Source organism: Streptomyces anulatus, from assembly GCF_000721175.1.
GTDB classification, from domain to species: domain Bacteria; phylum Actinomycetota; class Actinomycetes; order Streptomycetales; family Streptomycetaceae; genus Streptomyces; species Streptomyces anulatus_C.
Genome location: NZ_JOEZ01000037.1, coordinates 1 through 55,281, shown reverse-complemented (window position 1 = coordinate 55,281; position 55,281 = coordinate 1). Strand labels below are relative to the sequence as shown.

The 55,281-nt window shown below is 71.5% G+C and carries 52 protein-coding genes and 11 pseudogenes (1 of these 63 only partly in view); 30 read left to right on the top strand and 33 right to left on the bottom strand.

Annotated features, from left to right (window positions below; all coding sequences use genetic code 11):
- Positions 1–1,186 carry the 5' portion of an ATP-binding protein gene (locus IG90_RS0132550; RefSeq protein WP_030592772.1) on the bottom strand. The gene continues 848 nt to the left of window position 1, outside the view, so only the first 1,186 of its 2,034 coding nucleotides appear in the window; the start codon lies at positions 1,184–1,186; the stop codon falls past the left edge of the window.
- A 131-nt stretch (positions 1,187–1,317) separates the two neighbouring features.
- Positions 1,318–2,292 (bottom strand): LLM class flavin-dependent oxidoreductase, encoded by a 975-nt coding sequence (locus IG90_RS0132545; RefSeq protein WP_030592769.1) that lies wholly within the window; start codon positions 2,290–2,292, stop codon positions 1,318–1,320.
- 168 nt (positions 2,293–2,460) lie between these two features.
- On the opposite strand from IG90_RS0132545, the pseudogene IG90_RS39990 reads away from it, so the two are divergent.
- The 3 genes and pseudogenes from IG90_RS39990 to IG90_RS0132530 form a co-directional block, all read left to right on the top strand.
- A pseudogene (locus IG90_RS39990) lies at positions 2,461–2,888 on the top strand (alpha/beta fold hydrolase); the annotation flags it as partial.
- A 397-nt stretch (positions 2,889–3,285) separates the two neighbouring features.
- Positions 3,286–3,447: a hypothetical protein gene (locus tag IG90_RS45000; protein ID WP_164494013.1), complete on the top strand. Its 162-nt coding sequence runs from the start codon at positions 3,286–3,288 to the stop codon at positions 3,445–3,447.
- An 834-nt stretch (positions 3,448–4,281) separates the two neighbouring features.
- On the top strand, positions 4,282–4,947 hold the full coding sequence (locus IG90_RS0132530; protein WP_030592766.1) for a lysophospholipid acyltransferase family protein: 666 nt from the start codon (positions 4,282–4,284) through the stop codon (positions 4,945–4,947).
- A gap of 26 nt (positions 4,948–4,973) precedes the next feature.
- On the opposite strand, the gene IG90_RS0132525 is transcribed toward IG90_RS0132530, so the two are convergent.
- The gene (locus tag IG90_RS0132525) at positions 4,974–5,567 is read right to left on the bottom strand and encodes a DinB family protein (protein WP_030592763.1); all 594 of its coding nucleotides are present in this window, start codon (positions 5,565–5,567) and stop codon (positions 4,974–4,976) included.
- Between the two features lie 234 nt (positions 5,568–5,801).
- Between IG90_RS0132525 and IG90_RS0132520 the strand changes: the two genes are divergently transcribed.
- Positions 5,802–6,599 carry a VOC family protein gene (locus tag IG90_RS0132520; protein WP_030592760.1) on the top strand — a complete coding sequence of 266 codons (798 nt, stop codon included), beginning with the start codon at positions 5,802–5,804 and terminating at the stop codon, positions 6,597–6,599.
- 22 nt (positions 6,600–6,621) lie between these two features.
- Here the strand turns inward: IG90_RS0132520 and IG90_RS0132515 are convergent, their stop codons facing one another.
- The 4 genes from IG90_RS0132515 to IG90_RS0132500 form a co-directional block, all read right to left on the bottom strand.
- On the bottom strand, positions 6,622–7,482 hold the full coding sequence (locus IG90_RS0132515) for an endo alpha-1,4 polygalactosaminidase (protein WP_030592758.1): 861 nt from the start codon (positions 7,480–7,482) through the stop codon (positions 6,622–6,624).
- Positions 7,483–7,536: 54 nt separating this feature from the next.
- A complete protein-coding gene (locus tag IG90_RS0132510) occupies positions 7,537–8,874 on the bottom strand; it encodes a sensor histidine kinase (protein WP_030592756.1) in 1,338 nt (445 codons plus the stop codon).
- Entirely contained in the window at positions 8,874–9,548 is a 675-nt protein-coding gene (locus tag IG90_RS0132505) for a response regulator transcription factor (protein WP_030592754.1), read from the bottom strand. Before IG90_RS0132505 ends, IG90_RS0132510 begins: the two co-directional genes overlap by 1 nt.
- A 201-nt stretch (positions 9,549–9,749) precedes the next feature.
- Positions 9,750–10,718 (bottom strand): LysR family transcriptional regulator ArgP, encoded by a 969-nt coding sequence (locus IG90_RS0132500; RefSeq protein ID WP_030592751.1) that lies wholly within the window; start codon positions 10,716–10,718, stop codon positions 9,750–9,752.
- Positions 10,719–10,785: 67 nt separating this feature from the next.
- Between IG90_RS0132500 and IG90_RS0132495 the strand changes: the two genes are divergently transcribed.
- Both IG90_RS0132495 and IG90_RS46345 read left to right on the top strand, forming a co-directional pair.
- Positions 10,786–11,397 (top strand): LysE/ArgO family amino acid transporter, encoded by a 612-nt coding sequence (locus IG90_RS0132495; protein WP_030592749.1) that lies wholly within the window; start codon positions 10,786–10,788, stop codon positions 11,395–11,397.
- 181 nt (positions 11,398–11,578) lie between these two features.
- Positions 11,579–12,314 (top strand): annotated as a pseudogene (locus IG90_RS46345) (GlxA family transcriptional regulator); the annotation flags it as partial.
- Here the strand turns inward: IG90_RS46345 and IG90_RS0132485 are convergent.
- Positions 12,289–12,927 carry a ScbR family autoregulator-binding transcription factor gene (locus IG90_RS0132485; protein ID WP_030592746.1) on the bottom strand — a complete coding sequence of 213 codons (639 nt, stop codon included), beginning with the start codon at positions 12,925–12,927 and terminating at the stop codon, positions 12,289–12,291. The pseudogene IG90_RS46345 and the gene IG90_RS0132485 sit on opposite strands and share 26 nt — an antisense overlap.
- Positions 12,928–13,083: 156 nt before the next feature.
- Here IG90_RS0132485 and afsA point away from each other — a divergent pair, with 156 nt between their 5' ends.
- From afsA to IG90_RS39980, 4 genes and pseudogenes are all read left to right on the top strand, one after another.
- A complete protein-coding gene (gene afsA / locus IG90_RS0132480; protein ID WP_030592743.1) occupies positions 13,084–14,028 on the top strand; it encodes a 2-oxo-3-(phosphooxy)propyl 3-oxoalkanoate synthase in 945 nt (314 codons plus the stop codon).
- A 13-nt stretch (positions 14,029–14,041) separates the two neighbouring features.
- Positions 14,042–14,932 carry an NAD(P)H-binding protein gene (locus tag IG90_RS0132475; protein ID WP_033894848.1) on the top strand — a complete coding sequence of 297 codons (891 nt, stop codon included), beginning with the start codon at positions 14,042–14,044 and terminating at the stop codon, positions 14,930–14,932.
- 269 nt (positions 14,933–15,201) lie between these two features.
- Positions 15,202–15,909 carry a ScbR family autoregulator-binding transcription factor gene (locus IG90_RS0132470; protein ID WP_078585488.1) on the top strand — a complete coding sequence of 236 codons (708 nt, stop codon included), beginning with the start codon at positions 15,202–15,204 and terminating at the stop codon, positions 15,907–15,909.
- A 278-nt stretch (positions 15,910–16,187) separates the two neighbouring features.
- Positions 16,188–16,929 (top strand): annotated as a pseudogene (locus IG90_RS39980) (class I SAM-dependent methyltransferase).
- Here the strand turns inward: IG90_RS39980 and IG90_RS0132460 are convergent.
- The gene (locus IG90_RS0132460; RefSeq protein WP_030592734.1) at positions 16,892–17,821 is read right to left on the bottom strand and encodes a helix-turn-helix domain-containing protein; all 930 of its coding nucleotides are present in this window, start codon (positions 17,819–17,821) and stop codon (positions 16,892–16,894) included. The pseudogene IG90_RS39980 and the gene IG90_RS0132460 sit on opposite strands and share 38 nt — an antisense overlap.
- Positions 17,822–17,983: 162 nt before the next feature.
- Between IG90_RS0132460 and IG90_RS0132455 the strand changes: the two genes are divergently transcribed.
- Positions 17,984–19,024, top strand: a complete 1,041-nt coding sequence (locus tag IG90_RS0132455; RefSeq protein ID WP_030592730.1) for an NAD(P)-dependent alcohol dehydrogenase — start codon at positions 17,984–17,986, stop codon at positions 19,022–19,024.
- A gap of 538 nt (positions 19,025–19,562) precedes the next feature.
- Here IG90_RS0132455 and IG90_RS0132450 read toward each other — a convergent pair.
- Together IG90_RS0132450 and IG90_RS0132445 are read right to left on the bottom strand one after the other, a co-directional pair.
- Positions 19,563–20,678 (bottom strand): AI-2E family transporter, encoded by a 1,116-nt coding sequence (locus IG90_RS0132450; RefSeq protein ID WP_030592727.1) that lies wholly within the window; start codon positions 20,676–20,678, stop codon positions 19,563–19,565.
- Positions 20,679–20,778: 100 nt separating this feature from the next.
- Positions 20,779–22,992 (bottom strand): HelD family protein, encoded by a 2,214-nt coding sequence (locus IG90_RS0132445; protein ID WP_030592724.1) that lies wholly within the window; start codon positions 22,990–22,992, stop codon positions 20,779–20,781.
- A gap of 209 nt (positions 22,993–23,201) precedes the next feature.
- Between IG90_RS0132445 and IG90_RS0132440 the strand changes: the two genes are divergently transcribed.
- Complete coding sequence (locus IG90_RS0132440; protein ID WP_233436144.1) at positions 23,202–23,459, top strand: hypothetical protein; 258 nt, start codon at positions 23,202–23,204, stop codon at positions 23,457–23,459.
- A 106-nt stretch (positions 23,460–23,565) separates the two neighbouring features.
- Here the strand turns inward: IG90_RS0132440 and IG90_RS0132435 are convergent.
- Positions 23,566–24,171: pseudogene (locus IG90_RS0132435) on the bottom strand (RICIN domain-containing protein); the annotation flags it as partial.
- A gap of 56 nt (positions 24,172–24,227) precedes the next feature.
- On the opposite strand from IG90_RS0132435, the gene IG90_RS0132430 reads away from it, so the two are divergent.
- Positions 24,228–24,890, top strand: a complete 663-nt coding sequence (locus IG90_RS0132430) for a TetR/AcrR family transcriptional regulator (RefSeq protein ID WP_267958707.1) — start codon at positions 24,228–24,230, stop codon at positions 24,888–24,890.
- 378 nt (positions 24,891–25,268) lie between these two features.
- Here IG90_RS0132430 and IG90_RS0132425 read toward each other — a convergent pair whose 3' ends face one another.
- Positions 25,269–26,366, bottom strand: a complete 1,098-nt coding sequence (locus IG90_RS0132425) for a helix-turn-helix domain-containing protein (protein ID WP_030592717.1) — start codon at positions 26,364–26,366, stop codon at positions 25,269–25,271.
- A gap of 94 nt (positions 26,367–26,460) precedes the next feature.
- On the opposite strand from IG90_RS0132425, the gene IG90_RS0132420 reads away from it, so the two are divergent.
- Positions 26,461–27,999: an alpha/beta hydrolase gene (locus tag IG90_RS0132420; RefSeq protein WP_030592714.1), complete on the top strand. Its 1,539-nt coding sequence runs from the start codon at positions 26,461–26,463 to the stop codon at positions 27,997–27,999.
- A 110-nt stretch (positions 28,000–28,109) separates the two neighbouring features.
- Here IG90_RS0132420 and IG90_RS0132415 read toward each other — a convergent pair whose 3' ends face one another.
- Entirely contained in the window at positions 28,110–28,520 is a 411-nt protein-coding gene (locus tag IG90_RS0132415) for an Ohr family peroxiredoxin (RefSeq protein WP_030592712.1), read from the bottom strand.
- A 113-nt stretch (positions 28,521–28,633) separates the two neighbouring features.
- On the opposite strand from IG90_RS0132415, the gene IG90_RS0132410 reads away from it, so the two are divergent.
- Both IG90_RS0132410 and IG90_RS0132405 read left to right on the top strand, forming a co-directional pair.
- A complete protein-coding gene (locus IG90_RS0132410; RefSeq protein ID WP_030592711.1) occupies positions 28,634–29,122 on the top strand; it encodes a MarR family winged helix-turn-helix transcriptional regulator in 489 nt (162 codons plus the stop codon).
- Positions 29,123–29,578: 456 nt separating this feature from the next.
- Positions 29,579–30,205, top strand: a complete 627-nt coding sequence (locus tag IG90_RS0132405; RefSeq protein WP_030592709.1) for a hypothetical protein — start codon at positions 29,579–29,581, stop codon at positions 30,203–30,205.
- 220 nt (positions 30,206–30,425) lie between these two features.
- On the opposite strand, the gene thpR is transcribed toward IG90_RS0132405, so the two are convergent.
- Both thpR and IG90_RS0132395 read right to left on the bottom strand, forming a co-directional pair.
- On the bottom strand, positions 30,426–31,055 hold the full coding sequence (gene thpR, locus IG90_RS0132400; protein ID WP_030592708.1) for an RNA 2',3'-cyclic phosphodiesterase: 630 nt from the start codon (positions 31,053–31,055) through the stop codon (positions 30,426–30,428).
- Positions 31,056–31,288: 233 nt separating this feature from the next.
- A pseudogene (locus IG90_RS0132395) lies at positions 31,289–31,603 on the bottom strand (MFS transporter); the annotation flags it as partial.
- 90 nt (positions 31,604–31,693) lie between these two features.
- On the opposite strand from IG90_RS0132395, the gene IG90_RS0132390 reads away from it, so the two are divergent.
- Entirely contained in the window at positions 31,694–32,311 is a 618-nt protein-coding gene (locus IG90_RS0132390) for a helix-turn-helix domain-containing protein (protein ID WP_033894845.1), read from the top strand.
- 52 nt (positions 32,312–32,363) lie between these two features.
- Here the strand turns inward: IG90_RS0132390 and IG90_RS41175 are convergent, their stop codons facing one another.
- Together IG90_RS41175 and IG90_RS47190 are read right to left on the bottom strand one after the other, a co-directional pair.
- Positions 32,364–32,795, bottom strand: coding sequence for a PQQ-dependent sugar dehydrogenase (locus IG90_RS41175; RefSeq protein WP_241193160.1), 432 nt, complete (start codon positions 32,793–32,795; stop codon positions 32,364–32,366).
- A 6-nt stretch (positions 32,796–32,801) separates the two neighbouring features.
- Positions 32,802–32,978, bottom strand: coding sequence for a hypothetical protein (locus tag IG90_RS47190; protein WP_241193161.1), 177 nt, complete (start codon positions 32,976–32,978; stop codon positions 32,802–32,804).
- Positions 32,979–33,469: 491 nt separating this feature from the next.
- On the opposite strand from IG90_RS47190, the pseudogene IG90_RS0132380 reads away from it, so the two are divergent.
- A pseudogene (locus tag IG90_RS0132380) lies at positions 33,470–34,834 on the top strand (glycoside hydrolase family 6 protein); the annotation flags it as partial.
- A gap of 131 nt (positions 34,835–34,965) precedes the next feature.
- On the opposite strand, the gene IG90_RS0132375 reads toward IG90_RS0132380, so the two are convergent.
- The 3 genes from IG90_RS0132375 to IG90_RS0132365 all read right to left on the bottom strand — a co-directional run bounded on the left by IG90_RS0132375 (position 34,966) and on the right by IG90_RS0132365 (position 37,509).
- On the bottom strand, positions 34,966–36,126 hold the full coding sequence (locus IG90_RS0132375) for an oxygenase MpaB family protein (RefSeq protein WP_030592702.1): 1,161 nt from the start codon (positions 36,124–36,126) through the stop codon (positions 34,966–34,968).
- A gap of 62 nt (positions 36,127–36,188) precedes the next feature.
- Positions 36,189–37,244: a polyprenyl synthetase family protein gene (locus IG90_RS0132370; protein ID WP_030592699.1), complete on the bottom strand. Its 1,056-nt coding sequence runs from the start codon at positions 37,242–37,244 to the stop codon at positions 36,189–36,191.
- Positions 37,234–37,509 carry a hypothetical protein gene (locus IG90_RS0132365; protein ID WP_030592697.1) on the bottom strand — a complete coding sequence of 92 codons (276 nt, stop codon included), beginning with the start codon at positions 37,507–37,509 and terminating at the stop codon, positions 37,234–37,236. The genes IG90_RS0132370 and IG90_RS0132365 overlap by 11 nt, the downstream gene beginning before the upstream one ends.
- 149 nt (positions 37,510–37,658) lie before the next feature.
- Between IG90_RS0132365 and IG90_RS46960 the strand changes: the two genes are divergently transcribed.
- Entirely contained in the window at positions 37,659–38,261 is a 603-nt protein-coding gene (locus IG90_RS46960; protein WP_324604321.1) for a class I SAM-dependent methyltransferase, read from the top strand.
- A complete protein-coding gene (locus IG90_RS46335; protein ID WP_051860346.1) occupies positions 38,153–38,509 on the top strand; it encodes a hypothetical protein in 357 nt (118 codons plus the stop codon). The genes IG90_RS46960 and IG90_RS46335 overlap by 109 nt, the downstream gene beginning before the upstream one ends.
- A gap of 107 nt (positions 38,510–38,616) precedes the next feature.
- Here IG90_RS46335 and IG90_RS0132355 read toward each other — a convergent pair whose 3' ends face one another.
- From IG90_RS0132355 to IG90_RS0132345, 3 genes are all read right to left on the bottom strand, one after another.
- On the bottom strand, positions 38,617–39,813 hold the full coding sequence (locus IG90_RS0132355) for an RNA polymerase sigma factor (protein WP_030592694.1): 1,197 nt from the start codon (positions 39,811–39,813) through the stop codon (positions 38,617–38,619).
- A 7-nt stretch (positions 39,814–39,820) separates the two neighbouring features.
- On the bottom strand, positions 39,821–40,228 hold the full coding sequence (locus IG90_RS0132350; RefSeq protein ID WP_030592691.1) for a YciI family protein: 408 nt from the start codon (positions 40,226–40,228) through the stop codon (positions 39,821–39,823).
- A gap of 132 nt (positions 40,229–40,360) precedes the next feature.
- Positions 40,361–41,569: a saccharopine dehydrogenase family protein gene (locus IG90_RS0132345; RefSeq protein ID WP_030592688.1), complete on the bottom strand. Its 1,209-nt coding sequence runs from the start codon at positions 41,567–41,569 to the stop codon at positions 40,361–40,363.
- 154 nt (positions 41,570–41,723) lie between these two features.
- Between IG90_RS0132345 and IG90_RS0132340 the strand changes: the two genes are divergently transcribed.
- From IG90_RS0132340 to IG90_RS46330, 3 genes and pseudogenes are all read left to right on the top strand, one after another.
- The gene (locus IG90_RS0132340) at positions 41,724–42,461 is read left to right on the top strand and encodes a TetR/AcrR family transcriptional regulator (protein ID WP_030592685.1); all 738 of its coding nucleotides are present in this window, start codon (positions 41,724–41,726) and stop codon (positions 42,459–42,461) included.
- 359 nt (positions 42,462–42,820) lie between these two features.
- Positions 42,821–43,621, top strand: a complete 801-nt coding sequence (locus tag IG90_RS0132335; protein WP_030592682.1) for an alpha/beta fold hydrolase — start codon at positions 42,821–42,823, stop codon at positions 43,619–43,621.
- 100 nt (positions 43,622–43,721) lie between these two features.
- Positions 43,722–44,470 (top strand): annotated as a pseudogene (locus tag IG90_RS46330) (transposase); the annotation flags it as partial.
- Between the two features lie 268 nt (positions 44,471–44,738).
- Here IG90_RS46330 and IG90_RS0132325 read toward each other — a convergent pair.
- Positions 44,739–45,065, bottom strand: a complete 327-nt coding sequence (locus tag IG90_RS0132325) for a GYD domain-containing protein (RefSeq protein ID WP_030592679.1) — start codon at positions 45,063–45,065, stop codon at positions 44,739–44,741.
- 233 nt (positions 45,066–45,298) lie between these two features.
- Positions 45,299–45,511: a hypothetical protein gene (locus IG90_RS45340; RefSeq protein ID WP_030592676.1), complete on the bottom strand. Its 213-nt coding sequence runs from the start codon at positions 45,509–45,511 to the stop codon at positions 45,299–45,301.
- A 687-nt stretch (positions 45,512–46,198) separates the two neighbouring features.
- Here IG90_RS45340 and IG90_RS44990 point away from each other — a divergent pair.
- A complete protein-coding gene (locus IG90_RS44990; protein ID WP_167345018.1) occupies positions 46,199–46,345 on the top strand; it encodes a hypothetical protein in 147 nt (48 codons plus the stop codon).
- Between the two features lie 397 nt (positions 46,346–46,742).
- Positions 46,743–46,910, top strand: a pseudogene (locus IG90_RS46325) (transposase); the annotation flags it as partial.
- Between the two features lie 52 nt (positions 46,911–46,962).
- Here IG90_RS46325 and IG90_RS46320 read toward each other — a convergent pair.
- The 3 genes and pseudogenes from IG90_RS46320 to IG90_RS47295 all read right to left on the bottom strand — a co-directional run.
- Positions 46,963–47,307, bottom strand: coding sequence for a hypothetical protein (locus IG90_RS46320; protein WP_106973038.1), 345 nt, complete (start codon positions 47,305–47,307; stop codon positions 46,963–46,965).
- A gap of 87 nt (positions 47,308–47,394) precedes the next feature.
- Entirely contained in the window at positions 47,395–48,573 is a 1,179-nt protein-coding gene (locus IG90_RS39960) for a transposase (RefSeq protein WP_233436206.1), read from the bottom strand.
- Between the two features lie 64 nt (positions 48,574–48,637).
- Positions 48,638–48,742: pseudogene (locus IG90_RS47295) on the bottom strand (hypothetical protein); the annotation flags it as partial.
- 251 nt (positions 48,743–48,993) lie between these two features.
- On the opposite strand from IG90_RS47295, the pseudogene IG90_RS47185 reads away from it, so the two are divergent.
- Positions 48,994–49,304, top strand: a pseudogene (locus IG90_RS47185) (IS630 family transposase); the annotation flags it as partial.
- Between the two features lie 62 nt (positions 49,305–49,366).
- Here the strand turns inward: IG90_RS47185 and IG90_RS46315 are convergent.
- The gene (locus IG90_RS46315) at positions 49,367–49,558 is read right to left on the bottom strand and encodes a hypothetical protein (protein ID WP_233436207.1); all 192 of its coding nucleotides are present in this window, start codon (positions 49,556–49,558) and stop codon (positions 49,367–49,369) included.
- 739 nt (positions 49,559–50,297) lie between these two features.
- Here IG90_RS46315 and IG90_RS0132295 point away from each other — a divergent pair.
- From IG90_RS0132295 to IG90_RS0132280, 4 genes are all read left to right on the top strand, one after another.
- On the top strand, positions 50,298–51,002 hold the full coding sequence (locus tag IG90_RS0132295) for a hypothetical protein (RefSeq protein ID WP_030592673.1): 705 nt from the start codon (positions 50,298–50,300) through the stop codon (positions 51,000–51,002).
- Between the two features lie 19 nt (positions 51,003–51,021).
- Positions 51,022–51,474, top strand: coding sequence for a phage holin family protein (locus tag IG90_RS0132290; protein ID WP_030592671.1), 453 nt, complete (start codon positions 51,022–51,024; stop codon positions 51,472–51,474).
- A complete protein-coding gene (locus tag IG90_RS0132285) occupies positions 51,450–52,091 on the top strand; it encodes a DUF3618 domain-containing protein (RefSeq protein ID WP_030592668.1) in 642 nt (213 codons plus the stop codon). The genes IG90_RS0132290 and IG90_RS0132285 overlap by 25 nt, the downstream gene beginning before the upstream one ends.
- Positions 52,092–52,330: 239 nt before the next feature.
- Positions 52,331–53,305, top strand: coding sequence for a YihY/virulence factor BrkB family protein (locus IG90_RS0132280; RefSeq protein ID WP_233436208.1), 975 nt, complete (start codon positions 52,331–52,333; stop codon positions 53,303–53,305).
- 113 nt (positions 53,306–53,418) lie between these two features.
- Here IG90_RS0132280 and IG90_RS46310 read toward each other — a convergent pair whose 3' ends face one another.
- From IG90_RS46310 to IG90_RS0132265, 3 genes and pseudogenes are all read right to left on the bottom strand, one after another.
- Positions 53,419–53,670, bottom strand: coding sequence for a transposase (locus IG90_RS46310; protein WP_411572665.1), 252 nt, complete (start codon positions 53,668–53,670; stop codon positions 53,419–53,421).
- Positions 53,671–54,154: 484 nt separating this feature from the next.
- Positions 54,155–54,658, bottom strand: coding sequence for a GNAT family N-acetyltransferase (locus IG90_RS0132270; RefSeq protein ID WP_030592663.1), 504 nt, complete (start codon positions 54,656–54,658; stop codon positions 54,155–54,157).
- Between the two features lie 164 nt (positions 54,659–54,822).
- A pseudogene (locus tag IG90_RS0132265) lies at positions 54,823–55,281 on the bottom strand (NF041680 family putative transposase); the annotation flags it as partial.

Genomic DNA, 55,281 nt, shown 5'->3' with positions numbered 1-55,281 from the left:
CCGCGCACCCGGCCATCTCCATCGCCATCTCCGGGTCCTCGGCCAGCAGATGGTCCAGGGCCGCGCACAGGTCCGCGTGGGTGTCGGCGATCCGGTGGTACCAGAGGACCTGCGTCGGCCCCAGCCAGCCCGCGTACGCTTGGACGGCGACATGGGCGAAGTGCCGGGCGTGCCGGTCCGCGAGGAGCGCGTCCTCCGCAAGCTCGGACAGCCACATCGCCCCGTACTCGCGCAGCGTGTCCAGCATCCGGTAGCCGTCCCCGGCCCGCCGGAGCACGGACTGGTCGGCCAGGCGTTCCAGGGCGGGGGCGATGGCCGCGGTCTCCAGCGGCCCGCCCGCGCACACCGCCTCCGCGTCCGCGGTCGTGATGACGCCGCGGAAGACGGAGAGCCGCGCCCAAAGCAGCCGCTCCAGAGGTGCGCAGAGTTCGTGGCTCCAGCCGATCGTGGTGCGCAGGGCCCGGTGGCGACGGGGCCAGAGGGTGTCGTCGGTGAGGTTCTCCATCCGGGAGGCCAGCCGCCTGGTGATCTCCTGCGCCGTGCTCTCGCGGAGCTGGACACAGGCCAGTTCGACGGCGAGCGGTATGCCGTCGAGCCGGCGGCAGATCTCGGCGACGGCGGCCGCGCTCCGGGGGTCGTCGAGCGAGAGTCCCGGGGCGACGGCGTCCGCGCGCTCGTGGAAGAGCCGGACCGCCTCGTCACCGTGGTCGCCCGCGGACAGCGGCGGCACCTCGACGCACATCTCGTCCGCCGCGCCCAGCGGCTCCCTGCTGGTGGCCAGGACCGTCAGTCCCGGTGCCGCGGCGAGCAGTTCGGCGACGAGCTGTCCGCAGGGGCCGACGATCCGCTCGCAGCAGTCGAGCACGAGGAGCAGGCGCCGTTCGGACAGCCATTCACCGAGCGCGGCCACCGGCCGACGGGGGCTGTGGTCCAGGAGTCCGACGCCGTCGCAGACCGTCGTGGCGAGCAGTTGATCGTCGTGGAGATGGGAAAGATCGGCCCACCAGACGCCGTCGGCGTAGCGGTCCTGGGCACGCTCGGAGGTGCGCAGGGCCAGCCGGCTCTTGCCGACCCCGCCGGGGCCGGTGAGCGTGACCAGCCGATGATCTCGAAGTGCCCGTTCGATGCTGACCAGTTCGCTGTCGCGGCCGACGAAGCTGGTCGTCACGACGGGGAGGTTGCCCATCACGGGGACATCCTGCCTCGCCGTGGCCCACCGCCTCCATTCATAGCGAAAAGCAGTCAGAAACGGCCGACAATGCATCCTGTCCGATCGGCAAGGGGCATCGATCGAAAGGCCATGGCGTGCTCACGCCCTCAGGCGTCGAGAACGGTGGCCAGTGACTCCAGGGCCCCCACCGGGTCGGGGCCCACCGGGGCGAGGACCGTGTCGGTGACGCCCGCCGCCCGCAGTCCGGCGAGGCGGGCACGGGCCTCCTCCGGAGTCCCGGCCACGGTGAGCCGCGCGACCCAGTCGTCGGGCATGCGCCGGACGAACTCCTCGCGGCTCGCGCATCCGGCCCGCAGCTCGACCAGCTCGCCGGCGAACGGGAGCGGGGCGATGTGCGCGTGCCAGTCCGGCTCGCCGATCCACTCCAGTCCCGGGCGGGCGGCGGCCAGCGCGGTGCGCGGATCGGCGTCGACTGACGCGATGTTGTACGCGACCAGACGGTGGGGGCGGCCGGCGGCGATGTGCCCGAGCGCCGCCCGCGCGTACTCGGGGGCGACCGGCTCCGCGAGGACCGTCCCGTCGGCCACCTCACCGGACACGGCAAGGGACTTGGGGCCCCGGACACCTGTCAGGACGTCGGGCACGACGTCGGGCAGCGCGCCGGGGTCGAGCCGCACACCGTCGAGGTGCACGTACTGCCCGCGCCGTTGCGTGAGTTCGCCGCGCAGCAGGGCCCGCAGGGCGTCGACGTACTCGCGGAGGAAGGTGAGCGGGCTCTTGGGCCACTGGCCGACGCTGCGCATCCAGTGGGGCATGCCGTGCCCCACTGTGACGTCGACCCGGCCCGGGAACAACTGCGCCAGGGACGCGATCTCCAGCGCCGCGAACGCCACGTTACGGGCCCCGGCGGGCAGCAGCCCGATGCCGACCCGGACGCGGTCGGTGGAGGCCAGCACGGCGGCCGCCTGCGCGATCCCGCCGCGGAAGCCGAGGTCCTCGACCACCCACACGGCACCGAACCCCAGTTCCTCGGCCCGGCGTGCGTACGGCAGGATCCGGTCCGCGGGCAGGTCGCGCGGCAGCAGGACGCCGACGCTCCGGTCGCTGGCGGGGGAACGCACAGGTGCTCTCCTTCGGTCGGCGGCGGGCGACGGCGGTCACCGAGTCCGCCGCCCGTTCCGTGTCCGGTGAAGATAGCGAAGCACCGGGGGCGGACCGGACGGTGGGGCGGGCGGGTGGCGGTACGGCGGCGGAGAGGCGCTGTCAGAGGGCTGCACTACGTTGCCGGCATGACGCATTTCGTACTCGTGGCAGGGGCCTGGCTCGGCTCGTGGGCATGGCGCGATGTGGAGCCCGGCCTGCGCGCGGCCGGTCACGGGGTCCGCCCGCTGACCCTGCCGGGCCTCGCCGACAAGCGGGGGCGGCGGGCCGGCAGACGCACGTGCGGGACATCGTCGACGAGGTCGAGCGCCTCGATCCGCGCGACGTGGTGCCGGTCGGGCACAGATACGCCGGCATACCGGTCGGGCAGGCGGCCGAGCGGATCGGCGACCGGCTCGCCCGCGTCGTGTTCGTCGACTCCAACGTCCCGGCCGACGGTGCGTCCTTCGTCTCCGGCTGGCCGGACGGCCGGGCCGGCGTGGAGGCCGCCATCGCCGCCAACGGCGGCTTCTGGCCGCCGCCGGCCGCAGCCGACTGCGCGGACCAGGGCCTCACCGTGGGTGCTCTTCGAGGCCGAGGAGATGCTCCTGCCGACCGAGAGGTTCCTGCACGGTGGCCGCCGCTACCGGAGGATCGGCGCGGCGCTGGCCGTCCTCGACATCGGGTCCGACTGCCAGCGCGGTGGTGGGCCTGCGGGCGGCCCGGGCCGACGAGCTGACCGCGCCCGTCGCCCGTGCGGGCTTTCCCGTGCGGCACCTCGGCGCGCCCGCCGCAGGCGGTGACCGAGCCGACGCCCGCAGCCGCCACGGGCGGGGCGGGGACCGTTCCAGCAGGTGCGGGGTGGTCCCGGCGGCTGATAACGAATCGCCCCCGCAGCCTCCCACCACGTACACTCGCCCCGCCTCCGCCGACCGGCCGGGGCTCTTCGCACCAGACCGACGGGGAAGAACCGTATGAGTTCCGCAGACAGCACCGAAGCACCGATCTACGCAGGCCTCGTGGAGGAGCAGGGCGACGTGCCCGCCGAAGTGCGCCGGGTGGCCGAGGAAGTCCTGCGCGAGGCCGACCGCGCCATCGACTTCGGCGCCGTCCGGACGGCCGCCGCGGCCCGCTAGCGACGAGCCGGAACCCCCGTTCCAGCCGCCTCAAGGCGGACAAGTCCATCACGGGACGATGAACGTCCCACAACTATTGCCATATTCTTGCGTTCGCGACGCGATGGTTTGCTGAAGAACCGTCTTCAGTGGAGCGGGTGAGGCCGCGGTAGGCGGGGCGTCCGATAGAGGCCGCCCGATGCCACTGCGGCCCCCGGCCGCCCGTCGCGACCGCCCCCGCGGCCGTGCTAGGTGAGCGGTCCACGCAGCCGCGTGGAGAGCGCTCCCAGCCGGCCGCCGATGGGCGGAAGGCCGCCGGGGCGGCGCCGAAGGCGTCACCGGCCGGGCCTCCGCGCCACCGGGCCTCCCGAGCGGGTTGCCGTGCGTTTCCCGTGGTGGCCCCTCTCGCCGCTGCCCGTGCTCGCGGGCGTCGCTTGCGCGCGTTGCGCGCCCCGTCGAGCGTCACCGGCAGCGACCGCCCTCCGTCTCCCCGCTGACACGGAGGTGTGGCCGGCCGTCTGCCCCGGAACGGCACACCGCCCGGTGAAGTCCCGGTTCCCAACGCCCCCCGGCGTCCGGAACCGGGAGAAGCCGGAGCCTCAGGCGACGGCCGCAACCAACGGCAGCCGATCTGCAACAAGGTGGTCCACGGGCTCACCGCCCGGGGGAGCCGGTCCCCCGGGAGAACCGCGATGCAGGGGTGATCGACCCAGGGGCCTGAGTACCCGCACTCAGGCCCCGCGCCCCGGCCGCCACGACGATGAGGGCGTGGCAGGCCGAGCCGAGCAAGGCGGGCCGGCTCCGACCGCACCGCCGTCACCAGGGCAGCCATGCCCGCCGGACCCCGGGAGAACCGTGCTCAGCCGTATCGCCGCCGCCGTCGTACCCTCCCTCGGACGCCTCACGGTCACCTCCGACCACGCCACGGCCCCGGCCGCCGGCAGCATCATCGTCGCCAACCACACCTCCCTGGCCGACCCGGGCATCGTCCTCGCCGCACTGCTGCGCCTCGGCGTCGAACCCGTCGTCATGGCCACCGCGGGCCTGTGGCGCATCCCGGTCCTCGGCCGCCTCCTGGAACGCGGCGGCCACGTGCCCGTCCACCGCAACACCCACCGGGCGGCGGACGCCCTCGACGTGGCGGCCGGTGTGCTCGGGGACGGCCGCCATCTGCTCATCTACGGCGAAGGAAGGCTGCCCTGCCGCACGGACGCCGCGGAGGCCCCGCCGGAGAGCTTCCGCAGCGGCCTCGCCCGCCTCGCGCACGCGTCCGGGGCGCCCGTCGTGCCGCTCGGTCAGGCGGGCGCCCGCAGGGTGACCTCGGGCCGGTGTGCCAAGCAGATCTCCGGGCTCCTCACCGCACCGGCCCGCCGCCCCCGGCTCCACGTCCACGTCGGCGCCCCGCTGCACCTCCCGCCGGAGGTCGGGGCGGCGACCGCCACGGCCCGCGAAGCCGTCACCGCCGCCTGGCGCACCGCCGCGCACCACCTCGGCGAACCCGCGGCGCTCACCGCGCGCTGAACGGGCGGCGCGACCCGGGGGAGCGGCTACCCCGCAGCCCCCGCCTCCCGAGCGGCCTGCTCCAGGCGCTGCCGGTACTCCTCCCACCAGGCGCGGTCGCCCGGCGGCATGCCGAAGGTGCCGGACCGCAGCCCGACCGTCCCGTCGACGAGCTCCCGGACGATGTCGGCGTGCCCGGCATGACGCTGGAGGTCGGCGATCACATGGACCAGGATCTGGTGCAGCGTCACCCGGCCCCGCTCGCCGGGCCACCACCGGACCTGCCCGACCGCGTCGAGGGGCAGCTCGGCGATCGTGGCGTCCGCGTGCTCCGCCACCCGGCGGTAGAGGGCGAGGATGTCCTCCCGCGACTCGTCGGGCGTCGCCCACATGTCCTGGTTCGCCTCGGCCTCGTCGCCGTAGGCGGGCGGCGCCTCGCCGAACGGCCGCCGGAACGTCTCGGCGAAATAGCCCAGCTCCACCCCGGCGGCGTGCTTGACCAGCCCGAGAAGGTTCGTGCCGGTCGGCGTCATGGGGCGACGGACGTCGTACTCCGAGAGCCCTTCGAGCTTCCACAACAGGGCGTCACGAGCCGACTGCAGATAGCGCTGGAGGTCGGCCTTCGGCTGCGAAGCGGTCATCCGGGCAGTCTGCCACCGGGCACTGACATCCACCGGGCCGCGTCCCGTCCCGGGACGCGGCCCGGGTGGCGGCGGCGACCCCGGCAGCGTAGGTATGGAGAGCGTGCCGCTCCCGAGGACGTATGACGCCACGGAGTGCACCGGCCTGCGAACGGCCGGTGACCACAAGACCTATCCGCCGGCCCGGCGCCCGTGTCCGGCGGCTCACCACCGGGGACGAGGAGACGGATCCCGATGACCGCGGCAGAGCAGAGCATCCCTGTGCACGGGATTCCGTGCTGGGTCAGCCTCATGACCCGGGACCTGCGGGCCACCCAGGACTTCTACGGTGCCGTTCTCGGGTGGACCTTCCGCTCCGGCACCCTCGGCGAGGGCTTCTCCGTCGCCCACGTCGACGCCCTGCCCGTCGCCGGCATCGGACAGATCGCCCCCGGTCTGCCGACAACCGTCTCCTGGACCCCGTACTTCGCCGTCGCGGACGTCGACACCGCCGCGGCCCGGGTCCGTGAACGGGGCGGCACCATCGCCGTCGGCCCGATCCGCCTGGGCCCCGGCCGGGGAGTCATGGCCGCCGACCGCGAAGGAGCCGGATTCGGCTTCTGGGAAGGCAGGACCCCGCCCTGGTCGTTCGGCCGCGACAACGTGCCGGCCTCCCTGGAACTGCGTACCAGCCACGCCTTCGACGCCGCGATCTTCTACGCCGGAGTGTTCGGGTGGGCCGACGAGGAACCCGGCGGCTGCGAGGTCGGCTACGCGTACCAGCAGGACGCGGTCGTCGTACGGCAGGGCGGCCGCACCGTGGCCACCCTGCGCGGAGGCGGGGACGCGTCGTCCCCCGACCCCCGGCTGCGCCCGCGCTGGCACGTCCGCTTCCAGGTCGCGGACCTGGAAGCGGTCACCGCGGCGGCACGCGCGGCGGGCGGAACGGCCGGACCGCCCGTGGACTCGCCCGCCGACGGAACCGAAGCGGTGATCAGGGACCCCGACGGCGGCATCTTCACGGTCTGCGCCCACCCACCGGACGCCCCCTGAGGCCTGCCCGCGCCGAAGCCCCTCAACAGGTGCGGAACACGTACCCCGGCCGTCCGGCCGGCCGGACGTCGAGATCCCGGCGCACCACCGAGACCTTCGCCCCTACGGACGAACACGCCTTCGCGAAGTCGCCGTCGGTGTACTCGACGACGAACACCCTGTCACCGTACGCGGAGGCGTAGTCGGCGCACTCGTCGTACCGGCCGCACTCTTCGGCGACGGCGAAATCGAACCCGATCTCCTCCCGCCGCTCCAGCAGATCGGTGGTGTTCTTCTGGCCGATCGCCAGCCCGGCGGTGTGCGCACGGTCGGCCAGGAGCTTCGCGAACGCCGCGTTGTGCGCCCGGGTCAGCAGGCCGTCGGAGCGCTCGAAGGAGTCCAGGTTGTCCGGCTCCACCGCCTGGAAGCCGGACTTCGCACACCCGTCGATCCAGCCTCCGACGATGTCCGCCAGCCGGGCGCGCTTGCCTGCGGTCGAGGTGTCGAGCAACACCTCGCCCCAGGCCTCGTCATCGACCAGGTCGCCGTCGCCGTCGCGCAGCAGCAGATCGGAATGGTCCTTCTGCCACCGGTCCAATGCGTCGGGCTGGGTCTGGAAGGCGTTGACGTAACAGACGTTGTACAGGCCCTCGGCCGGCCGGTCACCGCGGTCGCGGGAGACGGCCCGGACCCCGGCGGGCGGGGTGTACGCGCCGCCGATCTGGTAGTCGAAGCTCACGTTCGCCGTAGGCGGCACGACCTCGGGCGCGGCCCCGGCCGTGGACCCCGTGGCGAAGGCGTGGGACAGGAGCAGTCCCGCTCCCGTCGCGACCGCGACCCCGCCGGCCAGACCGGCGAGCGTGCTTCCGCGGCGGAGGAACGGAGGGACGGCGTGCTGGGGCATACGTGACTCCCGTGGGTGGGCTTCGGAACCTGCCCCCGCATCATGGACGGCCGATCATGAGCGAATCGTGAGGCTCCGCCCCGCGCCGCGCCGGAGGCCCCGCCGCGACCGGGCGGGAGCGAGCCGCAGGACGAACTCCGCACCGCCGCCGGGGCGGTCCCGGACGGTGAGCGTTCCCCGGTGGGCCCGCGCGACCCGCCGTACCAGCGAGAGACCGATGCCCGTTCCCCCACCCGGCGAGCTGAACCGCTCCGACAGCTCCGGCAGCCGGGCCGGATCCACTCCCGGACCCCGGTCGGCCACCCACACCTCCGGCCCGCGCACGGTCACCAGCAGATCGGCCCGGTCCGGCACGTCGGGCGTCCGGCCGTGCCGTACGGCGTTGTCCAGCAGGTTGCGCACGGCGACCCGCACCAGGGCCGCGTCCGCCACGGTCACCGACTCCTCCAGCCGCAACTCCAGGCGGTGTCCGCTCTCCGGCAACTCCACGCACACCTCCTCGACGAGCTGGTCCAGGCGCAGCGGCTCCGCCCGTACGACGTCCAAGGCGGCCTCCAACCGCCCCCGGGTCAGCAGGTTCTCCACGACGTCGGCCATCCGGTCCGCCGCCCGCCGGATCCGGGGCAGGTGCGCCTCCAGACCACCCGGCGTGCCGGCGGCCACCTCCACCGATCCGCGCATCACCGCGACCGGGGTCCGCAACTCGTGCGCCGCGTCGGCCAGCAGCCGTTCCTGCTGCTCCAGCGCCTGCCAGGCCGGCCGCATGCTGCGCCCGGAGAGCACATGCCCGGTCAGCGCGGCCAGCGCCGTCAGCGCACCGGCCCCCACGACGAGGGAGAGGACCAGACCGCGGTGCCCGGCCGCGCCGCGCTCCGGATCGCCGACCGCGACGGCCGCGCCCGCCACCTCGTCGGTGGCGTCGTGGTAGAAGGGCACGGCCAGCAGATGCACGGGCTCTCCCGTACGGTCGCGCGCCTCGGCCCGCACCGGTCCCTCCTCGTCCATCGCCGAACGGGCCACCGCCCGGACCGTCCCGGCCCCCACGGCGAACTGCGCGGAACGGCCCCGGAACACGGTGACCGGATCACCACCGGGCCGGCCCTCCACCACCAGGACCTGCGGGGTTCCCGACGTCGCCTCGTCGTCGTCGAGCCCGTCCAGACGGATCCGGTCGTCCACGTAGTAGACGAGTGAGGCCGCGACGGACGCCCGGCGGCGCATCTCGTCGTACTCGGCGTCCGTCCGCGCCCGGTCGTCCGTCCGGATCACCAGCCAGGACAGGCAGGCCAGCCCGACGACGGTGATCAGGGTGTACGCGGCGGTCAGCCGCAACCGGAGCCGGTGCAGCCGCCTCCTGGCCGGGGAACGGCGCCGCCGTACGGGCCTCGCCATCAGGACGGCCCCGGCGCCGCCGACAGCAGGAACCCCAGACCGCGCACGGTGTGCACCAGGCCGGGGGAGCCGAGCTTGCGGCGCAGGCCGGCGACGACGGCGTCCACCACGTTGGAGACCGGGTCGGCCATCTCGTCCCAGCAGTGCTCCAGCAGTTCGGTACGGGTGACGACGGCGTCCCGGTGGACGAGGAGCTGCTGGAGCACGCCGTACTCCTTCGGGCTCAGCGACAGCAGCACACCGCCGCGCCGCACCTCGTACCGCGCCACGTCCATGACCACGTCCGCACAGCTCAGGAAGGCGGGGAGCCGGGCCGACGCCCGACGGCTCAGGCCCCGGACCCGCAGCACCAGCTCGCGCATCGCGAACGGCTTGGCCAGGTAGTCGTCCGCCCCGCTCTCCAGCCCCCGCAACCGCTCGGGCAGGGAGCCCAGGGCGCTGAGGCACAGCACGGGCACGGACCAGCCGGCCCGGCGCCGGCCCTCCAGCGGGGCGAGGGTGTCGCCGGAGGGCACCATCCGGTCCAACACCACACAGTCGTACGCGGTGACGTGCAGCAGCACGTCCGCCTCCGGCCAGTCCGCCGTGCAGTCCACGGCGAAGCCCCCGTTCCGCAGCCCGGACGCGATCACCTCACGCAGGTCGTCGTCGTCCTCCACCAGCAGCACACGCATGGGGAGGGCGCCTCCGATGTCATGTCAGGGAAGTCAGTGGGAGACCCGCCATCCTAAGGCGTCCCGCGCACCCGCCCCGAGGCGGCCCGGCAGGCCGGCGCCCGGCCGCCGACGTCGACGAGCACGTCGCGATCGCTGAGGTGGAAGTCGCCGCCGACCGGGGCCGGGCAGGTGCATGACCTCGGGCGGACGTGGCGGCCATCACCCGTCGGTGCGGCGAGCCGGGGGGAGGGGCGCCGCGTCGCCGAGCGCCTCGGCGGCCCCCGCCGCCACCGCCTCGGCCACGGCCGCCAGGGCCGGTGAGTCCAGCTTCCACTGCTGCCAGTACAGCGGAACGTCGACGGTCCGGCCCGGGGCCTCGTCCGGTGCGCCGCCCGGGGTGAGCCGAACCAGCCGGCCCTCGCTCAGCAACGGCTCCGCCTGGACGTCGGGCACCATGCCCCAGCCCATGCCCGCCGCCACGGCGTTCACGAACCCCTCCGACGTGGGCACCAGATGACGCCGGGCACTCGCCCGGGACCCGGGTCCCAGCCGGCGCAGGAACGCGTCCTGAAGATCGTCGCGCCGGTCGAAACCGACCACCGGAGCGTTGCCGATCAGCTCCCGCAACGCGGTGCCCTCCCGCCGCCCCAGCCACCGGTCGGCGAAACCGGGACTGGCCACCGGCAGATACCGCATCCGGCCCAGCCTGCGCACCGAGCAGCCCGTCACGGCATCCGGCGACGAGGTCACCGCCGCCATCACCAGGCCCTCCCGCAACAGAGCGGCCGTATGGTCCTGGTCCTCCCGGCGCAGCTCGTAGCAGAGGCCCAGCTCCTCCGGCACGCGCCGCAAGGCCGGCAGGAACCAGGTCGCCAGCGAATCGGAGTTCACCGCGATCGACAGGGGTGTCGGTTCGTCCGGCCCGGACATCCCGAGCGCCGCCCGCGCGTCACGCTCCAGCCGGGCCAGCTGGCGGGCGAAGCGCACCACCACCTCACCGGACTCGGTGGGCCGCACCGGCTTCGTGCGCATCAGCAGCACCCGGCCCGTGCGCTGCTCCAGTGCCTTCACACGCTGGCTGACCGCCGACGGCGTCAGCCGCAGGGCGCTCGCCGCCGCGTCGAACGTGCCCTCGTCGACCACGGCCAGCAGCGTCCGTACCTGATCGAGAGGAAGCTCGGGCATCATGACAGCTAATGATACGTAAGAATCCTTAGCTGGACATCAGGTTGTCCCGCTCCGTAGCGTCGGCCGTATGACGAACGCCCTGACCACCGCGGCCGCCGGATTCGGCACCGGCCTCTCTCTCATCGTCGCCATCGGCGCCCAGAACGCCCTGGTGCTGCGCCAAGGCGTCCGCCGCGACGGAGTGCTCGCCGTGGTCGGGATCTGCGCCCTGTCCGACGCGGTGCTCATCGCGCTGGGGGTCGCCGGGGTCGGCGCGGTCGTCGTGGCCTGGCCGTCGGCGCTGACGGCGGTGGGGCTGCTCGGCGGCCTGTTCCTGATCGGCTACGGCCTGCTCGCCGCACGCCGCGTCCTGCGCCCGTCGGCCCTGCACGCGGCGGACGCCCCGGCGACGTCGCGTCGGGGCGTCGTGCTGACCTGCCTGGCGATGACCTGGCTCAACCCGCACGTGTACCTCGACACCGTGTTCCTGCTCGGGTCCGTCGCCGCCGACCGGGGCCCGTTGCGCTGGACCTTCGGCCTCGGCGCGATCCTCGCCAGCGTGTGCTGGTTCGTCGCGCTCGGGTACGGCGCCCGGATGCTGAGCGGGGTCCTGGCGCGGCCCTCCGCCTGGCGGGTGCTGGACGGTCTGGTCGCCGTGATGATGATCGGCCTCGGCACGAAACTGGCGCTGGACGCCTGAACGCCCTGCGCCCGTTCCGTGCGCGTCAGGGAGCCTGGGGCACGACACCACGAGGACGAGCTTGCCGGTGGCCCGGCCCGTCTCGCCCACCGCGTGTTCCGTCGGCCGCCTCGGCCAACGGGAAGGCCGCCTCGACATGGGCACGCAGCGCGCCGCCGAGCGGTCGATCCGGGTGGAGAAGGTCGTCGCCGCGCTCGCGGCCGTACGTCCCGGCGCCCGCACCGTGTCCATCTGCACCGGCGCCGTCGTCCCGGCGGCAGCGGGCCTGCTGGACGACCGGCGGGCCACCACGCACTGGGCGCTCGCGGAGCTCTTCCGGTCCTGGCTCCCCCGGGTGCGGCTGGACCCGAACGTCCTTTCGTCGACGACGGGGACATCCTGACCTCCGCCGGCACCGCGTCCGGCGTCGACGTCTGCCTGCACCTCGTCCGCGAGGGCCACGGCAGTGAGGTCGCCAACCGGGTCGCCCGGCTCTGCGTCGTACCGCCGTGGCGCGACGGGGGACAGGCGCAGTACATCGAGCAGCCGGTACCCGGCCCGGCGGCGAACGGCACGACCGCGACCCGCGACCGGGCGCTGCGGAACCTCCATGAACCGCTGAGCCTGGCAGGCCTCGCCGACCATGCCCGGATGAGCCCGCGCACCTTCGCCCGCCGCTTCGACGAGGAGGTCGGCGTCAGCCCCGGCCGATGGCTGATCCAGCAACGGGTCGACCGGGCCCGGCACCTCCTGGAGTCCACGGACCTGGCGGTGGACGAGATCGCCGCCAGGTCGGCTTCGCCACCGGGGCGTCGTTGCGCCAGCACCTGCACGCCGCCATCGGGGTCACCCCGCTGGCCTACCGGCGTACGTTCCGCGGCGCCGCCCTGGCCACCGGCGCCGCCAGTACGCTCAGCCGACCGGATGGAGGAGGCTGAGGCGCTCGGCGCGCTCCGGTGTCAGGTCGAGGGCGGTGAGGATGGAAGGTGTGGCGATGCTCGGGAGTATGTGCTGCTGCAGCGTGATGTGGCGACGCTGCAGGTCCCGGTAGTCGGTGAGAGTCTGGGATACCACCTGGGTGCCGGCGAAGGCGGCCACGTACAGGTCCGCCGTCTCGGTGGGGTTGACGTGGGGGAGCAGTTCGCCCTGGTGTTTGGCCTGGGTGAGGAGGTGATGGGTGGCTTCCTGCCAGCGTAGGAACGGACCGCTGCGGTCGAGGCCGTGGGCCTGCTGGTCCATGGAGAGGCGAACACCGGCCCGGGTGAGGAGACTGGTCTGCAGACGGTGACTGAACAGCATTCCCAGGTCGATGAGTTCCTGGAGTTTGAGAGTCTGGTCCGGAACGGTCTGGGGCGGCTCCTGGGCATCGAGAACACCCAGCGCGAGATCTTCCTTGGAAGGGAAATGGAAATAGAGAGCTCCTTTGGTGACGCCGGAGCTTTTGAGTATTTCGGTGATCGTCGCGGCTTGGTAGCCGTATTTCTCGAAGGCCTGCGCCGCTGCCATCAGGATTGTCCGGCGGGTGCGGATCGCCCGGTCCTGCTTGGCCATCCTGTCTCCTTTGCTGGGCGAGGGCCCGGGAAACGGCCGGGACGCTCTGGGGGGACGGCCCTGCCGGGGATAGAAAAAAAACCGCTTAGTCTGTATCTTATCAGTGCGCGTGCATCGCAGGAACGGCTCGCCATCACATGACCCCTGGGGGGAGTTATGCCCGAAGCAGCAGTCTTGATCGATCCGGTGCCGGCTATGGATTCGGAGGCCGAGGTGGTGCATTCCGTAGGGATCGACATGGTGCACCGGACCAGGCCGGAGGACGCTTTTCCGCGTAACTGGGTACGCCTGGCGCACGATCGGTTCTCGGTCGCGGCGGTCCTGCCGCACGATCATCCGTTCTTCGCCCCGGTGAGCGGCGACCTGCACGACCCGCTGCTGGTCGCGGAAGCGATGCGGCAGGCGGCCATGCTCTCCTTCCATGCCGGGTACGGCGTCCCGCTCGGCTACCACTTCCTGATGGCGGACCTGGACTACGTGTGCCACCAGGAGCACCTGGGAGTCGGCGGCGTCCCCACCGAGCTCGACGTGGAGGTGTTCTGCTCCGACCTGAAGTGGCGGGGCGGACTGCCCGTGCAGGGGCGTGTGGGCTGGGCCGTCTACCGCGGCGGGGAGTTGGCGGCGACGGGGACCGGCGCGACCCGCTTCACGAACCCCAAGGTGTACCGGCGGATGCGCGGCGACGCCCCCGCCGAGGGGATATCGATACCGGAGGTGGCGCCTGTCTCCGCCGCCCGGGCCGGCCGGAGCAGGGCCGAGGACGTGGTGCTGTCGGAGACCGGCCGGGACGATCTGTGGGAACTGCGCGTGGACACCCGGCATCCGACGCTGTTCCAGCGCCCCAACGACCATGTCCCGGGCATGCTGCTGCTGGAGGCGGCCCGCCAGGCGGCCTGCCTGGCCGCGGGGCCCGGCGGAGTCGTTCCGGTGGAGGCGAGCACCCGATTCCACCGGTACGCGGAGTTCGGCAGTCCGTGCTGGATCGGGGCGGTGGTCGTGCCGGGGACGGCCGAGGATACGGTGACGGTCCGGGTGACAGGCCATCAGGACGACGAACGGGTGTTCTCCACGGACCTGTCCGGCCCGCGGGCCGACGGCTGAGAGGTTTGCTCGAGTGATTCTCGTGACGGGTGCGACCGGAGCGGTGGGCCGCGAGGTCGCCGGACAGCTGGCGGCGGCCGGCCCCGTGCGGATTCTCGCGCGCCGGCCCGAGCGGCTGACGGTAGGGGGAGGCGAGGTCGAGGTCGTCGAGGGGGAGTACGGGGACCGCCCCGCCCTCGACCGGGCCCTGCGGGACGTCACCTCGGTGTTCCTGGTGACGAACAGCCCCACGGAGCCCGACGACGAGCGGGTCGCAGCGGCGGCGGCCGCGGCGGGCGTCCGCCACCTGGTCAAGCTGTCCATGATGGCTGTGGAGGAGCCGGGCGCCGACGACTTCATCACTCGGCGTCAGCGGGAGAACGAACAGGCCGTCAGGGAGTCCGGGGTTCCGTGGACGTTCGTCCGCCCCAGGACGTTCATGTCCAACACGCGTTCCTGGGCGCCCGGCATCCGGTCGGAGGGCGTGGTGCGTGCCCTGTACGGCGAGGCTCCGGTCGCGTGTGTCGACCCGCGCGACGTCGCCGCGGTGGCCGTCGCCGTTCTCACCGGTACGGGGCACGAGGGAAGGGCGTACGCCGTGTCCGGCCCGGAGGCGATCACTGCGCGGGAGCAGACGGCCGAGCTCTCCCGGGTGCTGGGGCGGCCGTTGCGCTTCGAGGAACTCGGCGTGGACGCCGCGCGCACGGCCCTGCTGGAGAAGTATCCGCGGCCCGTCGCGGAGGCCTTCCTGGAGAGCGCCGAGCGGCAGCGGGTGGGCGCGAAGGCGGCCGTGGTGCCCACGGTCCGGGAACTGACGGGCCGTCCGGCGAGGCCGTTCCGTATCTGGGCGGCCGATCACGCTGACGTGTTCGCGGCGGAATTCCGTCGCTCCGCGGGTGAGCAGAGCGTGTTCACGGGTGAGTAAGGTACGTCAGCTCCCTCACTGACCTCGGATAAGTGCGACAGTGTGCCTTTTCCTATTCCGGTCCGCTTCCACGGGCCCATAGGGAAGATGTGGCTGGAAAGGGGCGCGGGAGCCTCCGCCGTATTCCTCCGTTCCCTGGAAATGAAACCGGTAAGTTGGTTTGATAACCCCATGACGCCGTCCCACTGCTCCGGCGGGGAGCCCTCGACCGGAGCCGGCTCCCTTTCCGGTCCCGTATCCGGCCACTTCTCCCCCGCGGGGAGGTCCCGGTGACCAAACAGGAGCGGGCCACCCGGACCCGCCAGGCGCTGATCCGCTCCGCCGCCACCGTCTTCGAGCAGCACGGCTACGCGCAGGCCCGGCTGACGCTGATCAGTTCCGGCGCGGGCGTCAGCACGGGGGCGCTGCACTTCCACTTCGAGAACAAGGCGGCGGTCGCGGAAGCGGTCGTGGCGGACGCGTCCCGGAGACTGCGCGACATGTCCGGTGCGATCCGGCGCAGGACGGACACCGCCCTGCAGGCACTCGTCGACAGTTCGCACGCTCTCGCCCAACGGCTGCGCGAGGACCCGGTGAGCCGGGCCGGATTCCGGCTGAGCTGCGACGGCGAGAGAGCCACTGCCCCGGACCTGAGGCTGGAGTGGCACCACCGCGTGCGGGAACTGCTGGACGAGGCGGCCGCCGCCGGAACGCTGGCCGAGGACGTCTCCCGCGAGGACGCGGCGGCCGCCACGGTCGCCGCCACGGCCGGGTTCGAGGTGCTCGGCCGGCACGATCCCGCGTGGCTGTCCCCGCACATGCTCACCGGATTCTGGCAGTTGCTGCTGCCCCGGCTCGCCGCCGCCGAGACCCTGGCGCACCTTGACCCGGCCGGCACAGGTGCGGCGGCGGCCCGAACTCCCGCGCTCGCTGCGCTCGCCGTCGGTGGGACGGAGGCGGCTGCGGACGTCGTGGCGGAGGTGGCAGAGGCCAACTGACCCTTCGCCCCCCCGGGACCGTCTGCCGGCTGCCTCCCTGACGGCTGCGTCGAGGTGAACGAGTTCGAGCAGACCGGCGTCCCCGGCGGCCGCGCCGGCATGGCCCGACGCGCCACGGTCCCGCTCGCCGCAGTCGTGGCCGTCGCGGCGAGCGGCACGGCCCGACGGGACGAGCGAGAACCACGACCCGGCCGGAACGACGGCCGGACCCGGCATCGCCTGAACGCACGGTGCCCCGACGGGGACGGATGCTCCTCGCGCCCGGTACCTTCCGTCGCATGGCTGACGAAATTTTCGTGGAGCCCCGGCTGGCCGTTCTCTACGATCCACTCGATCCCGACCGAGGCGACCTGGACCCCTACGTCCGCATCACCGAGGAGTTCGCCGCACGGCGTGGTGCTGGACATCGGCTGCGGCACAGGTGTGTTCGCCCTGCTGCTGGCGGACCGCGGGATCGAGGTCGTCGGCGTCGACCCCGCTCGGGCCTCGGTGGACGTGGCGCGCGCCAAGCCGGGCGGCGACCGGGTCCGCTGGATCCACGGTGACGCTTCGGCCCTGCCGCCGTTGCGGGTCGACCTGGTCACCATGACGGCCAACGCCGCGCAGGAGATCGACCCGGGCGACTGGCAGGTGACGCTGCGCGGTGCCTACGAGGCGCTGCGGCCGGGCGGGCACCTGGTCTTCGAGACGCGGGACCCGGCCCGGCGTGCCTGGGAGGGGTGGAACCGGGAAAGGTCCCACCGGGTCACCGAGATCCCCGGTGTCGGCCCCGTCGAGAGCTGGGTCGAGGTGACCGAAGTCGCCGGGCCGCTCGTGTCGTTCCGCTGGACCTATGTGTTCGGGGCCGACGGACAGATCCTCACCTCCGACTCCACCCTGCGGTTCCGGGAACGTCAGGAGACCGAAGCGGACCTGACAGCCCAGGGGTTCGTCGTGCGCGAGGTGCGTGACGCACCCGACCGGCCGGGCCGGGAGTTCGTCCTCATCGCTCGTCGTCCGGAACCCGCCCCGCGCCGCTGATCACGCCCGCCCGGGTCGCGTCGGCTCCCCAGCTCGCCAGCAGGCGCAGGGCCTGGGCCGACTCCGACCCCGGCTCCGCGTGGTAGGTCACCAGCTGCTGGTCCTCGTCGTCCGGGAGGCTCAAGGTCTCGTACGACAGGGTCAGGTCGCCGGCGAGCGGATGCCGGATCAGCTTGATGCCGTGGCCCTTCTCCTTGACGTTGTGCGTGGCCCAGAGCCGCCGGAACTCCTCGCTCTTGAGCGAGAGTTCGCCCACCAGCGCCGACAACTGCGGATCGTCGGGGTGGCAGCCCGCGTACAGCCGGAGATAGCTGACCATGTCCGAGGCCTTGGAGTCCCAGTTCAGGAACAGATCCCGGTAGGCGGGGGAGAGGAACACCAGGCGTGCCCAGTTGCGCTCGGCCGGCGGCAGCGCGCCCCAGTCGCCGAACACCGCCACCGCCATCGGATTCCAGGCGAGGATGTCGGAGCGCGCCCCGACGACGTACGCGGGGATGCCCTCCATGCTGTCGAGGAGATAGAGCAACCCGCTCCGCACCCGCTGCACCTTGGCCGGGCGGCGCTTCTTCTTGTGCCGGGCGGGCCGGGCCAGATGGTTCAGATGCGCCTGCTCCGCGTCGGTGAGCCGCAGCGCGCGGGCGATCGCGTCGAGCACCTCGCCCGACACATTGCGCCCGTTGCCCTGCTCCAGACGCGTGTAGTACGCCACGGACACCCCGGCCAGCTGCGCCAGCTCCTCCCGGCGCAGACCGGGCACCCGGCGGTGCCGGCCGAACTCCGGCAGCCCCACGTCCTGTGGCTGGAGCTTGGCCCTGCGGGTCCGCAGGAACTCGCTGAGCTCGGCACGCCGGTCCAGCGGATCGGGTGCGGCGGCCTCCGGCTGATCGTCCATGGTTTCCATTATTCCTGTCACTCGTGGTCGTAGGCATCGGAGCCTGACCCCGTCAGTAGTAGGACCACTGGTCGTAGGCAAAGCGGTGGTCTGGGTGAACGTCGGACACGGAGTGAAGCTGGGACACGTTCCTACCGCATCACCCAGAGGAGAACCTCCGGCATGACCACCGTTGCCGCTTACGCCGCCCCCCGTGCCAAGGCCCCGCTGGAGCGCACCACGATCGAGCGTCGTCCGGTGGGCGAGTTCGACCTCCTGATCGACATCAAGTTCGCCGGCATCTGCCACTCCGACATCCACCAGGCCCGCGACGGCTGGGGCGAGGGCATCTTCCCGATGGTTCCCGGCCACGAGATCGCCGGGATCGTCGCCGAGACCGGCTCCGGGGTCACCCGGTTCAAGGTCGGCGACCGCGTCGGCGTCGGCTGCATGGTCGACTCCTGCGGAAAGTGCGACGCCTGCCTGATGGGCCGCGAGCAGCACTGCGCCGAAGGGAACACCCAGACGTACAACGCTCTCGACCGCAGCGGCGAGCCCACCTACGGCGGCTACTCGACGCACATCGTCGTGACCGAGGCGTTCGCCGTCACCATCCCCGAAGGCATCGCCCTCGACGAGGCCGCGCCGCTCCTGTGCGCCGGCATCACCACGTACTCGCCGCTGAAGCGCTGGGGCGCGGGCCCCGGCAGGAAGGTCGCCGTCGTCGGCCTCGGCGGTCTCGGCCACATGGCCGTCAAGATCGCGCACGCGCTCGGCGCCGAGGTCACGGTCCTCTCCCAGTCCTTGCGCAAGAAGGACGACGGGCTCAAGCTGGGCGCCGACCACTACTACGCGACCAGCGACCCCAAGACGTTCGAGGAGCTGGCCGGCACCTTCGACGTCATCCTCTCCACGGTCTCGGCCCCGCTGGACTTCGGCGCCTACCTCGGCCTGCTGCGCACGGACGGCACCCTGGTCAACGTGGGCGCCCCCGAGGAGCCGGTCTCGCTGAACCTCTTCTCCCTGATCATGGGCAACAGGTCGATCGCGGGTTCGGCGATCGGCGGTGTCGCGGAGACCCAGGAGATGCTGGACTTCTGCGCCGTGCACGGGCTCGGCTCCGAGATCGAGGTGATCGGCGCGAGCCAGGTCAACGAGGCGTACGAGCGGGTTCTCGCGAGCGACGTCCGCTACCGCTTCGTGATCGACACGGCGACCATCTGAGCCGTCGCCCCGCCCGCCCGGCAGCCCGCACCTCGCAGGCGTCCGCCCCGGCTGTCCTCACCCCTCGCCGGCGTCCGCCCCGAGCGCCTCAGGTGCTCGGGGCGGACGCCTTCTCAGGCCGGGGCCGGTGTGATCCCGGCCCTCGCGTGGGCCGGGATCCTCGTTCGCAGGCCGGGCCGCGTGACCCGGATCGCGCCGCCCGCGCTCCTGCCCGAGGCCTCGTCGCCACTGCGCGCGGGCGGCCCGGTCCCGGCCGGCAAGGGCGAAAGGCAGTGCGACGGGCGGTGGCGGGGGGCCGGTCCGATGAGAGGGCGCGCGGCAGCACAGCGGCTCCCTGCGGTCCAGGCGCCGTGGAGCACCCTGCCCGCCGTCCGCGTGCCCGCCGGACGAGGCGCGGGGCTCCGGCTCCGGAGAGAGCGTGCAGGTGATCGTCGGGCAGGAGCGCGCGACGACCCTCCGCCGGTCCTGGGAGCGGGAGTTGCGCAGCGCGCTGCCGCACTGCTGCGCAACCTCGGGCGATGAGGGGGCTGACGCGGCACTAGGACGGAACGGGCGCATCCTCGGGCAGCTCCCCGGGCTCCGGCTCGCGCGGCTCCTCCACGAGCTGCTCGCGCAGGTAGTTCCAGGCCACCGCGAGCAGCGCGGCCACCGGAACGGCGAGCAGACTGCCCACCACACCGGCCAGGCTGCCGCCCAGCGTCACCGCGAGCAGGATCGCCGCCGCGTGCAGACCCAGCCCCCGGCTCTGGATCATGGGCTGGAACACATTGCCCTCCAACTGCTGCACCAGGATGATGATCCCCAGCACGATCAGGGCGTCCATCGGTCCGTTCGAGACCAACGCGATGACCACCGCCACGAATCCGGCGAACAGCGCTCCCACGATCGGCACGAACGCCGAGACGAAGGTCAGCACCGCCAGCGGCAGAACCAGCGGCACGTCCAGGATCCACAGGCCGATCCCGATGAAGACCGCGTCCAGCAGACCGACGAACGCCTGGGACCGCACGAACGCGCCCAGGGTGTCCCAACTGCGTGAGGCAACCTCGGGGATGTCGGTGGCGAGCCTGCCGGGAAGCTGACGGGTGAGCCACGGCAGGAACCGCGGGCCGTCCTTGAGGAAGAAGAACATCAGGAAGATCGCCAGAACCGCCGTGACGAGCCCGTTGACCACGGTGCTCACCCCGGTGACGGCGGTCGTGACCACACTGCCGACACTGTCCTGGAGCTTGGCGGTCGCGGTGTCGAGGGCACCGGTGATCTGGTCGTCGCCGATGTTCAGCGGCGGACCGGCCGCCCACGCGCGGAGCTTGTCGATGCCCTGGACCACCCGGTCGGCCAGTTCCCCGGACTGGTCCGCCACCGGAACCGCGATCAGCGCCACGATGCCCGCCCCCACGAGCAGGGCGAACACCGTCACCACCGACGCGGCGAGCGCGGGCCGCCAGCCGTGCCGATGCAGGAAGCGGGCAAGCGGCCACGTCAGCGTGGTGAGGAACAGAGCGACTATCAGCGGCCATACGACCGACCACATCCGGCCCAGCACCCACAGCGCGACCGCCGCCGCCACGAGGACCAACAGCAGCTCTGCGGAGACCCGTGCCGAGGTGCGGAGAGCAGCCGCGGTCTTTGTCGAACTCAATGGCGAAGACATGGCGTTACCTTATGGGTTCGTCCACCGTGTTCCGGCCACTCCCACTCCCACTCCCGCCGACCCCGACCCCGACGCCGAGGAGCGCGGCCCGCCGGTCCCGTCAGCGCAACGCCGGGGGCAGTTCCTCCCGGTGGACGATGCCCAGCCGCTGCGTGGCACGGGTGAGCGCCACATACAGATCGCTCGTGCCGAACCGGGCGGGCTCCACGACCAGCACATGGTCGAACTCAAGTCCCTTGGCCTGGCGCGGATCCAGCAGTACCACCGGGTGCGTGAGGTCGGGGGCCTCACCTGCCGTGACGCCGTCCAGCGGGGCGGCGATCTCCTCGTGCAGCGCACGCGGCGCGATCACCCCGAGCCGCCCCTCCCGGGGCGTCAGCTCCACGACGGCCTCGGCCACCGCGGCCGCCAGATCCTCCCCGGCCTCCCGCTTCCACGGCTTCTCGCCCGTCGACCTGACCGAGACGGGGGCGGTGAACGAGGGGTCCTTCTCGCGCAGGACTCCGGCGGCCAGCTCCATGATCTCCGCGGGCGTACGGTAGTTGACCTCCAGCGTGACGTGCTCGAAGCGGTCCTCTACGTACGGCCGGAGAATCCTCTCCCAGGACCCGACGCCCGCCTCCTCGGAGGTCTGGGCCGGGTCGCCGACCAGGGTCAGCGAGCGGGTCGGCGCGCGGCGCATCAGCAGCCGCCACGCCATCGGCGAGAGCTCCTGCGCCTCGTCGACGATGATGTGCCCGAACGCCCAGGTGCGGTCGGCGGCGGCCCGCTCGGCGGCGGTGCGGTGGTCGGCCTCCTCGTGCCGCTCCGCCATCCGCTCGGCGTCGATGATGTCGTGGGCGGCGAGGACCTCGGACTCCTCGTCCTCGAACTCGTAGCTCTCCGAGCCCCGCGACAGTTCCAGCACGCCCTGCGCGTAGCCGACCCGTTCCTGACGGGCGGCCTCGGCCGCGGCCCTCTCCGCGCTGTCGTCGACGCCGAGCAGCTCGGCGGCCTCGTCGAGCAGCGGTACGTCGGCGGGGGTCCACGCCCCGGCGACTCCCGGGCGGCGGATCGCGTCGGCGTCCTCCTCCGGTACGTACACCGGATCGGCCAGATAGCCGGCGAGGAAGGCCTCAGGGGTCAGCGGCGGCCACAGCTCGTCCACAGCCGCGTGCACCTCCTTGCTCAGCGCGACGTCGCGGCCGAGCTGGGCCACGTCGTCGGGGCCGAGGAAGTTGGGTCCGCCGTAGGGGTCCGCGCCGATGCGCTCGACGAGCTGCGCGGTGAGCGCGTCGATGACCCGGAAGACGAAGTGGGGCCGGGCGAGATTGTGCGGTAGGCGGGTGTCCCGGGCCGCCTGCCGGGCCTCGTAGGCGATCTCCCAGTCCAGGATCAGATCCCCGCCGTCCTCGTGCGGGATCACCATCGCCGCCCCGGGCTCCGGCAGCCGCTGCCGGTCGCGTACGGCCATGGCGAGGGCCTCGGCCATCGGCTCGCCGCCCTTGACCGCGGCGGCGCGCGGGGTGTCCGTTCCGGTGGCGTGCACACCGGGGAACAGCTCGGCCTGCGTCGCGAGCAGCACCCCGGTCTCGCCGAGCGCGGGCAGTACCTCCGCGATGTAGCGCAGGAACGCCGGGTTGGGGCCCACGATGAGCTCGGCGCGCTTGGCAAGCAGCTCGCGGTGCTCGTACAGCAGGAAGGCGGCCCGGTGCAGCGCGACGGCCGTCTTGCCGGTGCCGGGTCCGCCCTCGACGACGAGGACGCCGCGGTGCGGGGCCCGGATGATGCCGTCCTGCTCGGCCTGGATGGTCCGCACGATGTCGCCCATGCGTCCGGTGCGCGCGGAATTGAGCGCCGCGAGCAGCACGGCGTCACCGTTCGGATCCTCGAATCCGGTGCGGTCGCGGTCCCCGATATCCAGGATCTCGTCGTGGAGCTCGGTGACCGTGCGGCCCTCGGTGGTGATGTGCCGGCGGCGGCGCAGCCCCATCGGCGTGTGCCCCGTGGCGAGATAGAAGGGACGCGCCACCGGTGCACGCCAGTCGATCAGAACAGGAGTGTGCTCGGTGTCGTCCTCTCGGATCCCGATACGGCCGATATGGTGCGCGAGCCCGTCGGAGCGGTCGATGCGACCGAAGCACAGTGAGCCGTCCACCGCGTTGAGCGCGGCGAGCAGACCCGAGCGCTCCGCGACCAGGATGTCGCGCTCCAGCCGCGCCTGCTGGCCCGTCCCGACCGGCGTCAGCGCGTGCTCGACACCGTCGGCCGCCACATTGCGCAGGGCGTCGACCCGGGCATGGAGCCGATCGATGAATTCCTGCTCTTCCCGCAATTCGTCGCTTTCCCGGTTTGACAAAACGGCTCCCCGCCAGTTATGTTCGTTCTCATAAGGCCCCCGAGTGGGGCCTTTCTGCGTGAGCGCAGAAGAATTCAATATACGCGGGACAATCCCCGGACCGCAATTACGGTCCGGGGATTTTTCGTGCCCCCGACTCCCTCCCGGAACGGCAGCGCGCCCCGGCCGCCCAGCCGGTCGCCGCCGTGGACCTCGCCGCCACCGTCGCCGGGGTCGCGGTCGGCACGCCGCTCCAGGGCACTGTCGACCTCGCCGGGCCCGACGCCTACGCATCGGCCGAGCTGGGCATCATCACGCTCCGCGCCAAGGGCGACAGCCGCTCGGTGACCACCGACGACACCGCTGGGATGTTCGCCGCGGTCAACGGCGAAGTCCTGACCCCGAAGGTCGGCGCCCGTATCGCCCCCGCCCGCCACGCCGACTGGCTGGCGCGGCACGCCTGACCCGCGCCGGACGGTGCCTCTCCGGACGTGGGGAGCCGCCGAGCGCGTGTACCGCAGCGGCTCCCCCCGCCCGGAGAGCCGCTGCGGTCCCGGCACGCCCGCCGCGTCAGCCGGCCAGGGTGAACGCCTGGGCCGGGGAGTCGGAGCAGGGCTGTTGCGAGAGCCTTGCGGCATCGGCCGTCGAGGAGTTGTCGACGCCGAGGCACTTGCCGCTGTGGCGGGCGACGAAGCGGTACCGCCCGCCGGCCAGGGACTCCGGCCGCCACTGCTGGTTGACGCCGCCCTCGTACGACCACAGGTGCACCCTGGTGTCGTCGGCGGTCGCCCCGGGACCGCCGTCGACGTCCCAGGCCTTCGCGTTGTGCCGGTTGACCACCTGGTAGTGGCCGCCGTCGGTCGGCGTGAACTGCCATCCCTGGTTGGCCCCGGTCCCGCAGGCCCACTGCTGCAGCGCGGTGCCGTTCTCCGTACCCCAGTCGGCCGCGTCGAGGCAGGCCCCGCTGTTGGCGTTCCGCACCTGGTACCACGCGGTGGGGTCGACGGAGCCCGCGGGCGGATCGGTCGTTCCGCCGTTCCCGTCCCAGGTGAAGGTGGCGACGGCCCCGGCGGGCAGGGTGTACGCGAGCGACCTGCCGTCGTCCGTCAGGGAGAACCGCTGCGACCCGGAAGCGGTGTTGACGACGACGGCCGCGCGGCTGCCGTCGCGGTTCTGGGTCCCCGCTGCCCGGAAGATCTTCACCAGGCCTCCGGCAGGCTTAAGCTGAACCGGTGAGCAACCAGTCAGTGGGCAGACCGGCACGCACTCCTGCCAGGCCCCGCACGCCGCGCAGCCCGGAAGCCCGGCAGCGACAGAAGGACATCCTGACCATCGCCATGGACGCCTTCGCCGCCCGCGGCTACAACAACGCCTCGCTCGCCGAGATCGCGGACCGGGTCGGCCTCACACAGGCAGGGGTCCTGCACTACTTCCGCTCCAAGGCCCTGCTCCTCACCAGCGTCCTCGAACTGCGCGACCAGAAGGACATCGAGCACCTCGGCCCCGACCGCCCCCACGGGCTGGACTTCCTGCGCCACCTGGTGAACACCGCGCTGCTCAACGCCGAACGCGAGGGCATCGTCCGGCTGTACGCGGTGCTCTCCGCGGAGTCCGTCACCGACGACCACCCCGCCCAGGACTACTTCCGCGACCGCTACCACGGGCTGCGCGCCTTCGTCGCCGACGCCCTGCGCGAGGCCTGCGAACTGCCCGCCGAGCGGGCGGACCTGACCGACAACGCGGCCAACGCCATCATCGCGGTCATGGACGGCCTCCAGGTCCAGTGGCTCCTGTCGCCGGACTCCGTGGACATGGCCGCCTCGACCGACCTCGTGGTCACCTCGCTGCTGGCGACCCTGGCCCCCGGACGTTTCGGACCGCACGCCGCCGGCTGACCGCAGGGGCCGGGCGTCCAAAAGGGGCAGTGGTCTTCCAGGAGTCCGCCGCGGAGGAGCAGTTCGCACCTTCCCGCCGGGGGAGGTGGGGGAAGAGCCGGCTTCTGCTCGTGCCGGTGCGGTCCCGGATGCCGTCCAGCGTGGTGCGGTCGACGCCCTGCTCGCGCAGCACCTCCGCGGCGTCCTCGACCATGCGGGCCTGGGTGGCGCACCCCGGTCGCCGCCGCTCCGGCCGGGCCGGTCCCGCTCCTCCAGGCCATTGCGCGCGGCCCGCTTCAACAGGACCGACGGCAGGTTCGAGGCCCGACGCCGTGAAGGTGAGGGCGGGCTGCCCCACCGTGCGAGCTCGACGTGGTGGAGGGCGTGAAGAGCGGCGCGTTACCCGTACTGCGCCCCGCTCACCGGGGTGGGGACGGCCCGCGCCTGGTCCGGTACGGGTGAGGCGGCGGAATCCTGCCCCGCACCGGCACACGCGCTTCCCGCACCGTCGAGGACGTCCGCCGTCTCCAACTGGGCTTCCAGCGCCGCCAGAAGCCAGTCGTGCGCGGAACCCGGGGTCGGCTCGGGGCGGCCGCCGGGAGCGCTGATCACCTCTGCGGTCAGGTCCCAGTACCGGTCGATGCGCGGATCGGTCGCGAGCCGACCGGCCAGCAGGCGCCGGAAGCCGGGCGTGTCGTGGGCGCCGTACGTGCCGGCGTACGCGTCCACGAACCCGTCCAGCGCCTCACCGGGAGCGGGCACCGCACCTCGGCGCAGTTCCCCGCCCGCCAGGTCGTACGCCTCGGCAAGACCCGCGTACAGCACGGCCGACGCACGAGCCCCCGCGACACCGTGCGCCCGGGGCTGGCAGGAGCCACCGCCCCCGCCGCCGCACGGACGGGTCACGAAGGCGTGCAGCCGGGCGAAGGCGAGGACCTGGGCCGGTTGGGGATCGTCGGGAGGGTCCGGCACCGCCGCCTCCAGGAACGCGGTGACGGAGCGGGCAGGCATCCGGGGCGGCAGCCACGCACGCCAGAAACGGGCCAGTGAGGCGGTGCTCGGCGGGGCGGCGACCGCCCCGACCAGCCGCAGCCGGCCGGGCCGTTCGGCCGGCGGGCACTCCTGCACCAGCCGGAGCGCGGCCTCCCGCCAGCGCAGCGCCGCGAGCTCGGACCCCAGCGTGCGCAGCCGGCCGGCCACGGCGTCCTCCAACGCACCGCCCGCGCCACCCGCACCTTCCGTCCCGGCCCCGTCCCGCTCGTCCTGCTCGTCGAGGATGCGGCGCACTTCGGGAACCGGCAGGTCGAGGCCGCGCAGGGAGCGGATCATGGCCAGCCGCTCCACGGCGTCCGGGGCGTACCTCCGGTGCCCGCCGACGCTCCGGGACGCCTCCGGCAGCAGTCCGCGGTCCGAGTAGAAGCGGACGGTCTTGACGCTGACGCCCGCGTGCTCGGCGAGTTCACCGATGGTGCACAGGCCGTCGTACGACGAGAACACTTGAACCTCCACCAGGGGGAGTTCCTACGGTACCGGCGAGGCGCTGCCGGGGGATCGGGCCGGTGCGCGGGAGACAACGTGACGAGGAGGAACCATGACCGTATTCATCCTGGTGGCCGGGGCGTTCACCGGCCCGCACGTGTGGCGGGACACCGCCGCGCGGCTGACGGCGGACGGCGCCGGGGTACGCATCGCGGCGCTCACCGGACTCGGCGGACGCCCCGGCGGTTCCGGCGCCCCAGGCGGGGGCATCGACCTGGAGACACATATCGCCGACGTGCTCGCGGTCATCGACTCGGTGGCGGCGGAGCCCTGCCGGGAGATCGTGCTCGTCGGCCACGACTACGGCATCCACCCGGTGCTCGGCGCGGCCGACCGGCGGGCCGGGGCGATCGCACGGATCGTCCACCTGGACGCCGGGATGCCGAGGGACGGCGTCCCCGCCCTGGCCGCCGTACCCGACCAGCGCCTGCGCGCGGAGGTGGCGGAGCGCGCCGCCGGAAACGGGGGGCCGGCCACCGGCGGTGAGCTGCCGCCCCCGGCCCGGGACGCCTGGTCCCGCTGGGGGAGCACCGCGGGCCTCTCCGATGCGGCGCTCGACGGGCTCACCGCCCTCGCGGCGCCGCAGCCGCTGGGCACACTGCTCCAGCCGCTGCGGCTCACCGGCGCCGTGGCCGCGGTGCCCGTGACCGGGGTGCTGTGCACCGGCAACGGACCGGGCATCGAGATGCTCCAGATCATGGTGGACGTCGGCGATCCCGCCCTCCGGGCCCTGGCCGAGGCCCGGGTGGCCCTCTTCGAACTGCCCACGGGGCACTGGCCGATGCTGTCCTGCCCAGCCGAGCTGGCCGCGACCCTGATCGAGGCCGCGTCCGGCGGGGGCCACAGGCTGACCTCCGCCGACGCCACGCACCCGCCGGCCCATCTGCGGCCGTTCCTCCTCGACGTACCCGAACGGCCCCGCGAACGGACCGGGAACACCGACCTGTACCTGCCGGACGGTCCGGGCCCGCACCCGGCCGTGGTGTTCGTGCACGGCGGACCGGTGCCCGCCGAGGCGCGGCCCACGCCCCGGGACTGGCCGACCCTGACGGGATACGCGCGCCACGTCGCCGGGCAGGGAGCCGTGGGCGTGACGCTCGACCACCGCCTGCACTCCGTGGCCGACTACGGGACGGCCGCCGAGGACGTGGCCGACGCGGTGGAGCGGGTGCGCGCCGATCCTCGGGTGGACGAGGACCGGGTCGCCCTGTGGTTCTTCTCGGGCGGGGGCCCGCTCTCCGCGGACTGGCTGTCGAAGCCCCCGGCGTGGCTGCGCTGCGTGGCGGCGAACTACCCGATCCTCTCGCCGCTGCCGAGCTGGGGACTGGCCGACGCCCGCTTCCACCCGGTCCGGGCGGTCTCCCACGCCGGTCAACTGCCCCTCGTGCTGGTCCGGGCGGGACGCGAGAGCGCCGAGATCGCCGCGACCGTCGAAGAGTTCCTGGCCGAGGCCGCCCGCTGCGGAGCGAACGTCGAGGTGATCGACGTACCGGACGGACGCCACGGCTTCGAGACGCTCGACCCGGTCGACGGGGCCCGCGAGGCCGTCCACCGCGCGGTGGACGCGGTGCTGGCCCGCTTGAAGGGGTGACAACTGACTATCTGACACCGTGAGGAGCGGGGGCCGGCCGAGGCGTGCTCGGTCGGCCCCCGCTGCGGCAACGGTGTGGTCTGGGCGGGTACGGAGCGGAAAGGAGGCGACTACTCGATGACCAGCTGGACGTCGATGTTGCCCCGCGTGGCCTTGGAGTACGGGCAGTAGGCATGGGTGGCCTCGACCAGCTTCTGCCCGGCCTCGCCCGCGATGGAGTCCGGCAGCTCCACACGCATGACCACAGCGAGCCCGAAGCCGCCGCCCTCCTTGCCGATGGAGACTTCGGCGGTCACGGAGGCGTCCTTGGTGTCGACCTTCATCTCGCGACCGACCGCCGCCATCGCGCTGGCGAAACAGGCTGCATAGCCGGCGGCGAAGAGCTGCTCGGGGTTGGTGCCCTTGCCGTTGCCGCCGAGCGCCGGGGGCATGGCGAGGGGCAGGTCGATCTGACCGTCCGAGCTCACGGCGCGGCCCTCGCGCCCGTTGGCGGTGGCGGCGGCGGTGTACAACGCGTCCATGGGGTGATCCTCCTCCGGAGCCTCGACCGGGATGGTCGCGGCCACTGCCCTAAAGATTGCACACAACTTAATTGTGCACAACTCAATGACGTGGCCGGCGGTACGCTGGTTCCATGACCACTGTCCCGAGCGCCTCGCCCGACCTCGCCGCCGTCCCCGACGCGGAACTGTTGCGGCTGGACCACCAGGTCTGCTTCTCGCTGCACGCCGCGTCGCGCGCGTTCGGCGGCTTCTACCGGCAGGCGCTGAAGGGCCTCGGTCTCACCTACTCGCAGTACCTGGTCATGCTGGTCCTGTGGGAGCACGGCCCGCAGTCGGTCAAGGCCATCGGGGAGCGTCTCCATCTGGACTCCGGAACCCTCTCGCCGCTGCTCAAGCGCCTGGAGACGGCCGGACTGGTCCGACGCGAACGCAGCCGCGAGGACGAACGCTCCGTCCTGATCGACCTGACCGACCAGGGTGCGCGACTGCGCGACCGCGCGCTGACCGTCCCCCGTGGAGTGCTGGCCGCCACCGGCCTGTCCGTGGACGAGGTCCTCGGGCTGCAGGAAGTCCTGGGCCGCCTCACCGCCGCCCTGGGGGAGGCCGTCGACGCCTGCTGATTCAGGGCGTCGGCGGTGCGCTCGACGACGGCCCGCCGCGTGGCGGGGTCCAGCCGTTTTGAGGTCGAGGATTCGTACGGCCACGGGCCGGTCGGCCGCGAGGTGGGCGAAACCGGTCGAGCGCGGCCGGGTCGTCGGCCGCCCACGCTGGGGACGGCGCCCACCGTTCCGTCACGGGTTCCCGGACGGTCGCGTGTGCGCGGTTCGTCGATCCTTCGAGCAGGGGCAGGAGCAGGAGCTCGGCCTGAGTGGCGCTCTGGAAGGCGCCTCGGGTGCAGCGGCCGGCCGTTCGTCCCGGGTGGCCGCGGCGGCGGGCTTCCCCGCCGCCGCGACGAGGTCGGCCTTCCATGGGTCGGTCAGATGCTGCTGGACTCCATCGGTGACAGGTGAACCTGTCGGCGACGGAAGTCGACATAAATGATTGCGAACCTGTTCGATGACAGTTAAAATTGTCGCATGGATGATGTGAGGGCGATCCCCACCCCCGATCAGAGCGATGAGAACTTCTGGCCCACGGTCCTGACCCCGGTGGACCCCGCCTGGAACGAGCCCGGCGACGGCGACGCGTTCGCCATGGACGAGCAGGTGCTCGCCGCGGCCCAGGCGCTGGCCGAGCGGATCTCGACGCGGGCGCTCGCCTATCGCACCGCCGGTAAACCCTTCGACGCCGCACTCATGGCCGCTCCCGATGTGCAGCTGGCGGTGTTGCGGTCGCTCTACGAAGCCAAGCGGTCCGTCGACCGGCTGGCCGAGAGCGCGGCCACCGTCGCCGGGCGTGGCGGATCCAGTTACGCGCAGCTCGGCGCGGCCTGGGGCGGCATCAAGCGCCAGTCGGCCCGCCTCAAGTGGCCCCACGCGGTGCCGAAGAAGTCCGCCAGCGAGTCCATCCCGCTCCACTACGCGGGCGGCGACGCGGTTGTCCACCACGATCCGGGCGCCGACGCCTGGTGGTACACCGCCACGGGCGCGGACCTGCAGGAGGACGAGTCGGAGGCCGTCCACGGCACGTCCGCCGAGGCCATCGCACGGGCGACCGAGTTTCTGCTGGCGCACGCCCGGCCCGCGAAGCACGGGACCGAGTGACCGGGAACGCCGGCCCCGGCGTCCATCTCCCCGACTCCGTCGGCCGGCCGCGCATCCGCGTGGTCGGCAACAACGGCTCCAGAACAGCCCATCGCCTCTCGGCCGGATCTCCAGTCCCACCCGATGATCATCTCAGATCAAGATCCACTTTCAGGCGGACCCTGGCCGCCTCTTCTGGTTCCCGGCCGACGCTGCCGCTGTCATGGGGATGACGCGTCGCTCAGGCCCCGCCCGCCCCGCCCCGGAAGTCCCAGGCCTCCATGTCGCGGTAGTGGATCGGCCCCGGGCCACGACCGATGTTGCTGCCGACCAGATGGAGGCGCCCTGCGTCCCAGCTCCGGCCGGCGAACCCGGCCAGCCCGGCCGCCGCTTCCACCGTGGCCGCATGATCGCCCCGGCGGGACCGGGCAAGGGTCAGATGGGGCCGGAGCGGCCGCTCCGGGAAGGCGACACCGCACTCCCTGACGAGGGCGCGTACGTCGGTGGCGAGCCGGTGCAACCCTTCGAGGTCACCCGTGACGCCGGACCACAGCACCCGCTCGTCGAAGTGCCCGCCGCCGCGCAACGCCAGCCGCAAGGGCGATTGCCGCGCCGCGAGCGCGGCGAGCGGCGGCATCAGGGGCGGGACGGCGGTGACCGGCAGCTCACCGAGGAAAGCCAGGGTGATGTGCCAGTCCTCGATACGGTTCCACCGCAGGCGGGGGTAGGCGTCGTAGGCCGGTCGCAGCGCCTGCGCCAGCTCTTCCTTCGCGTCGTCCGGCGGGGCGAGCGCCAGGAACACGCGGGTCGTCGTGGCCCGGACGCGTTCGTCCGCAGAGGGGCCGGTCACGGCTTCGAGCGGTTCGTTCACCCGCCGTACCGTACGTGCCGGCCATGCCCCCGCCGCAACGCGGGGCCGAGGACGGACCTGGGCGGGTCGACGCCGTACCGGACGATGTGCCTCGGGAACGCGGCTCGTCGCGCCCGTCATCGGAGACAGTCCGTGCGTCCCTCGCACCGGGCTCCAAGGGGCCCTTGGGGAGGACGCCGAACGCGTTGCCCTCGGGACACCATCGCCAGGAAGCCGCCGTCGTCGTGCCCCTCGAAGACGGTCAGGCCGGTCAGCAGCACGGGCTCGCGGCCGAGCCGGTCGCCGATAGCGCCGAGCGGCAGGGCGGCCAGGCCGAGGGGGTAGATGTTGATGATCCACAGGGTCGTGCTCTGCGAGGCGCCGAAGGCGACGACCAGGTCGGGCTGGGTGACGTCGGGCCCCGAGACCGAGGCGATCACGGCCATCAGCGCGAGGCACACGGTGATCGGGGTCGTGCGGCGCCGACGCGCGTCCGGCACGCCCTTGCCGGACTCGCCCGAGGCATCGTTCGGATCGACGCTCACCGGACCGGGCTGGCGCGTACTCATGGATTGCTCTTCCGTGCGAGCCCACCTCTTCCGGGGCCGAACGCGGACGACGCCAAGTGCGACTTGCACCAATGGCATACGCTCATGCCTATGACGCAAGAGGATGGTGAGCTGGACAGCCTGGTACGCAAACGCATCCGCGCCCTGCGCGTGGCCCAGGGCTGGTCCCTGGAGGAGCTGGCCACCCGCGCGAGGATCAGCCAGTCCACACTCAGTCGCATCGAGAACGGCCGGCGCCGTCTGGCCCTGGACCAGCTCGTCACCCTCGCCCGCGCCCTGGACACCTCCCTCGACCAGCTGGTCGAGACCGCGACCGATGACATCATCTCGAACCCGATGATCGACGGTGCCCACGGTCAGATGCGGTGGCCCATCAAGGCGGAACCCGGCATGACCGTCATCCGCCGGCGCATGACCGAGCCGCCGCCCGACAACCCGGCGCGCCTGCGCGCGCATCCGGGCCGTGAGTGGCTCGTCGTCCTCTCCGGCACCGCGATACTGCTCCTGGGCAACCGGCGCCTGCGGATCGAGACGAACCAGGCGGCGGAGTTCCCCACCATGCTCCCGCACGCGATCGGCACCGAGGGCGGGCCGTGCGAGCTGCTGGGCATCTTCGACCGGGACGCCCGCCGCGGCCACCTGCGCGGCGAGGGCGCGGAGAAGTCAGACCGCCCGGACAGCGGTCCGGGGCCCCGCCGATCATCATGATCGGCGGGGCCGTGACCGGTCCGCGCAGCTGACTCCCGCTCGCATCAGCGGCTCACGCGGGGTCGACGCGCCAGACGGCGCCACCGCTGCCGAGCACGTACAGCTCGCCGTCACCGCCCTCCACGAACGAGATGACCTCGCCGCCGCTGACTCCGAGGTCGCCCACGCCGGTCACCTCGCCGTCCGCCATCTGGAGCGTACGCAGCGTGCCGTCGCAGTAGTCGCTGAACACATAGCTCCCCTGAAGGTCCGGGAGTGCCTCGCCGCGGTAGACGAATCCGCCTGTCACCGAGCAGCCCAGGCCCGTACGGTCGTACTCGTGGACCGGCGGGACGTGGTTCGCGGGTTCCGTGCCGCCCCGGAAGGGATGCGTGCCCTCCATGGCGGACCAGCCGTAGTTCCCGCCGCTATGTGTCGAGGACCGGCTCGCCGAGACCCAGAACCATCCAGGACCCGTACGGTGCCCGCGCGTTCGGCTATCCACAGCGTGTCATCGAAGTCCGGCCGTGCCGGCGGACGGCCCCTGGGCCCTGGCCACTTCGGTCAGCGAGGCGTTCACCGGCTGGACCGGGGCGGCGGGCTCGTCGGCCGACGCCGTGGAAAGGGCCAGGGACGTCACGAGGCAGAGCGTGCCGATGATCGCCGAGCTTCTGGTGCGAAATTTCACCGTGGCCTCCGGGAGGCGGCGAATGGGGGGGGGAGGCACCCGGCTGCTCGCGTGGAGTTGAGTGGGGGCGCGAGCCGACAGGCAACCTGGGTGGGGGGATGGTGTGTCACCGGCCAAAGGTGAGGATAGGGGGACGGAAACGGCCTGGCCCAGACCAGTGTTACGCCATCTCCTTCCGCGCCGCGCCTTGGGTTACCCGCAAGTCGGTAGTCGGCCAATCGTCGACGCGAACGCGACCGTTGACGTTTACCTGCGGCACTGTCGCCCAACGATGGGAGCGCTCCACTTCCCCTCAACGTCCCTTCCGTGCGAGGTGATTACGTTGGAACGCTTGACAGCCATCGAATGCCGCGTCAGTTTGGGAGCGCTCCCACGCAAGCTTTCCCTCGCGCTTCCCCCCAACTAGCATCCCCCACCTCCCGAGCGTCACGGACCCCTGAACCCGTCCGTCGATACCCGCGACGGACGTACGAGAGGAGCACGGAGCCGCAATGAGAACCAGAGGAACCACCCCACACGCACCGCGCATACGAACGGCCGCCGTACTGTCCGCCCTGGCCATGGGCGCATCGCTCGCGGTCGCCGTCCCCGGACAGGCGTCGGCCGCGGCCCGCGTCGACAACCCCTATGCGGGCGCCACCGCGTACGTGAACCCCGACTGGTCGGCCAAGGCCGCCGCGGAACCCGGCGGCGGCGTCATCGCCGACGAGCCGTCGTTCGTCTGGATGGACCGCATCGCCGCGATCGACGGCACACCCGGCGCGCGAGGCTTACGCGCGCACCTCGACACGGCCGTCAGCCAGGGAGCCGACCTCTTCCAGGTCGTCATCTACAACCTGCCCGGCCGCGACTGCGCCGCACTCGCCTCCAACGGCGAACTCGGCCCCACCGAACTCGACCGCTACAAGAACGACTACATCGACCCCATCACCGACATCCTCGGCGACCCCGCCTACGCGAGCCTGCGCATCGTCACGCTCATCGAACCGGACTCGTTGCCCAACCTCGTCACCAACGCCGGAGGCACGGCCGGCTCCACGCCCGAGTGCGCCACGATGAAGGCCAACGGCAACTACGAGAAGGGCATCGGGTACGCCCTGCACACGCTCGGAACCCTGCCCAACGTCTACAACTACGTCGACGCGGCCCACCACGGCTGGCTCGGCTGGGACTCCAACTTCGTCCCCGCGGCACAGCAGTTCAAGAAGGCCGCGACGATGGAGGGCGCCACCGTCTCCGACGTGCACGGCTTCATCGTGAACACGGCCAACTACTCGGCACTCCAGGAGCCCCACTTCGCGGTGACCGACTCCGTGAACGGCACCACGGTGCGCCAGTCGCGCTGGGTGGACTGGAACTACTACGTGGACGAACTCTCCTACGCCCAGGGCCTGCGCACGGAACTGGTCCGCCAGGGCTTCGCCCCCGACCTCGGCATGCTCATCGACACCGCCCGCAACGGCTGGGGCGGCGCCTCCCGGCCCGCCGGACCCGGACCGCTGACCGGCGTCGACGCCTATGTCGACGGCGGCCGCACCGACCGCCGCATCCACGCGGGCAACTGGTGCAACCAGAGCGGGGCGGGCATCGGCGAGCGTCCCACCGTCGCACCCGAGCCGGGGATCGACGCCTACGTCTGGGCCAAGCCTCCGGGCGAGTCCGACGGCAGCAGCGAGCCCGTCGACAACGACGAGGGCAAGGGCTTCGACCGGATGTGCGACCCGACGTACACCGGTAACGGCCGCAACGGCTACAACCTCACGGGCGCCCTGCCGGACTCCCCGGTGGCAGGGCACTGGTTCTCCGGACAGTTCCAGGAGCTGCTCCGCAACGCCCACCCGCCGCTCGACGGCGGCAGCGGCGAGTAGGAGGACACGCGGGCCCCGAGCCACGGCCCCGGTGCCGCACCCGACGGGAAACGGCCCGTCGGGTGCGGTCGGGGGACCCTTGGCAGGAAGGCCTGCTGCCGCCGGGCCGTGACCGTGCGTCAGCCGGGGACGGTGGCGGCGGGCGGATTCCAGCGGTGGCGGGCCGCCGCGGGGGAGACGCCGTACTCCTCCTTGAGCTGCTCGGGAATGGCGTAGTGCATCACGCGGCCACGGGTGAGGGAGGACAGTTCGAGGACGGTGGTGAGATGGCCGAGACGGTCCAGGGCCCAGGCACCCAGCGGCGACCGGTCCTCGATGGTCTCCAGGACGCCGAGAAGGTGGGGGACGGCCTTGACGACGGTGTCCCACGAGGTACGGGGCACCTGGAGCCAGTCGGCGCAGGTGTCGCCGGTCAGATGGCGGATGAGCGCGGAGACGATCGGGTCGAAGAAGGTCCCGGGCACGACCTCCTCGTAAAGATCGATGAGCTGCCGGGTCAGGTGCGCACCCTCCTCGGATGGCCCCATGTGCCGGATCATGTACAGGTCGAGGAAGCGGCGGGCCTCGTCCAGGGACCGGGGAACGGCCTCCTGGCTGACGCCCAGCATCGCGCCGACCACGCGCCAGGCGTAGTAATAGGCCTCCGCGCCCTCCTGCGACATATGGACGCCGAGGCGGTGCAGGCTGTCGAGCACGAGCATCGAGAAGAACATCTGCCCGCCGATCATGTCCTCCTGACAGATCGGCGTCCCGAGCGCTTCGGTTTCCCACCGGTCCTCGCGCAGGAGGTGATGGCGGATGGACGCGTGCAGAAGACGGACCTTCTGGGCGGCGGGGATGAAGCGGCCCCCGGCCTCGAAGGCGTCGGGACGCATCAGGTAGACGGTGAACTGGCCGGTCTCCGCCATCCGTTTGGACGGGTACCTCAGCCCGTGGGTGGCCGACAGGAGCTTCGCCACATGCGGGACCACGTAGCAGGCCGGCATGGAGGCGAACGACAGAGCGGTGGAGATATGCACGTTGTTGTCGATGAAGAACAGCCGGGCCTTCTCCATCTCGCCCCAGTCGACCCAGGCCGGCGGTGCGCCGGTGGCCCGGAGGTACTCGCGGGCGACATCGGGGAGCCCGTCCGGAAGGGGAGCACCCGCGGTGGATACGTAGCGCATCAGGGTGTTGAACTTGCCCACCTCCCCGCGTTCGAAGAGCGCGGCGACGGTGGCGTCGGCCAGCTCGTCACCGTCCTGCCGCAGGGCGTTCATCGATGCCTCGGTGTAGCTCATGACGGAGTTCCTTGTCCTCGGGGCGGGGCGGGGGATGCGGTGCGGTGTGCGGCCGGCGAGGGTCAGGACAGCCGGGCGGTCGCCGAGTTCGCCAGCGCGGTCAGGGCGTCGGCCGCACCCGGGGGCACGTCCAACTCGTGGAGGGCGCCGAGGGCCTCCTCGACCCGCGCCGTGATCATGTCCTCGACGAGGCCAGGGGCCTTCAGCCGCCGCATCACTTCGCGTACCGCGTGCAGCCCGTCCTCGTCGAGGTCGCGTCGCCCCAGGAGGCTCCGGAGTCGGTCCCGGTCGCCGTCACCGGCGACACGCCAGGTCTCCGCGAGCAGGGCGGTGGGCCGGTGGCCGCATACGTCGTCGGCGTTGGCCTTGCCGGTGCGTCCGGGTTCTCCGAACAGCCCGAGCAGATCGTCCCTCAGCTGGAACGCCTCGCCCAGCGGCAGCCCGTACGCGGAGTAGCCCTCGCGCAGCCGACCGCCCGCCCCGGCCAGGGCGCCGCCGATCAACAGGGGCTGCTCGACCGTGTACTTGGCGGTCTTGTACCGGATCACCTGCAGGGAGGCCTCGGTGTCCGGCTCCGCTCCGGTACGCAGGATCTCCAGGCACTCGCCCGCGATCAGCTCCCGGCCCAGCACCGACCACAGCGGGCGGGCCCGGCCCAGATAGGCGGCGGGCAGACCGCTGGCGGCGAACAGCTGCCCGGCAAGACCCATCAGCAGATCCCCCACCAGCATCGCCAGCGACCTGGCGGCGGCGACGGAACGCGGGCGACGGAGCACAGCACCGCGCAGCGCGATGTGGGCGGTGGGCCGGCCGTGCCGCAGCGCGCTGTCGTCGATGAGGTCGTCGTGCACGACCGCGGCGGCATGGACCAGCTCCAGGGAGGCGGCCGCCCGCACCAGCGCGGTGCTGTCCGGCTGCCCCACCGCCCGCCACCCCCAGTAGCAGAACGCCGCCCGCAGCCGCTTGCCGTCCGCGACGACCGCTTCCACCTGCGCGGCCACCGGGGCCAGGGACGGGTCGATCGCCGCGAACAGGCCGGCCTCCCGGGCGACGAAGGGGTGCAGCACCTCGTCGACCCGCGCCTTGAACGCGGACGCGTCCCACCGGTCAGGCGTCATCGGAGGCCCGCCGGGCAACGGCGTGCCGGGCGAGGAGCTCCAGATGGGCCGGGGGCGGGGCGGCGTACCGGTCCAGCGCCAGCCGCCCGCGCGCCATCAGTTCCTGCTCGGCCTCCGCCGCCAGCTCCGCTGCGTCCGAGCGGCGCAGCAGACCTCGGACGGCCCCCAGGGCCGACCCCACCGCGCTCACCGCCAGATCGGCCGCCCCCGCCACGAGCAGGACCACCCGCTCGTCCATATCCCCGCGTCCTGCCTCGCCCGTCATGTCTGGCTTCATGCCACTCCCCACCCCCGCAGCTGCCGACGGCGCAGGTCACGCGCCCTTCCCACAGCATCGCGTCGCCCCGTGCACCGGAGGGGCGGAAGTCACGATCGAGTGATCGACTCGCGCGACCGTGCGGTTCTTCGCCACCGGTGCCCGGTGCCGGTGCTGCCTCCGCCTCCGCTGCTGTCGCTGTCGCGAACCGCCGGACGGCCGGTCGGGATGGGAGCCCGCCGACCCATACGCGACGCCGGGAGGAAGCCCGCGATCTTGTGGCTTCTGCCAGTACGGCGGCCGGCCGACGGCGCGCGAGACTGTCCGCCGGAGCCGCGCGAAGACCCGGGACGGGGCGGCCGAAGCCAAGGGCGGGACGAAGGACGGTCCGCGACCTGGCATCCGGTACCGGCTTCTCCAACAGGGAATTGGGGCGGCGCGGTGCCACGGACGTGCTCGGCGTCGAAATCTCCGGTGAAATGGTGGCCGCGGCGCGGGGGTTGGAACGACGTGATCCGCCGGGCGTGCGCTACGAGGTCGGCGACGTCTCCGAACCTGCCCTCCCTCGGGCGGACCTTCGACGTCCACCTGGCCGTCCAACTGCTCAACTACGCGGAGGACATCACCGCCATGGAGCGGATGTGCCGCAACGTTGCACCGGAATCCGACGCCCGGTGGCGAGTTCTTCGTGCTCGCCCCGTCACCCGACTTCCGCTTCGACGGCCCGTCCCCGATCCCGTACGGCTTCGGCTCCGCGCTGACCGGCGAGGAGGCCGAGACCGGACCGCGCGTCCGTATCACGGCGCTCCTCGACTCGCCGACCGGCTACGTCACTGTCTGCACGCGTCGTGAGGTCTGGGAGAAGTGTCTGCGGGCGGCGGCCGGACTCAGCGACGTGGCCTGGGTCCCCCTGGAGGTGTCTGAGGTGGACTGCGCAGGTTCGGCGCGCACTTCTGGGCGGACCTCCACGCCGGCCCGCCGCTGGAGATGCTGCGCTGCCCGCGCCTGAGCACCACACCGGGCGGGACCGGCGCCTCCTGACGCGTACACCGGGCGGGACCGACGCCACGGAGCCCTACACCGTTCCTGGCTTCGGAACCGTAACTCCGGCCCGGCTCAACGCGGACGGCCCGCGTTGAGCCGCGCGGCCTGGCGCGTCAGATGGTCGTGCTCGGCGAGGGTGGGGGCCTGGTGGGCGGCCTCCGCGTACAGACGTGCCGCGGTCGCCAGGTCGCCGGCGCGCTCGTGGAGATACGCGGCCACCGCCGTATGGCGGGGCAACGAGTCGCTCAGCGCGGCGAGTTCGGTCAGCCCGGCGCGCGGACCGTCGGCCTCGCCGACGGCCACTGCCCGGTTGAGCCGGACGACCGGGCTGTCCGTGAGATCCGCGAGCTCGTCGTACCACTCGACGATCTGCACCCAGTCGGTCTCCTCGGCGGCCGACGCGTCGGCGTGGAGCGCCGCGATGGCGGCCTGGGCCTGGAACTCGCCCAGCCGGTCGCGGGCGAGGGCCGCCTGCAGGATCCCGACGCCCTCCCCGATCATTCCGGTGTCCCAGCGCCCCCGGTCCTGCTCCGCGAGCGGTACCAGACTCCCGTCGGGCGCGGTCCGGGTGGCGCGCCGGGCGTGGTGGAGCAGCATGAGGGCGAGTAGCCCCGCCACCTCCGGGTGGTCGAACGAAACCGCGAGCTGCCGGGTGAGCCGGATCGCCTCGGCGGCGAGGTCGACCTCACCGGAGTAGCCCTCGTTGAAGACGAGATACAGGACGCGCAGCACGGTGGCGACATCGCCGGGCTGATCGAACCTCACACCGGAGACGGTGCGCTTCGCCCGGCTGATGCGCTGGGCCATGGTCGCCTCGGGCACCAGATACGCCCGGGCGATCTGGCGGGTCGTGAGCCCGCCGACGGCGCGCAGTGTGAGGGCGACGGCGGACGACGGCGTCAGCGACGGGTGGGCGCACAGGAAGTAGAGCTGGAGCGTGTCGTCCACCGTGGGCGCGGGTCCGGGTGCGGGCTCCTCGTCGACGAGGTCCTCCCGCCTGCGCCGGGCCGCCTCGGCGCGGGTCGCGTCGAGGAACCGCCGCCAGGCCATGGTGACCAGCCAGCCCTTCGGGTCCCGGATGGGGTCCCGGATGGGGTCTCCCCTGCCCGGGCGAAGCCGGGAGCTTGGGGAGCGGTCGTCCCGCCAGACGCGGACCGCCTCGACCAGGGCGTCCTGCACGGCGTCCTCGGCCGCCGCGAAGTCAGCTCCACGGCGGACGAGGATGCCGAGGACGCTCGGCGTGAGGCTCCGCAGGAGGGCCTCGTTCATCGGGGTGTCACTCCGTGATGGTGGGCGAAGCGGACAGGAACGGGCGTACCTCCAGCCACTCGTGGATCGGCTTCCCGCCCGCCCCCGGAGCGGCCGACAGCTCCCCGGCCAGCTCGACGGCACGGTCGTAGCCGTCGACGTCGATGACCATCCAGCCCGCGATGAGGTCCTTGGTCTCGGCGAACGGCCCGTCGGTGACCGGCGGGCGGCCCTCACCGTCGTACCGGACCCACGCGCCCTCGGGGGCGAGCGCCTGACCGTCGACGAACTCGCCGGTCTTCTCCAGCCGGTCCGCGAAGTCCTGCATGTACTGCATGTGCGCCGAGATCTCCTCGGGCGTCCACCGGTCCATCGGTACGTCGTTGACCGCGGCCGGGGCTCCGCGGTAGTGCTTGAGCAGCAGGTACTTGGCCATGATGTTCTCCTCGGTGCCGTGCGACCCATTCTGGCCGCTCTCACTACGGGGACGGAGCCGGATACGGGTTCTCGACATCGTCGCCCGAGAACTTCTCGACCTTCTTCCGACGGGCCGCAGGGCGGCCCGCGCTCACTGCTCGCGCAGGCCCCAAGGGGATCCGTACTCGACGAGCAGATCGAGGAACGGGCGCGGGTCCAGCGCCTCGGCGCCGAGCACGCCCGTGCCGCTCCAGGTGCCGTTCGCCACGAGCTCCAGGGCGATCACCGGATTGACGGCCGTCTGCCAGACCACGGCCTGGGAACCGTACTCACGCATCGACCACTGGTTGTCGACCACGTGGTAGAGGTACACCTCGCGGGGCCCGCCGTCCTTCGTGCCCTTGACCCAGGTGCCGGCACAGGTCTTCCCGTGCATCAGCTCACCGAGGGAGGCCGGGTCGGGCAGACAGGCCGCGACCACATCACGCGGCGACACCGCACCGCCGGGCACGCTCACCCTGTCCGTGCGGTCGAGACCGAGCTTGTGGAGGGTCTTCAGGGTCTCGATGAACTCGTCGCCCAGCCCGTACTTGAAGGTGACCCGCCGAGCCTCCACCCAGCGCGGGATCAGCAGAACCTCCTCGTGCTCGACGTTGACGCATTCGACCGGACCGATGCCCTCGGGGAAGTCGAAGACCTCCGGCTCGCTGAACGGGGCCGTGGTGAACCAGCCCCGGTCCTTCTCCCAGACCACCGGCGGGTTCAGGCACTCCTCGATCGTCGTCCAGATCGAGAACGACGGGGCGAAGTCATAGCCCTCGACGTCAAGATTCGCACCGTCCCGGACGCCGATCTCCTCGATCGCGTCGAACAGCTCGTCCGCGGCGTACCGGGCGAAGACGTCGGAGAGTCCCGGCTCCACGCCGACACCGACGAGCGCGAGCCGGCCGGCCTTCTCCCACGCGGCGGCGCGCTCGAACTGCCCGTCGCCGAGCTTGACCCCGCACTCCTCGTACGGGCGCTCCGGATGCGGCGAGGAGAGAGACATGGCCATGTCCAGATAGTCGACGCCGGCGGCCAGCGCCGCTTCGAACAACGGCATCACGAACCGGGGGTCGGTGGCGTTCACGAGGATGTCGCACCGCTGCTCGGCGAGGAGGGCGGTGACCGCCGCCCGGTCCGAGGCGTCGACGCGCAGCGCGGTGAACCGGGTCTTCTCCCCGCCGAGCGCGGCCACCGCAGCCTCGGCCCGGGGGAGGTCGTAGTCGGTGACGATCATGTGGTCGAAGAACGAGCGGCGGGCGGCGATCCTGGTGATCGCCGTGCCCACGCCACCTGCGCCGACGAGCAGTACGCGCATGGCGGATGTGCCTTTCGTCAGAGAGCCGGGCCGTGTGGGCCGGTGCCCTTGGATTCGTCCATGAAAGGGGTGCACTTGAGTAAGGTCAACGTTGTTGGCATAAGGTCGGCCACCGGCAGGAGGGTGCCGGTGTCGAGACGGAAGAAGGGCTCCGATGGCGAAAGAAGTGGTTCCGGAGGAAAGGCGCCGGCGCAGACGGGCGACCAGGCAGGGCGTGTTGGTCACCCAGCAGCTCGTCGTCGAGACGGCTCTGCGGATGCTCCACGAACACGGCAGGGACGGACTGACCGTGCGACGCCTGGGCGTGGCGCTCGGAGCCGACCCGAGCACCCTCTACCGCTACTTCCGAGGCATCGACGACCTGACCCTGGCCATCGCCGACGAACTGATCGGACGCGCGATGCGCGGATGGCGGCCCGGCGGAGCGTGGCGGAAGGACCTGCGCGAGGTGGGCCTGCGCATCCACACCGCCTACCTCGCCCACCCGCAGGCCGCGGTGCTGACCGCCAGCCGGGTCAGCGGCCGGGCCAACGAGATCGCCGGCGACGAGGCGGTCCTCGGCATCCTGCGGTCGACCGGACTGCCCGACACGGACGTCGTACGCATCTACCAGGCGTTCGTCGACCAGGCACTCGCCTTCGCCGCACTGGACGCCGCGAGCCTTGCCCTGCCCGAAGCGGCCCGGGCCGCCGACGGGGAGGTCTGGCGCGCCACCTACGCCCGGCTGCCCGCGGAGACCCACCCGAACATCGCCGCCACCGCGCCGCTGCTGGTGGCGAGGATGAACGACAGCGCCTACCCCACGGCACTGGAAATGCTCCTCGACAGCGCGGAGGCGAGCGTCCGGCGCGCGCGGCGCGGGAGCGACCCGGGCGACCAGGGCGCCGACTGAGACCTGTGACGGAGCAGTGATCTTCGGGGAGTCGGGCTGTCCTGGTCTGGTGTCCCGTCTTTGGGGTGGGATTCAGGACGGCTGAAGCGGTTGCGCGCGGGCGTGATGGGCGTGGTGTGCTGACGTGCTCGGTTCGGTCGTCCGGTGCTTGGCCTGCGGTCCGGTAGTCGTGTGGGATTGATCTTGACCTTCTCGAAAAAATGGTGGCGCGTCTGTAGGCGGCTGGCCGTGCGCTACGAGGCGACAGTGCTGGTCGCGGCCATCAACGAGTGTCTGTGACCAGCGCATCCGCGACAGGCCTTGTGGCATCAGCGCCAGGCGGGCGAACGAGTGTTCCGGAGTAGGGGCATCATAGGGCGATGAGCGAGAATCGAACCCCGACGGCGGTGCTGTTGCACGGCTGGCCGGTCACGGCCGACCACTGGCGATACCTTATTCCGGCACTCGATGCCGCCGGTATCACCGCAGTGCCGGTCACGCTTCCCGGGCTGGGCACCGCTCCCGACTCCGGCGTGACCGACTTCCGCAAGATGGCACTTGCCGACGGTGTCCGGGCACGGCTGGCACAGGAGGGCGTCACGCGCTTCGCCGTCATCGGTCACGACTGGGGTGCGACGGTCGGATACCTCATCGCGGCCCAGGCGCCGGAATCGGTCAGCGGGCTCGTGGTCGAGGAAGAAATCCTTCCCGGTGTCGATGTCGAGATTCCCGAGGCCGGCCGGGACTACTACCCATCCTGGCACGGCCCGTTCAACCGTACCCTCGGCCTCGCGGAGAAGCTCGTGCCCGGCCGGGAAGCGGCTTACTACGGCACGTTTCTGGAACAGAGCGCCGGGCCAAGCGGCCTCGACCCAGACACCCTTCCGGCCTACATCGAGGCGTACAGCACTCCAGGTGTACTGAACGCCGGGCTGGCCTATTACCGCACCAGGTCAGAAGATGTCGATGCCATTCAAGCCCTTGCCGCCCAGCCGATTCCAACGCCTGTCCTGGCGGTCGGAGGCAGACACGCGATGGGGACGGCAGTCGCGGATGGAATGGCCACCCTTGCCACCGATGTCACCCCACTCGTCTTCGAGCAATCCGGCCACTACCCCGCAGAGCAGGAGCCGGACAGCGTGAACCTCGCGATCGTGCAGTTCCTTCAACGGCACTCTTGACCCTCGATACCGTGCTCCAAGAAGCGGATCTTGAGTCGTCTATGCACTTTCGAAACAGTCCCTAGCTTGATCTTTAACCTCGGAGCCCGAACGAGTCCTCGTCGATGTGGCCCGGCTGCGACGGGCCCTGGCCGCGGTGCCCCTGCCGCGATCAGCGGACGGCCGGCTGGTCCCGGCCGCCGACCTCACCTGCTGGCTGCGACCCAGCGCCCACACCTCACCGCAGCGGATCCTGTGCCACACCTACGGGCGGGGCAAGGACCAGCACATTCCCGTTCCCGGCTGGCCGTACTCGGTGATCTGCGCACTGGAGACCGGCCGCAGTTCCTGGACCGCGCCGCTGGACGCACTACGGCTGGCGCCGGGAGACGACGCTGCCCACTGTCACCGCCGGGCAGATGCGCGAGCTCATCGAGCGGCTGATCGCGGCCGGACAGTGGAAGGACACCGGCCCGGAGATTCTGATCGTGGTGGACACCGGCTACGAAGTGCCCCGCCTGGCCTTCCTGCTGAAGGACCTCCCGGTGCGGGTGCTTGGGCCGGATGCGGTCGGACCGGGTCCTGCGCCGCGCGGTCCCGCCCCGCGAGCCCGGCACCCGGGGACGGCCACCCCGTCACGGTGGTGAGTTCGTCTTCGGTGACCCGGCCACCTGGAACACTCCCGACGTGCAGACGGTGACCGCGACCCGTCTCTACGGCACCGCCGTCGCACGGGCCTGGGACCGCCTCCATCCGAGACTGACCCGCCGCTCGGCCTGGACCGCTGAGCTGGGCGCCCTGCCGGTCATCGAAGGCACTGTGATCCGTTATTGCGCGGCGTATCCGGGACCTCTGCTGTTGGCATGGAACCAGCGAGCCGGGCTGGGTCGCAGCGATAGAACCAGAAGCACAGCCAGAACGAGTATCACGATCCATAAGGTGGTGGCCATGACGGCCATGATTCGCTAGCTGTATGGGCCACTGGTAGCCGTACAGATACTCGATGAGCGCGGCGTAGAAGGGAACTCCGGTCAGGGAGGAATCGCGTTCGTCGTCTCCAGTCCGGCGGATCACCCGCGAATGACCACACCTGGCGAACCGCTCATCTCGTCACCAGAGAACACCTCGGCCTGGACCGCTACGCGCCCGGCGCCCGGTACTGGACTCGTTCGGCTTTGCGCAGGGCATCCATGGTTTCATCGACAGTCAGGAGAACTGTCGTCTCGAACGAGCTGAGCGCGCCGCCTCCGCTGATCGCCAGCGCAACCGCGGCCATAGACACGTTGTCGGGGGCCTCCCACAGGTTGTAGCCGTCGTGTGTGCCGAAGGCGTACCAGAAGCCGTGGAGCTTCCCGCCGGCGGACTCGATGTACGCCTGAGCGGCCTTTGCGCGGTCCTCGGGGTGGACGATCAGCCTCGCCCAAGTCTCCGGTGTGTAGGTGAACCTCGATAGATACAGCGGCATCGTGTCTCCCTTTCGTTGCACCGAGGGATGCCCCGGCCGGGCGGGAAACACGCCGGATGCGGCCCGCGTATCCCCTGAACGGCTGGGGACGATGACCGGCACGGCCGCAGCCGACGGGTGAGCGACCTACCCGTGCGCTCTGGCCCTGCTTCGCACACGGTGACTGATGCGTCCGCGTACGGTTCGGTTCGCGTGACCACTACCGGTCACCACCCCCTGCCCACGCGCGCGAGCTACTTCGTCTCACAACCTGAGAACGCATCAGCCCTGCTGAAGTCACCGGAGAGCCACAGAAGCTTTTCGTGCGCGTCGCTGTACGTGAAGAGCCAGTGCGCCGCGCGTTCCTCCAGGACCATCCACGACACCGCGACCCGGCCCCGCCCGGTCTGCCGGATTGCGCGGGACAAGTGCGCCTCGACACCGTCGAGAGTCTCCGGTTCGTACACATGACCAGGATCCCAGCAGATTGTGGGCCGACGCACTGAACTGATCAGCCCGCCTCACACCGGGAGGACGGCATGACGACGGGCGGCGGCGGGGAGGGCTGGGCCTGTGACGCTGCGTTGAGCGCCGATGCCCGGCTGCGGGCGGGGCCTTCCTGACTTCAGGATCGATGTGGTTGAGGGTGAACACCTTCGCCGCCAGCAGCCATGTACGACGGCACGGGCCCTGCCCGGCGGGTGCCGGGAACAGCACCGGGGCAGCCCGTCGCCGACGATCACGGGGCTCCATCGGGCACTCGACCATGATCCTCCTGCGACGACAGTCTCGATGCCACGTCAGGAGTTACACGAGGCGGCGCCAACATCATGGTCGATATGCCCGATTCGGCGAAAGTGCTCGAGAACCGCACCCGCCCCCTGCAGAAGCTACAGGTCAAGAAGTCTGCTCCCCGCGCGAGGATGGTCCCTACCCCACCGTCAACACAAACCGATGAGCGCGCTGTTCCCCGCTCGCGTGGATGGTCCCGGCTCGATGACCGGGATGGTGATCAGCGGTAACTGTTCCCCGCGCGCCCGTGGGGATAATCCCCAGTCGCGGCCCGGGAACGGCTGCTGCTGCTCCGTGCGACGGCCGCGCATCCTCGCGTCTTTGGGGGGTAGGCGGATGGCATACCGCTCCAAGGAGGAACCATGGCTGGACTCATCGCCCGTCTCACGCAGTTCACCCGCAGCCCCCAGGGGCGGCGGACGATCACGTCGGCCCGACGTGCCGCGGCCGACCCGCGCAAGCGCGCCCAGGCTCGCAGCCTGTTCGGTCGGCTGCGCGGACGCCGGTGACATCGGCGCTCCGGCGGACGACCGGAAGTGCCTGCCTGCATCACCCATCGGAGTCGCCGACCCATCTCCGCTCGCGCGGAGAGCACCCTACGCGACCTTTGCCTTTTCTTTGCAGAAGCGAGTGTAAGAAGACGTTGTCGTACCGAGAGGTTCGGTTGGCGGGTCGAACTTGGTTTCCCGGTTGGGTGATCGGCTTGTGGCCGGGGCATGAAAGCAGGGCCTCGCGCACAGCTCATGGGTGTTGAAGTCCATTCGAGCGACAGGAGGCTCTGTGCCTCAGCCTTCCGCCCCGGTGCCCGTGGCGTCCAACCCGGAAACCTCGTCGTGTGACTGTCTCGCCCATGTGTATGGGAACGCGGCCGGCCATGGTGAGCGGAGGCGTCATTACCTCTCGGACATGAGCGACGCGGAGTGGGCCGAGGTCCGTGCCGCGATGCCGGTGCCCGGCTGGCTGGAGGGTTGTGGCGGGCAGCCGGAGAGCTACTGCGATTGGCAGATGATCGACGCGATCCGCTTCCTGGTGGACAACGGGATCACGTGGCGGGCGATGCCCGTGGACTTCCCCGTCCGGGACCGGGTCTACGCGTTCTTCCGCCGCTGGCGGGACAAGGGCCTGGTCAAGCGTTCCACGACCGGCTGCGTGGGAAGACCCGTGCCGCGGCCGGCCGGGACCCGGAGCCGACCGCAGGCATCATCGACTCCCGCGGACCAACACGTCCGAGGCGATGGTGCTGTGGTCGATGACCATGATCATGAGCCGCCGCCTGGCGCAGCGGCGGCGCTGAAGGAGCCCGGGGTGTCATCGGTTCGCCGGTTTCGGACAGCACCTCACTCACCGCCTCCTTCGCGATCACCAGGCGATCCGGCGCGGCCTCCGACTCCTCCAGCTCGCCCCGCAGCGACACCACCCGCTGCCGGGCAGCGACCTCCCGCTCCTTGATCGACCTCAGCACCGACGGCATCCGGCACCTCCACCAAAGAGAGAACACGACGTGTCATCTCTACTGCAACGAAAGCAACTTCACGCCTGACCAGCGGAAACCTGGCGATCACACCCGGAAAGACAACAGATTCTGAGCTTGACTCTGTCGGGGATCTTGGTGTCGTCCGCTCAGTCTCTGGCGGACCGCCAAGACCTCGGCCGGGGGATCTCGTGTTGGTCCAGGAAGGTCACGGAGTTCTCGCGGGGGAAAGCCCACGGTTCGGGCGCTGTCGGTGGTGGTCGTGCAGCGGGTGCGGACCGGGCATGGGCGGCACTGGCTCTTGGTGAACCGTGCCACGATCAGAGGTGCCGCGGTGGGTGAGGAGGTCGGGTAGGGGCCGTGCCAGCCCGCGCTGGTCTCGCCCTGCGGGCAGGTGACCTGCTGGCGGTCGAAGTCGATGTGGAATACGTCGCGGCCGAAGCTGTCGTTCTTGCGGTGCTGGCGGGTGGAGTTGACCGGCAGCGGTCCGGTGACCGTGACCTGGTGTTCGCGGGCTGCCTGTTCCAGATGGACCAGGGAGGTGTAGCCGCCGTCGACCAGATGCTCGGTGGGCAGGAGCCCGCGGCGCCCCAGCCGGGTGTGGATGCCGGGCAGAGCCTTCGCGTCGTAGCTGGTGGCGTCGGTGGTGGCCACATCTGTGATCACGTTGACGCCGTCAGGATCACAGGTCTCGGTGAGATGTGCGACGAACCCTTTCCAACGGGTGACATGTCCGCGGCGCGCGTAGCGGGCCGTCGGGTCGTAGGGCGAGACGACTGCGACGGCCGAGGGCGGCAGCCCGCCGTCCTCGGCGGTGCGCCAGCGCAGGCGGCCGGCCCCGTCGCGGTAGTAGTTCTGCACCATGATCTGCTGCAGGGCCCGGACGCGGGGACCGGACAGGCGGTCCGCCTCATGCTCCCCGACGTGCTCCAGCAGCCGGACGGCGTCGCCGCCTGTGGCAAGGGTCCTGGTCTTGGGGCGGGTGGGGTTCTTGCCCAGACGGACCGGACGGCCGTAGCGGCGCCCCCACTCCTCGTCGACCAGGCCGGCCAGCAGGTGCGGAGCTGTGCCGGCCAGCTCTTCCAGCGCGGCGCGGACGGCTTCGGTGACCAGTTCCAGCCGGGTCAGGTCGCGCACCGCGGCCAGGACGTGGGTGGAGTCCGTGCGCTGGGTGGTGCGCTCGCGGACGAGACCGGCCTCCTTCAGGCGCGCGAGCGCGAGATCGAGGAGACGGTCGGCTCGGCCGCCCTCCGGTGAGACGCTCACGGAAGTCGGACGCCTCGGCCGCCTGCCGGTCCGACATGCCGGGCAGAAACTGCAGCACACAGACGGTGGCCAGCTGGGCGGGCGAAAGCCCCGGGCGGCCGTCGCACGGGTACCAGTCGGCGAAGTCCTCGTCACGCCACAGCCCGCCCAGGTGGTCTCTCACCCACATCGCCGTTGTACCGCCCGGGTTGCTCGCTCGCGCCATCTGCACGGTCAGAGAAGGGACTTGCTCACCAGAACGGGCGTGGAGCGACAACGGGCACCTCGACAACTGCGTCGGATCTTGAACAGAGCCGAGCATGCCCGTTGATCATGCTGCCCCGCCGGGGATCCTCAAGATCCCCGACAGAGTCAAGCTGAGGTTGAACTCGTGGAGTCGTAGGGGCTGACGGCCCGTCGTCCGTGCGGTGTCACGGGTGCATGCGGTCCCCACAAGAGGGTGGGCTGAATGCCGAACGGCAGCAGTTCCGCGAGGAGTTACGGTTCAAGGCGGCCGAGTGGTTCACCTGAAGCGGCTCGAGCACGGTGAACGCCAAGGACCTGCGGGTCAGCGTCCCCTCCGTGCAGCGATGGTGGCGGATGTGGGACGAGGTCGGCCCGCAGGCTCTGCGGTCGCAGGGACCTGCGTCGCTGCCCGGCTGAGCGAGAAGCAGTTCGCCCAGCTCGATGCGGAGCTGGCCAAAGGGCCGGCCGCGCACGGCTGGGAGGACCAGCGATGGTCGCTCGCGCGCCCTGCCCACGGCCGAACGGGCACCACCGGCCGGCCGAGGGCGGCCTCTGAGCCGCGTCCGGTTCAGGTCCGGAGCCAGATGACCAGGGCTGCCGCTGCCTTGGTGGCGAGGAAGACACAGCTGCGTTTGTCATGGCGAGTTGCCACCGCCCGGGACTGCTTCATGCGGTTGATCGCCCCTTCAACGGTGTTGCGCTTCTTGTAGCCGTCCTCGTCGAAGCCGGGTGGCCTTCCGCCGCATGAGCCTTTGGGCACGCGGGCGGCCTGGCTGTACCAACGGGTACCCCGAACTCGTAGCTCTGGGCTCGCATGAGCGGCCTCTCGCACCTGACGAAGAACCTCGTGATGACGTACGCGATCCGGGGCGGCCTGGAGCACAGAGTCGAGCTGATACCGCGGCTACCCTCGCCAGTCTCGTGGGCGTGCCCGCCCCCCACTTCAGCCGTGCTTGCAGGGAGCTGGAGTCCGATGGGTGGATGGAGCACACGCACAGCGAGGGTCAGGTGAAGTTCTACCGGCTCGGCGAGAAGGCCACCGGCCGCGTGGTTGTCGTCCAGCTGCGTAGCCGACCGACAGCGTGACCTGAAGCGAGCGAACTGCCGGGGCCGGGTGTCCCCGCCCGGGCCGGCCAGCACACCTTCACAACCACCTCTTTCTGGGCCCGGCTGCACGGCGCCCCAACAGCCTGTGGGCCGCCTCGGGCCGCTCACCCGGAGCGGCCGGACTGCTCGCTAAAGGGCTCTCGTCGCCACGATCAGCCGGAACCTGAACACCTGCCGGACTGCGGCTGTACGCCGGATCAGGATGGGGGCGCTGAAGCTGGGACAGGGGTCCGCCTGGCCGGTCGCGTAGCGGCGCGAGGGCCAGGATACGAGACCGCCGCCCTGTTCCCCCGCATCGCGCATGTTCGCCGCTTTTGCAACCATTAGAGGGATGTCGACAGCGGGGGATGACGCGTCACACCTTCCCAAGCAGGGCCGATCTAGGAGGAGCTTTGAGCGACTTCGAGCATTCGAGCCGTCCGGACAGCGGTACGACGGCGAGCACGGCACAGACCGCACGGGACAAGGCTGGCGAAGGCGCCGATCTGGTGGCCGGCAAGGCCGGTGACGTGGCGGGCACCGCCAGGGAACAGGCAACCGATGTGGCGGGTGAGGCCGCGGCACGGGCCCAGGACGTCGTGGGCGAGCTGCGGGAGCAGCTGGAGGAGCAGGCGCGCTCGCAGACACAGCGGCTGGCAGACAACGTACGGCGGCTGGCCGACGAACTGCACGACATGAGCCGCAACAGCGACGGCGACTCTTCTGCTGCCGGCGCGGTGAAGCAGATAGCGGACCGCGGGCACCAGGCCGCCTCCCGCATGGAGGAGAGGGGGCCGGACGGTCTCCTCAGTGACCTGCAGGACTTCGCGCGCCGTCGCCCCGGGGCGTTCCTGGCGGGCGCGGCGCTCGCGGGCTTCGCCACCGCCCGGCTCGCCAAGGGTGCCAGGTCCGCGGACGGCGGAGGGCGGCCCGCGAGCACGACGGACGGCAGGACGGGCCGAGACGCGCCACAGGCCGGTACGGGACGGGAGGCGCCGCGAGCGGAGGGTACCCGCGCGACGTCGGCCTCGCCGCGCCTCAGTCCGTCCTACGAAGGAGATATCGCTCCGGGGCCGGTCCCGGTGAGCGACCCGTATCCGGATCCGCAGCAGTCGTAGGGAGAGGGGAAAGCGAGCCGTGGTCACACCATCTTCGGAACATATTGTCGCCCAGCCGGACGCCCCGCCCGCCGGTTCCACCCGTGCACCGTCGGCGGACGCTTCCATCGGAGAGCTGGTCGGAGAGATCAGCGGAGACCTCACACAGTTGGTGCGCGAGGAGGTCGAACTGGCCAAGGCCGAGATCAAGGAGAGTGCGACCCGAGCGGGCAAGGCGGCGGGCATGCTCACCGGCTCCGGGTACGCCGGGCACCTGGTGCTGCTGATGGGCAGCCTGGCGGCCATCTTCGGACTCGCGCATGTGGTCGACCTGGCTTGGGCCGCGCTCATCGTGACCGGGTTCTGGGCGCTCCTGGCGGCCGTTCTCTTCGTGGTCGGCCGCAAACGCCTCAGGACGGTCAGCGCAAAGCCCGAACGCACTGTGGAAACGCTGAAGGAGGACGCGCAATGGGCACGCAACCCGACGAGCTGAAGTCCGACGTGGAAGACACCAGGGCCAACCTCGCCCGCAACGTGGACCGTCTCGCGGACAAGGTCGCCCCGGGAAAGGTCGCCCGGCGCAAGGCGGACGCCACGCAGCGGCGGATCACCCGTGTGAAGGAGGGCGTGATGGGTGCGGCGAGCGACACCAGGGCCTCAGGTACCCAAGGCGTCGCGGACACCGCCGGGCAGGCGGGGGACGCGGTCAAGCATACCGCCGACCAGGTGGGCCGATCCGTACGCCAGGCCCCCGAGGAACTCACGCGGCAGACGCAGGGCAGCCCCGTGGCGGCGGGCATCATCGCCTTCGGCGCCGGCATGCTCGCGGCCGCGTTGCTCCCCACCACGGACGTCGAGGAACGCGTCGGCGCTCAGCTCCGCGAACACTCCGATGAACTTCTCGAACCCGTGAAGCAGACCGCCCAGGACGTCGCCCTGGACGTCAAGGAGGAAATGCGCGGGCCTGCCACGGAAGCCGTGGACGCGGTGAAGAGCACGGCGCAGAACGCGGCGCAGACCACCAAGCAGAAGGCGCAGGACGCGGGACAGGAGGCAGGCACGGGACTGCGCGAGGTCGGCCAGGACGCCGCCCGGCAAGCCGGGAGCTGAATCGGCTGCTCCACGGACCGATCCTCCGCCAAGAAGAGTCAGGCGGGCCCCCTCCGCTCCAGGGCCCCCGCCCGACGGGCGTCTCGTCCGCCTGGTGGCATGAAGCGGCCGTGAGGTCGCTGGCCGTACACCGCTGAGGTTGTGTGATTCCTATGACGAACGAACAGCACGATCGAGACAGCCTGGGCCCGGAGGGAAGCCAGCCGGGTGCCGGCTCGCACTCGCAGGCGGACCGTGACATGCCCGAATCGCCCGCGAAACTCGGCAAGGGGTCGTGGGGCGCGGTGCTGAGACGCGCCCTGCGCGAGTTCAAGCGGGACGAGCTGTCCGACCGCGCCGCGGCGCTGACGTACTACGGCATCCTGGCCCTCTTCCCGGCTCTGCTTGTCCTGGTCTCCCTGCTCGGTATCGCGGGCAAGGAGACCACGCAGACCGTCCTGGACAACATGCAGAAGCTCGCCCCGGGAGCGGCGCGTGACGTACTCACCAACGCGGTGACCCAGCTGCAGTCCAGCAGCGGGGCCGGCTGGGTCATGGGCATCGTGGGGCTGCTGGCTGCCCTCTGGTCCGCGTCCGGCTACGTGGCCGCGTTCATCCGTACCTCGAACGCCGTGTACGACGTACCCGAGGGCCGGCCGGCCTGGAAGGTGCTCCCGGTCCGCGTCGGCCTGACGCTGGTGCTGATGGTGCTGGCCTGTGTGAGCGCGCTCATCGTCGTGCTCTCGGGCGGGATCGCCCGCCAACTCGGCACCGCTCTGGGGGTCGGTGACACGGCCATGACCGTCTGGTCGATCGCCAAATGGCCCGTCCTGGTGGTGCTGGTGACGATCATGCTTGCGCTCCTGTACTGGGCGGCGCCGAATGCCAAGGGCCGGGGCTTCAAGTTCGTGTCCCTGGGCAGCCTGCTGGCGCTGCTGATCTGGATGGTGGCGTCGGCCGCCTTCGCCTTCTACGTCGCCAACTTCGGGTCTTACAACAAGACCTACGGCGCACTGGCAGGCGTGATCATTTTCCTGGTCTGGCTGTGGATCACGAACCTGGCAATTCTGCTCGGCCTGGAATTCGACGCGGAAATGGCCCGTGAGCGAGCCGTCATCAGCGGCCACCCGCAGACAGAGGAGCCGTACGTCGCCCCCCGCGACACCCGCAAATGGACCGACGAGGACCGCAGATCCATGGGCGACACCGGTCCCGCCGACCCACGCTCGGACTAAAGGGGGCTGCGTCCGGCACGGCAGCGCGCGGCAAGCACCCGTCGGCCCCTCGGGACCGGGACCGTGGGCGAAAAGCCGCCCGGCACTCCTGTCCGGTGACGAGCTATGACCCGCTACGCCCACACTATGTTCCCCCGCGTCCGGCGCCTTTCCAAGGTCAGGGCGAGTTTGTCCCGGCAATAGCCGACGAGGAAGCCGGTGTAGCCACCGTCGGCCCACACGAGGGTGATGTCGCGGTGCAGACGGCGCAGCCGCATCGGCAGGCCCGCCGCGGCGTCTCGGTCGTCGATGTTCGCAGCCGTGACCGCGACAGTCAGGAGCAGGCCGAGGGTGTCGGTCACGATGTGCCGCTTGCGGCCCGGCACCCTCTTCCGCCGTCGTAGCCGCGTGAGGCGGCCGGCACCGTCGCGGCGGCCCGCACCGAATGCGCGTCGATGATCCCGCTATGGGCTCGGCCTCACGGCCCTCGCGCTCACGGACCGTCCCGCGCAGCCGGTCGTGGAACTCGCCGTCCACCCCGCCCCTGGAACCAGGCCGGCACCGGCAGCAACGACGGCCGCCCACTCCGCGTCCGGCATGTCCGACGGATACCGGCGCACCCGGTCCGGATGGTCGGCCGCGTTGCCGTACACGTGCGCGAGGCAATCGCACGACACGGCGGGCGCGTTGAAGTCAACATGCTCGGGAACGTACAACGAAGACAACAGGGCCTGCGGGAACCACTCGGAATGGAATCGCACCCCCGAGCTACCTGGAGGCCCTGCTTTCACGCGCGAGAACCGCCGCAGTCACCCGATCGAGACTCCCGTTCGATCGACAGCCTTCGAGATCGGTACGGGCAACAACCACTTACGTGTCGGGATGCTCCGGCAGGGCGAGCCAGTCCGACCAGGAGATCTCGCGGCCGAGGAAGCGCGGCTGCTCGAACGGCCAGTCGGCGGCGATCCACTGCGGCACCAGCACGTCGAGGGCCTGCTCGACCTTGCTGCCCACCAACTCGTCCACCACCCACCAGGATATCTCGCCGTCCGCGCCGACCCTCTCCGGTGGGTCGATGTAAACACAGCCGAGCAGAGCCGTCTCCGCCGCGTCGAACAGCGCGTAGTTGAAGGACTGGTGTGCGGCGATCTCCTTCTCGTGCCGCAACAGATCGGCCTGGTCGGCCTCGTAGGTCATGGTGGCCGCGGGCCAGCCCCAGGCCAGGCCGAAGATGGTCCACAGCCGCTCGCGCGAACCCATCACAGCCGGATAGTCGAGTGGGGTGTCCGCCTCACGGATCGGCCGCAGGTGATGGGCACCGCCCGGCAGCGGTACCCGGACGGGGTGGACGAAGTTGTCGGGAAGCCAGCTCATGGCGCCTGACCGTAGCAGCGCGCGGCGGTCCGCTCCCTTGACATTCCCCGTATACCGCCGGGCCCTGCTCTCATGCCGGGCAGGGCCCACGATCACCCGATCGAGGCTCCCGTTCGATCAACAGACTCCATGATCGGTATGGCAACGGCTTCTCAGCTTGGCGTTTATCCTCGGCGGGCTTGGTGATCCTTGATCGACTCGGCGCGTTTGACCGTCTTGCCGACGTCGTGACGCTTGGCTCGGTGCTTGTTCTTCGAGCCGGGAGGCCGTCCCGGGCCCGGCTTGGACGGTTTCGGTGCGGCCGCCGGACGGGCCGCCGTCGCGCGGACGTTGCGAAACCCCCGCCGGACGCGGGAGGGAGTGAGGCGGCGGGGCTCTGCGGGTCGTTCCCAGGGCCGGCGCAGGTCCTCAGCGAGAGGGCGAGTGAGGCGGAGCTGGGTGTGGGCGGCGATGATGAGCCAGGTCCACAGGTCGGCGCTGTCGGCGTGGCGGACCTTCGGTGCCGTCCAGCCGAGGGTCTGCTTCAGGAGCCTGAACGTGTGCTCGAGATCGAATCTGCGGAGGAACGACTGCCACCAGCGCTCCACGTCCACCGGTGTGGCGGCGGTGGCTGAGCACCACAG

Excerpts from the sequence above, each read along its gene's own strand:
- IG90_RS0132355 (WP_030592694.1), bottom strand. The coding sequence starts at position 39,813 with ATGAACGAGGCCCTCCTGCGGAGCCTCACGCCGAGCGTCCTCGGCATC.
- IG90_RS0132410 (WP_030592711.1), top strand. The coding sequence starts at position 28,634 with ATGACCACTGTCCCGAGCGCCTCGCCCGACCTCGCCGCCGTCCCCGAC.
- IG90_RS0132455 (WP_030592730.1), top strand. The coding sequence starts at position 17,984 with ATGACCACCGTTGCCGCTTACGCCGCCCCCCGTGCCAAGGCCCCGCTG.
- IG90_RS0132325 (WP_030592679.1), bottom strand. The coding sequence starts at position 45,065 with ATGCCGCTGTATCTATCGAGGTTCACCTACACACCGGAGACTTGGGCG.
- IG90_RS0132340 (WP_030592685.1), top strand. The coding sequence starts at position 41,724 with ATGGCGAAAGAAGTGGTTCCGGAGGAAAGGCGCCGGCGCAGACGGGCG.
- IG90_RS0132505 (WP_030592754.1), bottom strand. The coding sequence starts at position 9,548 with ATGCGTGTGCTGCTGGTGGAGGACGACGACGACCTGCGTGAGGTGATC.
- IG90_RS0132270 (WP_030592663.1), bottom strand. The coding sequence starts at position 54,658 with ATGAGCTGGCTTCCCGACAACTTCGTCCACCCCGTCCGGGTACCGCTG.
- IG90_RS0132345 (WP_030592688.1), bottom strand. The coding sequence starts at position 41,569 with ATGCGCGTACTGCTCGTCGGCGCAGGTGGCGTGGGCACGGCGATCACC.
- IG90_RS0132485 (WP_030592746.1), bottom strand. The coding sequence starts at position 12,927 with ATGGCCAAGCAGGACCGGGCGATCCGCACCCGCCGGACAATCCTGATG.
- IG90_RS0132500 (WP_030592751.1), bottom strand. The coding sequence starts at position 10,718 with ATGATGCCCGAGCTTCCTCTCGATCAGGTACGGACGCTGCTGGCCGTG.
- IG90_RS0132405 (WP_030592709.1), top strand. The coding sequence starts at position 29,579 with ATGGATGATGTGAGGGCGATCCCCACCCCCGATCAGAGCGATGAGAAC.
- IG90_RS0132420 (WP_030592714.1), top strand. The coding sequence starts at position 26,461 with ATGACCGTATTCATCCTGGTGGCCGGGGCGTTCACCGGCCCGCACGTG.
- afsA (WP_030592743.1), top strand. The coding sequence starts at position 13,084 with ATGCCCGAAGCAGCAGTCTTGATCGATCCGGTGCCGGCTATGGATTCG.
- IG90_RS0132285 (WP_030592668.1), top strand. The coding sequence starts at position 51,450 with ATGGGCACGCAACCCGACGAGCTGAAGTCCGACGTGGAAGACACCAGG.
- IG90_RS44990 (WP_167345018.1), top strand. The coding sequence starts at position 46,199 with ATGGCTGGACTCATCGCCCGTCTCACGCAGTTCACCCGCAGCCCCCAG.
- IG90_RS0132280 (WP_233436208.1), top strand. The coding sequence starts at position 52,331 with ATGCCCGAATCGCCCGCGAAACTCGGCAAGGGGTCGTGGGGCGCGGTG.
- IG90_RS0132350 (WP_030592691.1), bottom strand. The coding sequence starts at position 40,228 with ATGGCCAAGTACCTGCTGCTCAAGCACTACCGCGGAGCCCCGGCCGCG.
- IG90_RS0132515 (WP_030592758.1), bottom strand. The coding sequence starts at position 7,482 with ATGCCCCAGCACGCCGTCCCTCCGTTCCTCCGCCGCGGAAGCACGCTC.
- IG90_RS46320 (WP_106973038.1), bottom strand. The coding sequence starts at position 47,307 with ATGCCGTCGGTGCTGAGGTCGATCAAGGAGCGGGAGGTCGCTGCCCGG.
- IG90_RS0132415 (WP_030592712.1), bottom strand. The coding sequence starts at position 28,520 with ATGGACGCGTTGTACACCGCCGCCGCCACCGCCAACGGGCGCGAGGGC.
- IG90_RS0132335 (WP_030592682.1), top strand. The coding sequence starts at position 42,821 with ATGAGCGAGAATCGAACCCCGACGGCGGTGCTGTTGCACGGCTGGCCG.
- IG90_RS0132370 (WP_030592699.1), bottom strand. The coding sequence starts at position 37,244 with ATGACGCCTGACCGGTGGGACGCGTCCGCGTTCAAGGCGCGGGTCGAC.
- IG90_RS0132495 (WP_030592749.1), top strand. The coding sequence starts at position 10,786 with ATGACGAACGCCCTGACCACCGCGGCCGCCGGATTCGGCACCGGCCTC.
- IG90_RS0132365 (WP_030592697.1), bottom strand. The coding sequence starts at position 37,509 with ATGACGGGCGAGGCAGGACGCGGGGATATGGACGAGCGGGTGGTCCTG.
- IG90_RS45000 (WP_164494013.1), top strand. The coding sequence starts at position 3,286 with ATGAGTTCCGCAGACAGCACCGAAGCACCGATCTACGCAGGCCTCGTG.
- IG90_RS0132450 (WP_030592727.1), bottom strand. The coding sequence starts at position 20,678 with ATGTCTTCGCCATTGAGTTCGACAAAGACCGCGGCTGCTCTCCGCACC.
- IG90_RS0132390 (WP_033894845.1), top strand. The coding sequence starts at position 31,694 with ATGACGCAAGAGGATGGTGAGCTGGACAGCCTGGTACGCAAACGCATC.
- IG90_RS0132525 (WP_030592763.1), bottom strand. The coding sequence starts at position 5,567 with ATGACCGCTTCGCAGCCGAAGGCCGACCTCCAGCGCTATCTGCAGTCG.
- IG90_RS0132520 (WP_030592760.1), top strand. The coding sequence starts at position 5,802 with ATGACCGCGGCAGAGCAGAGCATCCCTGTGCACGGGATTCCGTGCTGG.
- IG90_RS0132460 (WP_030592734.1), bottom strand. The coding sequence starts at position 17,821 with ATGGACGATCAGCCGGAGGCCGCCGCACCCGATCCGCTGGACCGGCGT.
- IG90_RS0132375 (WP_030592702.1), bottom strand. The coding sequence starts at position 36,126 with ATGAGCTACACCGAGGCATCGATGAACGCCCTGCGGCAGGACGGTGAC.
- IG90_RS0132510 (WP_030592756.1), bottom strand. The coding sequence starts at position 8,874 with ATGGCGAGGCCCGTACGGCGGCGCCGTTCCCCGGCCAGGAGGCGGCTG.